A 57,671-nucleotide genomic window follows, 5' to 3' on the forward strand; every position below is an offset into this window, starting at 1 on the left:
AATCGATTATGGAAATGATGATTATAATTCACCTGGTTTTCCTTACACAGTGAAAAAGTCTGGAAATGGATTTTATATTGAAGTGTCTGATGATGAGCTAAAAAATATTTTTCCCGAATTAATAAAATTTAAGTATAAAAACAATATGACATTTTTCCTGAATGATGATGAAGAATCAATTGAGTACTTTGTAGCTATAGATGGTTTTTTGAATAATGTAAAACTACATAAAACATCCTTTGAAGATTCGTATAACAAAACCGAAGAGTCAACCTCATAAAGTCTAATAGCAAGTGAAACAGAAACTTCTTGCAGTTCTTTGCTTAATGAAACTCATTCATCAGAAACGACATCATCAATTGATTCTCCAAAAGTATCAGATCTAAGTGAAAAAATTGATTCATTTATTGCGAATTATACGTCAATTCCACCAGATTAGATTATGGAAAAGGAAATTGATGGAATTACAATAAGAGCAACAAACTTTACTGCAACAAATGAAGCCGAGGCATCATCTATTCAGTATCATTTGCTAATGGAGAGGCAACATCTTGCAACGATGTATACGCACAAGTCATTGGAGAATAATAGCTATTTTCAATAGAGGCTAATATGCAAAAAGATAAATCTGAGCAGGATGAAACTCATTCTAGCTCAGATTTTTTTGAATATTACTTTCCTTGTTTTGTATTCATATTTGATAGAATCATTCATACCACTTATCGTCCTCTTAGTTTGTTTATTTTGTCGTGATTTAATCATATTAGAGAACGATATGTTTTTTAATACCGAAAATGAAAATGAGGCTGAAGAATCAATTTTGACTCATCAGTCCCATAAATTATAGAGCCTTTCTTGCGGCTTTCTTTTATGGGCTTTTGTCACAGTCTCTTTTTTGCGTTATTTCAAAAATAACTTTACTTATTTTATCGAAATCAGTGATTTATAAAAAAAATAATATTTTTTATTTTGTTATTTTATGTGTGCTGAAATTTTTAAATAACGTTTTTTATTCATTTTTTGATTATAACATTATCATTAACTACGGAGAGAAGACGGGAAGCGTTCTTTTAACTTACTATTTTTGGCTTATATAAAAGCTGTCTCTTATACACATCTAGAACAATTTTGTAATACGTAGGAAAGGATGTAAAATTGAACAAAGTTGAATACGATAATATGCAAGTAAATCTTCGTTCTTTGCGGCACAAACTTGATTTTCAATGCATAATATTCGTTATACTGTATTATTAAAAAAGGAACATAATAGGGGATTTATGAAAAAAGTATAAAAATATTAGGGTTTATCTTGTTGGTTATAATTGGATTTGTAGGGGGCTATTTTCTATCTGTAGATCCAGCTAAAGACTTCTATGGTGATTGGTATGGTGTTGCTAACGAGGGGAAGGAGAGTTTTCTTTTAGAATAGTAAAGAAAAAAATAATCGATTATGGAAATGATGATTATAATTCACCTGGTTTTCCTTACACAGTGAAAAAGTCTGGAAATGGATTTTATATTGAAGTGTCTGATGATGAGCTAAAAAATATTTTTCCCGAATTAATAAAATTTAAGTATAAAAACAATATGACATTTTTCCTGAATGATGATGAAGAATCAATTGAGTACTTTGTAGCTATAGATGGTTTTTTGAATAATGTAAAACTACATAAAACATCCTTTGAAGATTCGTATAACAAAACCGAAGAGTCAACCTCATAAAGTCTAATAGCAAGTGAAACAGAAACTTCTTGCAGTTCTTTGCTTAATGAAACTCATTCATCAGAAACGACATCATCAATTGATTCTCCAAAAGTATCAGATCTAAGTGAAAAAATTGATTCATTTATTGCGAATTATACGTCAATTCCACCAGATTAGATTATGGAAAAGGAAATTGATGGAATTACAATAAGAGCAACAAACTTTACTGCAACAAATGAAGCCGAGGCATCATCTATTCAGTATCATTTGCTAATGGAGAGGCAACATCTTGCAACGATGTATACGCACAAGTCATTGGAGAATAATAGCTATTTTCAATAGAGGCTAATATGCAAAAAGATAAATCTGAGCAGGATGAAACTCATTCTAGCTCAGATTTTTTTGAATATTACTTTCCTTGTTTTGTATTCATATTTGATAGAATCATTCATACCACTTATCGTCCTCTTAGTTTGTTTATTTTGTCGTGATTTAATCATATTAGAGAACGATATGTTTTTTAATACCGAAAATGAAAATGAGGCTGAAGAATCAATTTTGACTCATCAGTCCCATAAATTATAGAGCCTTTCTTGCGGCTTTCTTTTATGGGCTTTTGTCACAGTCTCTTTTTTGCGTTATTTCAAAAATAACTTTACTTATTTTATCGAAATCAGTGATTTATAAAAAAAATAATATTTTTTATTTTGTTATTTTATGTGTGCTGAAATTTTTAAATAACGTTTTTTATTCATTTTTTGATTATAACATTATCATTAACTACGGAGAGAAGACGGGAAGCGTTCTTTTAACTTACTATTTTTGGCTTATATAAAAGCTGTCTCTTATACACATCTAGATGTGTATAAGAGACAGGATTTATCCCTCGTTTTTTGTATGATTTATGAAAGAGAAAAACATTTTTTTGAAAAGAGTCGATGATTCATCTTGATAATTTGAGCTTTTTTTAATTGATGAGTAGTTAATAGCTGTAAGATGTGGAAGTTACAAAAATTGGAATTATGAAAAAACAATTATAATCATAATTTTGAATGGAAGAAAAAAAGAATTATAATTCTCTTTCGTCAACTCGCTAAACTAAGAGTTGTAACACAGGGCGTGCACTGCGCGATACGTTTATTATTTTAAGATAGGAGGGATAAAGTGAAACGGTTTTTAACAACTTTACTTGTTTTTCTACTAACATCAGGTCCGTGTTTTTCATATGCAATGGTAGTGGCACAAGCCGAAAGTGTTACAAAAACAAGTGAAGAACAAATGATTTCTTCTGCTGAGCCGGTCGCTTCATCAACCGACAATCAGGAAGAAACCAATCAAACGGAAATAAAAGAATCTAGCGAAGCTGCTTCGGCAGATTCGACTGCAGCAACCACTGAGACATCTTCTTCTGAGACAGAAGAGTCATCCGAAGCTGTAGAAGAAGTCCAGGTGACCTTTCTAACAGATACTGAGCATGTATTTGCTACCGGAAAAACTCGCATCCAGTTCAGCAAAAATAAAGGGGAAGCATTAAAAGAAAGTGAGCTGCCGGCTTTTGAAGATGATAGGAATTTTGAAGGATGGGCGTTAGACGGTACGGTCTATACAAGCCAAGCGCTGACCGAATTGATTCTCACGGAGAATCAAACCGTGACTGCTGTGTTTAAAACTGCTGTCAAAGCAAGGGCGGCAGATGTCTCGTTAGCAGAACAATCGATCAAAGAGATCATTGCAGAAGCCGATAAAACGAAAGTGATCGCTGTACCAAGTCCAGCTGGAGATGGTTTAGCATATGCGGAATATACCAATAGTGCTGAAGGGATTCGTCAAGCGTTGTTTGATATGTATCAAAACGGCAATGGCCAAGAATTTGCTTTGTATGTCGGCTCTGGCTCAGCTTTAACGACTTTGCCAACAAATCTGACTTCAAAGACGATTCCAGACACAGTCGATAATACAAACATGACTTTTTATGCACTACAAGGAAAAATCAGTCGCTTGATCATCACAGGGCATAGTGATGATCCCATCACAGATGCAACAACGTTGACTTCGGGTAGTCGAACCGTTCCTTTTGGTACGGACATCTACTTTGGTTCTGATGTAGTGATTCGAAACCTCAACTATACGGGGACGAGAATGTACATGAATGGGCATAGTCTTTCCTTGAACGGTGGTTCCACCGGCAATGGCCTTTCTATTTATGGAGGAAGCAACAATGGCGACCTTACTGGAAATCCGACGATCACTGTAAATGCGACAGGCTCTGGAACTTGGAACATCTATGGTGGGAATCAAAGCGGTGGTACATTGACTGGGAATACAGCGATTGTCGTAAATAATACGGTTGGCGGCATCAGTACGATTGCAGGAGGTGCCAATATTGGTACGATTGATGGGAACACGAATGTTGCAATCAATCGCTTGAATGGGACATTAGGCAGTTATTATGGCGGTGGTCTTGGAACAAATGCTTCCAATACAGCCAATGTGACAGGAAATGTTGAAACGACGATCCAGACGACCAATACAAGCTTTCGCTTAAGTGCTTTTACTGGTGGCGTTCAATATGGAAATATCGGTGGCACCATCCGTAGTACGATCTCTGGTGCAGGCGGTTGGTCAGGCACAGCCAATCGTTTCATAGGCGGTTCATTTTATGGCAACATCGGCTCTGATCGTTCTAAGGATGCCATCGTGACTAACCTAGATGCTAGCAGTTATTCCACTGGACGTAGTGAATTTGAAGGTGGCAATCGGAATACTGGTACCATCACAGGGAACATCGTTAACACCGTGAAAGCAGGACCGAGTGCGAGCGTTGGTGGGATTGGTGATTTTAACGGCGGCGGGGGAAACAACGTTAGTACCTTGACTCAAAGTTCAATGGGGGCTTCGAATACGACGACGTATGACAATTATACCCCGGAACAACGAGCAGCACTGGCAGAAGCAGCGGCAAGTTTTAAAGTTTATGGCGATATCACTTCTCATCTAGTCAGTGGTTCCTTTTCAAATGGCGCGATTTATTCGACGGCAGCTGGTCGAGGCGGCTATGTTGAAGGAAATACGACGATTGAAGTTGGCACGATCACTTCGGATGGTAGTCCTGGTGGAGATGGGATTGCTTACACAGGAACCAGACCAACGAATCTAGATTACTCAACAACCAACAAAACAAGAGGAAACGCCTCTGGTTGGGACATCGTTGGTGGCGGTGGTTATCCTGGTACGGCTTGGGATATCTATATTAAAGGAAATACCAAAACGATCTTAAATAACACGGTTGCTCGCTGGACCTACGGTGGCTCCTTCTCAGGTGTCATTGAGGGGAATTCTTCCAATACTTTGAATTCGGGGATCGTCGATACGCTAGAAGGAACAGGGTATACTGGACGCCGCGTTTACGGAGATGGACGAACGACAGTAAATAATGGGCAAGTAGACTGGTTTTTATCTGGTGGCGGCTGGGATGACTTATTAGTGACCGGCAATGTCGCAGTAACGGTTTATGATGGGGTGATCAATGCTTCACTCGGTGCCTCTTATGGTGTCGCTTCTTCCCACACTATTAACGGAAACTCAGATAATCGAGTGTTTGGCGGGAACTTCTCAGGCACCCCGCGTACAGGGTCTAATGGTTTTTCAGGCGGTGTTACGAACAATGGACGGTTATTAGGAAATGCTAGTTTGACATTGGATTTGAGAGATTACGATGGTGAGTTTGCCCTTCCTTCAGGAACGAATATCTCAGGAGGTAATCCGTTTAACAGTACGAATATCGTTGGGACCGACAGCTCCAATACGATTACATTGAACATATACACAAAGCCGGGCTCAGATGCACTGAATGGTGCAACGATCTATGGCGATGGTGGACGGACTGCTAGCAATACAAGAAGCGGCAAAATTTATATGAATATCCAGGCAGAAGGATCAAGTATCGGGAATTTATACACCACGTACTATTCCAATATTTCTTCCAGCCAAATTTTAAGAGATGTCGAAATGCGGGTTCAAGGAGCCAAAAGTATCAATGGGATTTCAGGCGGAAATGCGTCAGACAACTTTACGAACACGATCGTAGCCAACAGCAGCAATCAAGTGAAGATGAGCTTTGGTGAAAATGTCGATGGGACAGCTTCTTATCAAACTGATCCAATCGCTGTGACGGGTCTGGGAATCGTCAACTTTACCGAATTGAATGTGACAAACGGCATCAAGCTAATGGCCAATGGGGGAGACATCAAAAATGGCCGTTCAGCCACTGCTGTCAATCACGCAACGACCTATCATCAGTTCGGTGACATCCATCTTTCCAAGGATGCCGGTATCGGTATTTCTTCTGCAACGAATTTGATTTCAGGCGCGAAGTTAACGGTGGAAGACAAAGGGACGATTGAGTCACCGCCGGGAACGGGGCGAATCAATCTTTCAGATTTCGCAACACCAGATACGGACAAAGATCATTTAACGTGGCTGAAAACGACGACCAATGATGCAGGTTCTCGAGTCAACAGTCAAGGGACGTGGTTTGGAGCGGTTAGTGCCTATCAAGTACTGACTATAAATCCAACTGCTGCTAATGCTGCAGCGATCATGCCAATCAACTTCAGCGGGATCGAAAAAGCGACTGGGAAAACCTTCATCGGGGACAACGATGTGACCAATGCAGCCAACGGGTACGGTATTGCGATACCAGGTTCGATCATTAACTACGAAGTCGAAACACCGGGAGTCGCTAACGGGATTGGCGCCATTAGTCACAATGTAACGGCAGTCAAAGAGAACAATACGCCGCTGACCTTGCAAGCATGGGGAACTGAGCAGGCGGGGACACAGGTGCAAAAAGGGCGTTTATTGATTCCCTACACGGTAACGGAATTGCCAACATTGACGTTTACACCAGAAACCCAAACGTCCGGTTCATGGGTCTATGCGGGGCAAATCAAATCCAGCAAGCTGGATAGCACGGATCAGCAGTTGACGGAACAACCAGATTCAGAGCCAGTTGACTGGACGAGTCCTGATGGGGAGTATAGTTACGATATTAGTGTCCGCTACTCAAATAAGGCGGAAGTCCAAGCCCGCGATGTGATCCTTACAGAGCAAGAGGCACAATCGCTGACCAAAGAACAAGCCGTGACTTATCTCGAAGCCAGCGGGCGTCCTTTCTTTAAGGATACGCTGACAGATGAGGTCTTAGCTGCGATTCAAGAACCGTTAGAAACAGCGGTCTACCGCAAACAAGCGATCACTTTTTCAGTAGGGGAAAACGATCAGAATCAGGAAGAAACTACCGTGAATCTGGTGGTGGTCAAAAATGAAAGTGTCATTTCTGCTGATCGGCAATTTGCCGTCTATGCAAAAGATGTCCGTTTGACCTTACCAGAAGCAACGGCGCTGACAGATGAAGCCGCTTTGGCAGACTATACCCAAGCAACCACGATTTTTGCAGATAATCGGGCAAATATACCACCGACTGTCGATCCGCAAGCTTTTGCCGCGATCCAGCAAGCAACGGAAGATGAGCTGTTGAAAAATGTATCAACGGCTTACCATTATGAAGCAGGCAGTCAACGGGCAGAAAAAGTCGTCAATGTCGCAGTTGCCGGCGAGCTTATTTTAAGCAGTGTGCCAACAGACTTTGATTTTGGGCAGCAGAAAGTTGCCACAGAAACACAAGATTATTGGCCAACGATCACAGGTGAGCTAGCGGTGAAAGATACGAGAGGGTCCGAACGGAGTCCATGGCGCTTGACGGTCAAAGAGCAACAGCCATTAACGGATGGGACAGATCAATTAACCGATGTCTTCCGCTTTGTGACAAACGGTAAAGAACAGATGATAACCAGTGGGGAAATGATCATCGAGGAAACGGAATTGACAGAAAATGGCACATACGTCGTGAATCAGCACTGGGGCGAAAGTCAGAATGAAGGAATCAAGCTTACCGTTCCAGTCGAACAGCAAAAAGTTGGGGACTATCAAGGAACCCTGAGCTGGCAGCTGGTTTCGGCACCTGGCAACCCATAAAGGCAGGAAAACAAATGAAAAAAATCATGATCGGTATTATTGCTGGCTGTCTATTAATATTTCCTCAGCTCGTTTCAGCAGCCGAAGCAGGTGCTTATGACAGCAATGGCATTACTTCCTTTTTCGGCGTCTATGAAGAACCAGTTGAGGAGCCAGAAGAGCCCGTAAAAGAACAGCCAGGGAATAAACAAGTTAATCAAAAAGGCAACAATATTCTGCCGGCAACAGGATCAGATCACTTCAATAGCTATCAAAGCAGTGGTCTTGTCGTTTTGTTGGCAGCAGGAATCATTTTAATCAAAAGGAGAACAAAAAATGAAAAAACTTTTCTTGACGGCAGGCATTCTATTGATGAGCACTGCTCTGTTACCAACAACCGTTAATGCCGCTGAATACACTTCAAATGGAGCAATCACTTTTGAAGCGGACCCGAATCCAACCAATCCAGTTGATCCGACCGATCCAGAAAAACCAGTGGATCCCGTCGATCCAACCGATCCAGATGGACCAAATCCTGGAACAGCTGGACCATTATCGATTGATTTTGCTTCAAGTTTTCAATTTGGCAACCAACTGATTACTTCTGAAACAAAAGATTATTACGCACAGCTGCAAGAGTTCACAGCTGGCGCTGCTGGACCAAACTATGTGCAAGTAACAGATAAACGAGGAACGCAAGAAGGTTGGTCATTGAGTGTTGTGCAAAACGGACAATTCAAAACGGCTGATGACGAAGAGCTAGTCGGCGCTTCATTATCGATCGCCTCAGGTGCAGCAACTTCAGTCACCGATATGCAGTATGCACCAACAGTTACTGCAAGTCATACCTTTGTACCCGATAGTGAAATCACCTTGGTCAATGCACCTGTCGGAAAAGGAATGGGAACTTGGATTTACAAGTTTGGGAACGATGCAACGGAAGGGTCAACGGCAGTAAAATTAAACGTACCAGGCAGTTCCGTAAAATTAGCCAAAGAGTATCGGACGACATTGACTTGGAATTTAAAGAATGTCCCTGAAAGCAATTAAAATCACTGATTTTCAGTAAAAAAGATAAAGGAGTGTCAAATAGAAATGAAAAAAACAGCATGGGTCTTTTTAAGTCTTGCCGTATTGGCAGCAGCGAGTGCAGCAACCGAGGTTTCAGCAGCCGAAGCGGCTTCTTACACCTCAAATGGGGCGGTTGATTTTATTCCAAATACCGATCCGACGAACCCAGTCAATCCAGAAAACCCAGATCCAGAAAACCCGGTCAATCCTGTTGATCCAACCGATCCCGATGGACCAAATCCTGGAACAAATGGCCCGTTATCGATCGATTATGCCTCTAGCTTAGATTTTGGTGTCAATAAAATCTCCAATAAAAACGAAGTTTATTATGCACGAGCACAAGGGTACTTGAATGACGATGGCACAGCTTCTACATTAAAAACTGCCAATTATGTCCAAGTAACTGATAATCGCGGTAGTAATGCCGGTTGGCGGTTGTCTGTGAAGCAAAATGGACAATTTAAAAATGAATCGACGTTGAATCAAGAATTGACTGGTTCTGTCATCACCCTAACAAGCCCTGCCGTTAAATCAAATGCGATTGGCGTCACTGCTCCAGTGGCAGAAGCAACGATCACGTTGGATGCAGCCGGTGCTGAATCAGTGGTGATGACCGCAGCAAATCAAACAGGTGCTGGGACATGGGTCAATGCTTGGGGAAGCGTTGAGTCGATCACTGAAATAGACAAAGATGATCAAGAAGTACAAGCCGATATTACCAAAGCAGTCGCACTTTCTGTACCAGGCAGCACCCCAAAAGATGCCGTTAGCTACACGACTACATTGACTTGGGTATTATCAGATACACCAGGAACGGAAGGATAAGGAGTATAGACATGAAAAAAACACTAGCATTTCTCTCAGTATTAGGCTTAAGCCTAGCAGCACCAGTGCTGGCACAAGCAGCGGACAGTGCAGAATACAACTCAAATGGACAAATCACCTTTGAACCAAATACGGATCCAACTAATCCAATCAGCCCAACGGATCCAGATCCAGAAAATCCAATCAAACCAGTGGATCCAACGGACCCAGATGGACCAAATCCGGGAACGAACGGACCGCTATCGATTGATTTTGCTTCAAGCCTTTACTTTGGCACACAAAAAATCACCTCAAAAACAGAGATCTACCATGCGGAAACTCAAAAATATGTGGATTCAGTTGGTGATAATCAAGAAGGACCGAATTTTGTCCAAGTGACAGACAATCGGGGAACAGAGAGCGGTTGGACATTGAATGTTCGCCAAAATGGTCAGTTCAAAACAGCGGAAGATCAAGAATTGACTGCTGCGCAAATTCGTTTGACGAAGGGAACTGTGGTAACTCCTTCATTGTCACCAAAACCATCAAATGTGAGCGCAACGATCACATTGAATCCAAATGGTGCCCAATCCTTAGTGATGAGTGCCCAAGATGGCGAAGGGGCAGGGACCTATTTAATGAGCTGGGGCGATAGTTTAGCTGCAGCCATGGATAGCATTGAGTTGGAAGTTCCAGGCTCAACGACGAAATATGCCAGCCAATACAACACCACATTTACTTGGTTACTAACAGACACACCAACCAACCCATAAGTACCAGCTTTCTCCTTGAACCTCGAAAGGGTTCAAGGAGAATACATAGAAAGAAGGGACATCCATCATGAAAAAAATCAAACAGCTTTTGGCGCTCCTATTCGCAAGTATTTTCTTTTTTGTACCAACCATAGGAACCGCTTCTGAATTTAACTTTGCCGTCAATCCAGTGATTCCAGAGAATCAAATCGATAAAGAAAAGACTTATTTTGACTTGAAAATGGAGCCAGGAGCGGTTCAAACTGTAGAAGTCCAATTGCGCAATGACACCGATCAAGAGGTCGTCATCGCGCCAGTGATCGCTTCTGCTACTACGAATCTAAACGGGGTCGTGGAATATGGCGAAAACGACATCGAAGCGGACGAAACCTTGCCTTATGATATGGCTGATTTGATTGAAGTGGAGGAAGAGATCACGATCCCGAAACAATCCCAAATCACCTTACCCTTAAAGATCAGTATGCCCTCAGAATCGTTTGAAGGGGTTATTGCCGGTGGTTTGACCTTGAAAGAAACGACAGCGGAAACCGATACTGCTGACAGTGAAGAAGACCAAGGGTTAGCCATCAAGAATGAGTATGCCTATGTCGTTGCGATTTTACTCCGTCAAAATACAACAGAAGTCACGCCGGATCTAAAACTGCTGGATGTTGGACCGGGACAAGTCAACGCTCGCAATACCATCAATGTTACGTTGCAAAATCCTGAATCAGCTTACTTAAATTCCTTACGGTTGATCAATGAAGTGAAGAAGAAAGGCGATAGTGACGTCTTGTATGCTTCAGATACCTCACGAATGCAAATGGCACCTAATTCAAACTTCTCGTACCCAATTTCCTTGGAAGGACAACGTTTAGAAGCAGGGACCTATGTGTTGACTTCCGTGGCCTATGGTGGGAAAAGCGATGAAGGACAATACAAAGTGGAGAATGAAGAAGGCGAGGAAGAAAGCTATCTCTATAAATGGAGCTTCGAAAAAGAATTCACAGTGACTGGCGATGTTGCTCGTGATCTTAATAAGAAAGATGTGACGATCGAAACAGATTACACGTGGCTTTACTTCTTGATCGGCGGTCTCTTGCTGCTGCTCGCCTTACTGCTGCTTTTATGGTACCGACGAAAGAAAAAAAATGAAACGGATGAAGCGTGAGCACCTTGAGAAATACTTGATCGATGGCTTGATCATCGCAGGTATCCTCTTGTTGGCACTTCCTTTTTTAAAAGAAAGCATCGTCAGTTGGCAATTACGCACAAGCGAATTGACGATAGCGACCCAGCTGCCGACAACGATTCCAGAAGAAGAAACGATTCAAATGCCGGCTCTAGGGGATGTATTGGCTCCGCAGTCGGCAACGATCACCGGGTACGGCTTTGTTGCAATTGAAGCGATCGAGTTCCAGCAGCCGCTATTGGTGGGGATAACCAATCAGCAGCTGCTGAAAGGCGGTGTCGTGATGTTTCCGGAACGTTTGTTAAAAAATAACAATTTTGTCGTTTTAGGGCATCATCTCGGTAGACAAAGTTTGTTATTTGGTCAATTGCTAGAAGCACAGGTGGGGATGGAAGTGTCCGTAACCTACCTCGAGGAACGCCAGCAGTATATTATTATCGATAAAAAAGTCGTAGATGAATCCGACTTGTCGGTTCTAACAGATGACCAGACACCAAAGTTGACATTGATTACTTGTCCCACACCTACTCGAACAGAAGAACGCTACGTGCTGACAGCGATTCCTGTTGAGCAAGCAACTGCCGGGCAGTCGCAAAACACAGCGACCATGGGCAGTACGTCACAAGGCGCAAGAGTGTTGGCTCAAAAACAAGAAATGTTATGGAAACAACAATCTGAAAAAAATTGGTTTCTTTTATTTGTTATTTTATTTATAATTAGTGGATGTCTGCTTGGCGTTCACAAACTGTTGAAACGTTCAGCGCCGTAGAAAGAGCATCAAAAAGAAGCTCTGTTGATAAGGAGGGTGAAGAAATGAAACGCAGATTTGGTTTTGTCATTGGTGCCTGCATGATTATTGGAATGATCGATCTTGTCACAGAACAAGTTGTTTTTGCGACTATCTATAATCCGCTAGACCCCTCAGAAGAAATCGTCCCAACGGATCCGCCAGAAGGAAGTACGGAAAAAGCAGATGAACCGCCTGCAGAAAAGGAAGAATCCAAAGAATCGCCGGCTCCTGAACCGGAACCTGTTCCGAAAAAAGAACAGGAACAATCCGCATTTCCAGAGAGCAGTTTTTTGGAAAAACAGAAGCACTTAGCACAACGAGTCATGTTAGAAGATGTTTTTGCGTCGGATCGTTTGGCTGTCGATTTAGCACTGCCGGGAAATAATACGGATGGTGACGGGGATGACAAACCTTCGTATCTTGCCAGCTTATGCTATCTATTTTCAGGAAACGTTCTTTATGGCCAAAAAAATAACGGAGGCTTGAAAACGCATGTTTGTGACATTTTTGAATAAGGCGGACAAACGAAAATTGATGATGCTGCAATATTTGGAAAACGCAGTCGCTCTTTCTGAAACGAAGGAAACATTGATGGACCAATTGACCATGTCGGAATTTCTGATCAATAAGACCGTTCAAGAATTGAATCTTGATTTTTATGAACTAGGATTGAATGAGGAATTTGAGATCGTGACCGATGGGACGGTCATTAAACTGAATGCCTCCGGGCTGGCAACTTCAGACACACTACTGACCTATTATCTAGATCAAGCGTTAAAATTTTCTATGTTGAAAGAATGCTTTTTTGAGCAATTGTCTTCTTTATACGAATTTGCTACCAATCACTATCTAAGTCATAATCCCGTCTATAAAGAATTTAAACAGTTTAAACTGATCTTGAAAGAATACGACATTGAAGTGACGAAAGAGTTTCAGCTGGTGGGTGAAGAAAGTGAGATTCGGGAGTTTATTTTTCTCTTTTTTATGAAGGAATATTATTTGAACCATTCCCCTTTCCCAAAAGGTATCTTGGACAAAGAAAAAACCTTTGATCGATTCAATGAAAGTACTTGGCTGAATCCAGAACAGTCTGCCCGCATGCGGATTCGCAAGAAACATTATCTAGGTATTGTTTTGGCGCGGATGTCTAAAGGACATTTCATGCAAAACAGTGTGGAAAACGATTTAGTCTTGCCAAAACATTTAGTGATCATTGAAGATTTGAAGCGTTGGTTGCAGGAGATCTTGACGATCAACGATCAAGAAGTCCTAGAACGTGAGGCACGAGATATTTTGCGCTTCTTGATCGTTGAAGGCTGGTTGATCGACAACAATAGCTACATCGACCAAGAACAAACCTATATCCAACAATTAAACGAGCAGTTTATTCAGGCAGTCCAACAGCAGTTTTCGCTAACCACGGACACGTTGGCGCTGCTTCATGTCGAAACGACTACGATTCATTACCAGCTCTTGTCGTTTTCTTTTAGTTCTCGTTATGAATACCAATACATGGATGTCACATATTTTCTTGAGACGTATCCTGAATATGCTGCGTTTTGCCGCAACTATCTGGAAGAAAGTCGTAATCGACCGATCTTATGGAACAATAAAGAGTTTTTGTTTTTTAGATACCTAATTTTATTAGTTTCTACGATTCCACTAAAAGAGATTTTGGTTCCTTTATATGTCTGTGTTGATTTTTCGTTTGGTGATTCCTACAACCAGATGATCAAAAAGAATATTGAAAAAATTCTCGATTTGAATGTGCAATTCCAGAGTTACCCAGATGATCATACGCACCTGATTCTTTCAAACCTGCCATTTTATGGTGCGTTGGGGATCGACCATATTTTATGGCTAGCACCACCTAGACCCATCGATTGGGCCAATTTTACTGAAAAAATCAGCGTGATTCGCAGAGAACAATTTCAAACCAAAACGGCACAGTGAGCATCTTGCCGTTTAACTATCGAAAGCAGCGTCTGCCTCAAATGAAGGCAGGCGTTTTTTGCAGAAATCTACCATATGCAAAAAGCACACAGGGATCTATTGCCCTGATGAAGTGTTCGGATAAGGTCTGTGAAAAAGGACCATTTGATAGGATTTTTTTTTAGTAGAAAATTTGGTATGATAGAAAGAGAAGAAAAAGAGGTGCCCTATGATGGATGGGAAACAAACGAAGGCTGTGATTGGCCAGACATTGATCACCCTTTGTGAGACCAAAGAAGTGAATAAAATCAGCGTACAGGAGATCGCCGAAAAGGCGCAAGTCAATCGGCAGACGTTTTACTACCATTTTCCTGATAAAAAAGCTTTGATCCAATGGATCTATCGGCAAGATGCCCTGATTTTTTTGACGACAGAAGATGTCTCCCTTGATAACTGGGAAGAAGCCGCCTTGCGCATGCTGAAAGCAATGAAACAAGCGCCGGCCTTTTACCGCAAATCACTGGCTTATGACCGCGAGATCTTAATGAACGGTTTTTTACAGATCACAGAACCGCTTTTTCAGCGCTTGTTCTTGGAGGTCGATCAAGAGCAGCAATTGACGAAACAAGACATTCTATTTTATAGCCGATTCTTTTCCTACGGCTGCGGAGGCATTTTGGAAAATTGGATTCACAACGACTTTCCAGAGACCCCATTAGAGATTGCGACGCAATTGTTTCGTTTGGCGAAGGATGTGGAATTTTTTGGCCACCAAATCTATGAAAAAGAGGAGCAGTAAGCGATGACGAAAGTTTTATTTGTTTGTTTAGGTAATATTTGCCGTTCCCCCATGGCAGAAGCTATTTATAAAGCAGAAATAGCAAAACACAAGTTGGATTGGCAGATCGATTCGGCAGCGACCAGCTCATGGGAAGTCGGACATTCTGCTCATCCCGGAACCAAAAAAAGACTGCGTCAAGCAGGGATCTCTAGTGACGGTCTTATTTCAAGGCAGATCACTGAAGCGGATTTTGCCACATTTGATTGGATCATCGGCATGGATGCGAACAATGTTGAAACACTTCAAGCGCTAGCACCTGCCGATACGACCGCAAAGATCCGTTCGTATTTGAGTGTTGTTCCTGGCAAAGAGGCTGAGGAAGTACCAGATCCTTATTATACAGGAGATTTCGAAGAGACCTATCAACTGCTGCAAGAGGGGATTCCTTATTGGCTAGAGGTTATTTCTTCTGAAAAATAAGGCGTGTTCGCTTGTATTTTATCAAAAATTTGCTAAAATAGAACCATGGAAATGCGAACGTATGTGTGGTTTTAGAAACTGCTGCAACGCGCAGAAAGGAATGTCCAATGGAAAAGAAACCATCGCCCATCAAACAATTGGGCAAACTCATTGTGATGACATCCACAACGTTGCTGGATACCTTTTTCAGTGATGATGCTGACAAGAAGAATCAGTCTGAGAAAGTCAAAGAAATCCGGCGAACGCTGCAAGAGGCAGCCGCTGCCAAGCATCTGGTCGTGCTGCAAGTAAAAACAGAGAAATTGGGTGGTTTTGAAACCGTTACCGGCTGGATCGTCGGCAAAACGGTAGCAAAAGAACAAGTTGTCTTGAAATTACAAAGCGACCGTCAGCAGCTGCGGATTATTCCCCTGCATCATGTGCTGAAAGTTAGCACCTTGAATACAAAACCCGGCTTGTAAACAAGCCTGTGCATAGCAAAAAAACCGCTGCGTCATTAGACATAGCGGTTTTTTAATTGCTAGTTACGCGTGCTTGTTTTTGACTTCTGCGAGTCGCCAAGCGGTCATCACAGCGATCAGTTCGTAAGGGATCGGCTGTGCAAAAGAAAACTGGACCGCCCCTTTACTGGTCTTGTATGGTTGTAAGTCCTCTTGGAAGGCCGTGATCGCAGAAGGCGTGGGATAAAAGCCTAGATGCTGTTTGGCGCAGGCAAAATGTACGATATTTTCTCCCTGATGATAGGTAGGCATTTGATAACTGATCTTTTCAACCGCTTCAGGTAAAACGGCTTTGATGGTTTGACGGACCTTTCTTAAAATCGCTTGTCGTTCTGCTGGAGCTGCTGCAATGTATTGGTCAACTGTCGTAATGGCTGTTGTCATAGGCCACCTCCTGCCTTTAGTATACGGCAAACCCCGTAAGAAAAAAAGGAGCCTGTCAGTGGGTAGCTGACAGGCAAGGAGTAAAAATGAAAAGTGTTAGTTAGGGTTGTTTGTTGGGTTATGTATACTATACTGTCCAAATATGAATTTTTTGTGGAGAAAAGATTGGAAAGTGTTTAAGTTTGCTGGCTGCGAAAATAAGTAAAAAAAGACCCGTCGGTGGGTGGCCGACGGGAAGGAGTTAAAAATGAAAAAGTGTTAGTTAGGGTTGTTTGTTGGTATACATAGAGTATACGAGATAAATATGAATATTCTGTGACAAATCTTTTCGGAAGTTCTTAAGAAACCGTAACGGTTTGGTTACAGAGAAAGGTTCTTTTCATCAAAACGGTTTTTCAACGTACGATACAAATCAATGTATTGCCGATCGTCTGCCGCATAATCCCAAATATAACTCATTTTTTCTGGTTTGAGTTTTTTCATCAACTGATTGGAACTAACGATGACATCATAATTTTCTTGCTGGTTTAGATCATAAGGTTCTGCTGCTACGAAGGTCAAGTCATGTAGGAATTGATTCAATCCTTGAACGACTAAGAAATTATCTTCTAACGCAACCCCTACCCGTAAACGATTCGAATAACGGATTTGATCATAAAACGGCAGCAGGGCGTGGGTATACATCGTTGCCATCTGCTCTTGGTTTTCATCATTGATATAGTCCACCGCTGATTCTTCGCGATAGTTCGTTAAGAATTCATCGATTTTTTGCTGCAGCTGCTCTTCAGCAGACCCGCGATTGATCGAGGGTGTCAGCAAGCGATAGATATTTGGAAACGGCTGACGGAAAACGTAGTTGCCGAAAGTCACATTGATTAAATTACCCACGACCAATGGCTCGTCTAACAGGCCAGGTTGTGAAGCAAAGAAGGTTGCTTTCATCTCTGCTAACAAGTCTGCGACTAACGGATAAACTGGGTTTTGTTTGCTTGAAAAGAATTGCAAGGTTTGTTGCAAAGCTTCTTCTTCAGGACTCAAGTAGAATGGGAAGATTTGCGCCATCAAATAAATAAACCCTGATTCGCCTTTTAATTGTTTGTCTGTCATTGAAACTTCAGGATCAACGACTTGTGTCAAACGCTCAAAATCGAAATATGGATTATTTTTCATCAGGAAATTGTACCGCTTGTCGTATTTGGCAAAATTCCCTTTTTTGATTCGTAAAAGAATCAAGGCGGCGAAATACTTCAACTCTAATCGGCCAAGATAAGAATGAGTCATTGGGAAATACTCCGTGAATCGATCCACCATTTTTTCTGTCTCACTCTCAGCGATCGCAAATGGCCATTCTATTCCACGAGTACCTAACCAAATGATATTGAATAGGGAGAGCCGCACAAGACGCTCATCGCCCACTAAGTTTGATTCAGTGTACGTAAAGCGAAGCTGAAATTGCTTCAAATGTTTTTTTAGATGTTCAAATTTGCGAGACACCGTTGAACGACTGACATCGTATTTTGCACAAAAATCCGTGATCGTAGGATTGTCTTCATTCAGCATGTAAAGAACATATAAGAACGGAACGCTTTTATTCAATAAATAGAAGCGGTATTCATCGATCGTTACCGCGATATTCTGAGGCTGTAATTTACCGCCACGACCGAGTATCGACATATGATCCGGAGTTAACTCAGTTAGATCTTGGTCGATCTCAGTCAACTCTATAAAAGCTTGTTGGTAGCTTAACTCCATTTCCTTTGCCAATTGTGCGATTGGGTGGCTAGGGTTTTGCAGAGTCAGCATACGCCGGAATATTTTAAATTTAATTAATGTTTGCGGGTCCATCATAAGTTCTTCATAAAACATAGGTATCCTCCTTTGTGGCTCTATTGTATCTTTTTTTTACGAAACTGTCAGTCTTTTTAATCAAAAAAATAGCCTACCCTTTAAAAAAAGGTAGGTTATTTTCATCTTTTTAACTAATTTAGGCTGAAACAGGGTCTTTTTTGAACCACGACCATAGCAAACCGATCAAAAATCCGATCGCAGCTGGTACGACCCACCCCATCCCGATTTGGAAAAAGGGCAGATAATCTGACGCAAAAGACAAGATTCCTTGCACGAAAGCGTTGTTGGTAATCACTGCAGGACTCGCATTTAAGCCGTCGATGATTGCAGCGATCAACGTGAAGTATGTCGTCATTCGATAGACACTGGCACGATGGTTAAATAATGGACTGATGATCGCCAACAAAATCAAAGTGATCGCCAGTGGATAGATAAACATCAAGACTGGAATAGAAAACTCGATGATATTGGTCAAGCCCACATTAGCGAAGATCGCTGGTAAGATACTTGTCAAAGCGATAAAGAATCCGTAGCTTTGCTTTGGAAACAATCCAGCAAAGGTTTCGGAAAAGGCCGTGATCAAACCAATGGCGGTTTTTAAACAGGCAGAGATGACGATCAATGCCAATAGCAGACTGCCGACAGTGCCAAGGTAATGGTTGGCGATTTGTGCCAAAGCGATCCCACCGTTTTCGCTGATGGGAAACTGGCCTAAACTTTTGGTTCCCATATAAGAAAGTAAGGTATAGATGATCCCCATCAACACGATGCTGACAGAGCCGGAAAGGATCGTGTCTTTTGCGACCGTCGCAGGTTTCTCAACCCCCATATTGCGAATCGTTGAGACGATGATGATCCCGAAGGCTAAAGATGCCAGCGCATCGAGAGTATTGTAGCCGTTGGTAAAACCAGTAAAGAAAGCATCGCTTTGATAGCTAGGATAGATCGGCGCATCGCTGATGGTTCCTAGTGGTTGCCAAAAGGCAAAAAAGAGCAAAACTCCTAGTAAGACCAGAAACAAGGGATTTAGAAACTTCCCTACATAATCTAAGATTTTGCTAGGTTTGCGTGAAAACCACCAGGCAGCTCCAAAAAATAGGGCAGAGAACAACGCCAATAACCAAGTTTGCATGTCTGATGAAACATGGGGAGCGATCCCGATCTCATAAGAAGTAGTAGCCAAACGAGGCAGAGCAAAGAATGGCCCAATCACTAAATAAAGCAAAATCGTAAATATCATTGCATAGCGGCGATTGATCCGAGAAGCTAATTCAAAAACACCGCTGCTTTGGGAAACGCCAATAGCAATGACCCCTAAAAATGGCAAGCCGATCCCTGTAACTAAAAAGCCAAGGTTGGCTAAGCCGACATTCGCGCCAGCTTCTTGTCCCATGTGAACGGGGAAAATCAGATTTCCGGCACCAAAGAAAAGACCGAAAAGCATTGATCCAACATACATATAATCCTTAAACTGTAACTTTTTTTCCATAAATGAAAGCTCCTATAATTCCTTAGTTTTAAAAAAAATAACAAAGTTTCTAACAAATAGCAATGGTTTTTTGTGATTTTTTGATAAATTCTGACAATTCCTCCTCCTGCAATAAAAAAACACTTAGCATTGAATTCTTCCAAGCTTACTGAAAAAGGACGAAAAAGCTCGGAAGAAGACCGCTAAGTGTTTCAAGACAGAAAATTAATTCAACACACGGGAAAGGAATTCTTTGGTGCGTTGCTCTTTTGGATGAATAAAGATATCTTCAGGCGTCCCTTGTTCGGCAATGACACCTTGATCCATAAAGATGACCCGATCAGACACTTCTTTGGCAAAGCCCATTTCGTGGGTAACGATCACCATCGTCAAGCCAGTATGAGCTAACGTATTCATGGTCTTCAACACTTCACCGACCATTTCTGGATCTAGCGCAGAAGTCGGCTCATCAAACAACATGACATCTGGATTCATCGATAAGGCACGGGCAATGGCTACCCGTTGTTTTTGTCCACCTGAAAGCTGGGAAGGCTTGGCATTGGCATATTGAGCCATACCGACTTGCTCCAGATTTTCTTTGGCAGTCGCTTCTGCTTCTTTGCGATCACGTTTCAAAACAGTGACTTGGCCCGTCACGCAGTTTTCTAATACATTCATATTGTTGAATAGGTTAAAGGATTGGAAAACCATTCCTAGATGCGTACGGTATTTCGGCAAGTCATAGCCTTTTTCCAGCACATTTTCACCTAAGTAGATGATTTGCCCACTGGTTGGTTTTTCTAATAAGTTGATGCAGCGAAGAAGTGTAGATTTTCCTGAACCAGAAGAACCGATGATCGTGACAACTTCTCCTTTATTAACAGACAAACTGATGTCTTTTAAGACTTCGTTGTCGCCAAAACTCTTTTTTAAATGGTCAATTTCAATGATTGCTGACATGTTCTTCCTCCTTATTCGTTCGGGTTGATGTCTTCTAATTTGACATACGCACTGGGACCATCCATTTTGCGTTCAACAAAGCGCAAGATCTGGGTGGCACTGATGGTCAAGACTAAGTAGATCACACCGATGATCGCAAATGTTTGGAAGTATTGGAAGTTCGTTCCAGCGGCTGATGTACCTTGGAAGAAGAGGTCTGCAACACTGATAACACTTAAGACGGCAGTATCTTTGATATTGATAATGATCTCATTCCCGGTAGCTGGTAAAATGTTGCGCATCACTTGCGGCAACACGACCTTGATCATGGTTTGCCAATGGGTCATTCCGATGGCTTGAGCTGCTTCAAATTGACCGTCATCTACAGCAAAAATCCCCCCACGAACGATTTCAGACATGTAGGCACCCGTATTGATAGAAACGATCAGCACGGCTGCCAGCGTGCGATTCATGGAGACACCAAAGGCTAGAGCAGTTCCGTAGAAAATAACCATTGCTTGAACCATCATTGGGGTGCCGCGGAAAACTTCGATATAAATGGTCAGTAAACCATTGACGATGCGTTGGAAGAAACGTCCTACTGGATTTTCTGAAAGCGGCAATGTCCGGAAGATACCGACTAAAAGACCGATAATCAATCCGATGATCGTTGAAAGGATCGCGATGAATAAGGTCAAGCCAGCGCCTCGTAAAAAGAGCATGCCGTAATCATCAATGATTTTTTTAAAATCAGCGATCAGACCTTGATCCGCTGTTTCTCCGCTGGCATCTGCAGGTTGATCTAAGACTGCTTGATCCATCAGGGAAACCCGTTCTTCTTCAGAAATTCCTGCAAGAATCTCATTGACTTTTTCAACATCGGGATCGCCTTTGCGCATTCCGACTGCTACTTGGACGTCTTCTGGATTGGTTTCAAAACCGGCGCCTTCATCGAACTCGACCATCTTCAAATCAGGATTTGCCCCGACGGCAGTGACGCCTTCTGGACGTTCGCTGACGTAGCCGTCAATGATACCCGAAGCTAAAGCAACGCGCATGGAGGAGAAGTCCCGCATGGCTTGTTCTTTTTGGACCTCAGGGATTTGATCTATGACCGTATAATGGAAAGTATTCAGCTGGGCAGTGATTTTTGCCCCCGAAAGATCAGCGAGGCTTTTGGCATCGGCGAACTCGCCATCTTTACGAACCACTACCACCAAATCTGATTCATAGTAAGGATCGGTAAAATCAATTTGCTCGCGACGTTCGGCAGTTGGTGACATACCAGCGATCACAGCATCGATAGTCCCCGCTTGTAAAGCTGGCGGCAAACCGTCCCATTGGGTTTTGACGATCACTAATTCTTTGCCTAAGCCTTCAGCGATTCGTTTGGCGATCTGGACATCGTAACCGCCGGCAAACGCCGAGCCTTCTTCCCCAGAAATCGGCACGGCACCATTGGCGTCCGTCGTTTGCGTCCAGTTAAATGGGGCATAGCCTGCCTCCATACCGACACGGAATTGTTCCGCAGGCGTTTGGTCATCCGCTTGCACGGTTAGGGGCAGCTGAATGAGGGTTAGACAGAGGGCGAAGACTGCCCAGATCCAATTATTTTTTTTCATTTTTTCTCTTTCCTTTCACGAGTTGGACAAGCAGGTAAGGATGAAAAAGCAAAAAAACAGCCGTACTCCATGATTGGAAAACGGCTGTTGACAGGTCATCGTCGACAAACCTTTCACAAAACATAGCGCAACTTAGACAAGCTAAGACAGTCCGCAAATTGTTCATTTGCGGCCCAACAAAATCGATGCAAGCAAAACCGACCTTGTTTCGGCGATGTTCCCTAGCTCTGCTGTAAACGTGTTGCTTCACTCAGCAGGATTAATGAACCTCGCGACCTCTACCTAAATGTTAAAGGGTACTCGTATTTAATTTGATTCTTCTCAGAGTTTAGAAGAAAAGCACCAAAATGTCAATTCTTTTTAACAAAAAAACGACCATTTCCCTATTTTTATCAAAGAGAAAGCGGATCGTTTTTACGAGTGTCTATTGGAACCCTTAAGCGACTTTCGCTTTTGGTTCACGGCCTAAAACAGCTTGGATGACTGTCAAAGCAAGCAATAAGCCAAGTGCTAGATAGATGAGGCTTGAGTATTGTGTAACGCCCCAATCTTGTCCGAAGGTACGGTAAACCACAAGGACGATGGCTTGAATGATTGCTGTGATGACATTTAAAAAGCCGAATGCCCATAAATTGCCATTTTCTTTACGTGCTAAATAGAAGATAGAGAAATATAAGCTGACTGCCAACCAACCGAAACTGATAATGATCATTGCCCAATAAATAATAGCTGCTACCAATGTATTTCACCTCACTTTGATTCGTGACTAGTTTACCACGTTTTTTGTTCCTTGTCATGAAGGAATCTCTTTCTTTGTGAGGCAAAAAACAAAGAGCAAAAGCAGTAATGAAAAGATCATCTGCTATTGGTTGGTTTGCTGAAAAGGGACGGTTTTTCTAGATCGGTTCATTTTCAGCTGTGTATAATAGAAATAAACTATTTTTTGCAGAAAACTACGAGTTAAGAATCAATTAATAATTAGTTAATAGCTGATTTAGATCTGCTTGCTAGAATGAGCACAGAAGCAAGCAAGGAGGAAGTAAAAATGGAAAATGTTCTTAAAATCAAAGGATTAAACAAACGTTACGGCAAACAGCAGGCGCTACATGATGTCGATCTAACGATCGCTAAGGGAGATATTTATGGATTGGTGGGGAGAAATGGTGCTGGGAAGACGACCCTATTAAAAGCGATCGTTCAGTTGATCCAACCAACTAGTGGCAGTCTGCAGTTGTTTGATGTTGAAGGCGGCAAAGCGTACACTCAGATGCTGAAACGGGTCGGTAATGTGATTGAGACCCCAGTCGCTTACGACCAATTGACCGCTGAACAAAATTTGAACTATTATTGCAAAATCAGCGGGGTGGTGGAACCTGAGGCGGTCAGTAAAGCATTGGCGTTTGTCGGATTGACCAATGTTGGCCACAAGAAATACCGTGATTTTTCTTTGGGTATGAAACAAAAGCTAGGCTTAGCCATCGCTTTATTGAACCAACCGGATTTTCTAATACTAGATGAGCCGATCAATGGCCTGGATCCTGTAGCGATCGTTGAGTTTCGGGAGCTGCTTTTACGATTGAATCAAGAACGCGGCATGACGATTTTGATTTCCAGTCATATTTTAGAAGAGTTGTACCTAGTGGCTACACGTTTTGGGGTCATTAGTGAGGGGCGTCTGATCAAAGAGATGACCAAACACGAATTCGATCTGATGGCGAAACGGTTTATTCAATTAGAAGTGGATGATGTAGCCACAGCTAGCCGCTTGCTAGAGAGTCAGCTGATTTCCGAATATAAAGTCGTCAGTGACCACAAAATTCATATTTATCAAGAGAATGTGTTGATTCGTGACCTGGTCCGTCAGCTGGTTTATGAAGGGATCGCTATCGACCGGATTTCTTTTGAAGGGGAAAATCTAGAGTCGTATTTCAAAGAGTTAGTAACAAGTGAAGGGGGAAATTAAGATGTTGAATTTTATTCGAGCCGATTTGTATCGTTTATCAAGAAGTAAAAGTTTTTGGATCACAGAAGGAATTATTTTATTGTTGGTGATTTTATCCGTTGTTTCCAATGGTAGTGTAGGGGTCACTCTTGGGGATAGTACGCAAACAGCAGGCAGACTTACGGAAATGACTGGCTTTCTGGCGATCCAGACCAGTTTGTCTTCCATGTTGCTGTATTACTCCTTGCCATTGGTGATGCAGGTCTTAGGCAGTGAGTACACGAAAGGGACGATGAAGAATATCATTACCGTTGGTGTCTCCAAACCCGCTTATCTTTTTGGGAAATTCTTGGTTTATACTTTGGTGCTGGTCTTACAGATCGTCGCGATTTGTTTGGTGAGCTTTGTAGCGGGAACGGTTATTGGGGGGATTGGTTATAATGACCTTTCACAGATAGAAAACTTGTTGTATTATTTCGTTAGTTTTGTACTGATTTTATTAGCGACTTCCTCTTTTGCAGTGCTAGTTTTGTATTTGACCAAAAATACAGCGGTCAGCGTGTTGGCGACGATTTTTATTCCGATGGCCTTTGCGATTGCCCGAATCTCTTTACCCAACTGGAAGTTTTTAGAATACTTGGACTTTCAAGGCGGGTTAGAGATGGTGACCATGACTACTTTCCAAACATGGGAAACAGTCCAACCCATTTTTCTTGGGAGCCTGATCAGTTTATTGCTTTGCCTCTTGGCTGCGCATCTGGTGTTTAAGAGACAAGAATTGTAAGAGCAGAAAAACGCCCAACCGTATCGACTAGTGAAGGTCGAGCGATTGGGTGTTTTTTGTGTATAGCCATGAGTTAGTGGGGTTCAACGGACTGCTGCCAAAAAAGGGTCAAACGAAACGTCTCTTCGGTTGTATCCAATTGGATCTTGCCGTCTAATGCATTAGTCAATGCCGCGATGATATACAGACCAAGTCCGGCTTGCTGTTTATGCCGTGAAAGGTCTTCGGTATAAAAGCGGTGGGTCAATTTTTCTGGGTGCTGGATCGGTGATCTCAGCTGATTTTCCTGTTGGAAAACGATGCGATTTCCTTGCTGATTCAAGCGGATCGTCCCCGTTTCACTGCCATGTTCCAGCAGGTTACCAAGGACATTTTGGAAAATTCGTTGCCAGCTTTTTTTATCTGAAATGATCATGATGTTGGGTTGGATCGCAACCGTCAGTGATAAATGGTTTTCCTCAAAAGAAGGATAAAGCTGGAGCAGTTCTTCTTCCAATAAACGAGAAAGATTGAATTCTTCCAAAGTCAAAGCGAGCTGATTGTCTTTGAGACGCTGATAGGTCAACAACTGTTCCAGATGATTTTCGACTTTTTCTAGGTTGCTGCTGACTTTATCCAGCAGCTGTAGTTGTTGCGGGGTGAGGGTCGCATCGGCTTGCAGCAGTTGTGTGTAGCCGCTGGCGACCGTCAAAGGTGTGCGTAAGTCGTGAGAGATATTTTGAATGGCTTGTTCCAACTGCTGGTTTTCTTGCAGCATTTGATAGTGTTGCTGCTTATTTTTTCTAAGTATCTGATTGTTTAACAAGGCGATCGCTTTTAAAGCGGGGACGCGGGTCTGTAAATGGATCTCTTGATTTGTTTCGATTTCGCTGATTCTTGTTAATTGCTGGTGGTACTTTTTTAGATCATATAGTAAGAAAAACCAATAGCCAAACAATAACACAACGATCAGAGCGGCGAAAAACTGAAGTATATGCATGAGGTTCCTCCTTTTTAAGCTAGCTTGACGCCGATGCCCCAGACAGTATCGATATACGCTTCATCTGGATCGAGTGTTTTGATTTTGCTGCGTAAATGGCTGATATGGACATTGATCGTGTTTTCTTCACCGTAGTAAGGTTCTTGCCAAACAGCTTCATAGAGCATTTCTTTGGTATAAACTTTTTTGGGGTTCGCTAAGAGCAGGGAAAAAATCTCAAACTCCTTTTTCTTTAACTGAACCGTTGCCTCTCCTCGTTGCAGCTGAAACGAGTCAGGCAACAGTTGAATGTTTTTATACGAGTGGCTGCTGGCAACTGGAGGGGGTTGTTTATTTGTTCGCAATTGAACAATGATACGTGCCTTTAATTCTTCGACATTGAAGGGTTTGGTCAAGTAATCATTGGCCCCCGCCAGCAAAAGGGTGGAAACATCGGCTGGTTCATCTAAGGCAGTCAAGATAATGACGGGGACCGTGGAGGTTTGGCGAATCTCTTGCAAGACTTGTGTCCCATCTTTACCGGGGAGCATTCGATCTAGCAAAATCAAGTCGAAAGCATCTTGCTGAAAAAGCAGCAGACCTTCCGTGCCTGAATAGGCTTGCTGGACGGTATAGTCAGCTGCTAAAATAGTAGCCAACATTTCGCTGATCTCATTGTTGTCTTCGATAATCAAAATTTTCATTTGGTTTTCCCATTCTTCTTGTATTTATTGCATTTATTATAAGCAATTCCGCAAGAAAAAGCATTAGTTGCTTTTAAAAAAGAAAATGGCTGATTTTTCGCAAAAACGGTTCTTTTTCGGTTAGAATAAGAGAAAAGCCATAAAGGAAGTTAGAACGATGAAGGTATCTATTGAGCAAGCAATCGCAACGGTCACCGCCGCATCATCCGTGACCTTTTTGACGGGTGCCGGTGTTTCGACCCCATCGGGCATTCCTGATTACCGTTCCTTAAAAGGGGTCTATCAAGGACTGGCCCAGCCAGAGTATTTGTTAAGCCATGACTGTTTAGAAAACGAACCGGAAACATTTTATCAGTTCGTCAAGCACCTTTACCATCCTCAGGCCCAGCCGAACATCATTCATCAAAAAATGGCTGCGCTACAAACGAAAAAAACAGTTTGGGTCGTTTCACAAAACATCGATGGACTGCATGAAAAAGCGGGGAGTCACCAAAGAATCGATTTTCACGGCTCCTTGTACAACTGTTATTGCCGAAAATGCGGTAATCCGGTACCTTGGCAAGCGTATTTGCAGGATTGGCACCATGCAGGATGTGACGGTCAGATTCGGCCGGCGATCGTGCTTTATGGGGAAGGATTTACGGATGAAACCATTGAGGGAGCCATTCAAGCCGTTGCTCAAGCCGACCTGACGGTGGTCGTGGGGACTTCGCTGCAAGTCTATCCTTTTGCAGGGCTAGTCGATTACAGCCAGCAGGTGTTGGTCATCAATAAGGAACCATTGGCGATCCCGAATGAATATGGCATGTTGACCGCAGCAGCCGAAACGTTTTTCCAGAAAATTGAATGAAGGAGTTTATGATATGACACAACGTACCGAAAAAGAGAAAATGATTGCTGGCGAATTGTACTTTTCCCCAGATCCAGAATTGGTGGCAGACCGGAAATATGCCCGTGAACAAATGAACCTGATCAACCAAGAAACTGATACAAAAATCAAAGAGCAGTTACTAAAAGAAACTTTCGGCTCTGTGACTGGTCGAATCTATATCGAACCGAATGTCCGCTTTGATTATGGTTACAATATTTCTGTCGGCAAAAACTTCTATGCTAACTACGACTGTGTGCTATTAGATGTTTGTCCAATTACCTTTGGTGACAACTGTATGCTGGCACCCAATGTTCGGTTGTTTACGGCTACTCATCCATTGCATCCGGTCAAACGAAATAGCGGCTTAGAATTAGGGGCACCGATCGTGATTGGCGATAACGCGTGGATCGGTGGCGCGGCCACGATTTTGCCAGGGGTCCGCTTAGGCAACAATGTCGTGGTGGGGGCTGGCAGTGTGGTCACAAAATCATTCCCAGACAATGTTGTGCTGGCGGGAAATCCGGCACGGGTCATCAAGACGATCGACTTGGAAGAAGAAAACAACCAGCAAGATCCTTTGGCTGTTCAGCGAGCGGCGATCGATGACATTGATTGGCAGCTCACGCATCTTTTAGAAAAACGCATGAGTACAGTCAATGAAATCGTGCAATTGAAGAAAAGTAGTCAGTTGCCGGTTTTAGATGAAAATCGTGAAGAGAAAGTGCTGGAAAATATTCGGCAGGCGATTTCAAATCAAGCCTATGAGGAAACGATTTTAGCCATGTTTCAATCAATTATGAAACACTCAAAAACCTATCAAGAGAATCAATTGGAGGAATGAGTATGGATGGAGCAACACGTCGAGAAACGATTTTAGCGGCATTGAAGCAAGCGGACAAAGCGATCAGTGCCAGCAAACTGGCAGAATCACTAGGAGTCAGTCGCCAAATCATCGTTGGGGACATTGCCTTGCTGCGAGCAGCCGGTGAAGCGATCGCGGCCACTGCTCGCGGCTATCGACTGCAAGCACTGTTGAATGAGGCGGGGCATGTCAGCAAGCTAGCGGTGCAGCATCGGCCTGAACAAACCGAAGAAGAATTGCGGATTTTTGTCGCTTGTGGCGTGGAAGTGGTCGATGTCATCGTTGAACATGAAATCTATGGAGAGATCACTGGCAATTTGCAGATTCAAACAGACCAAGACGTGACTGATTTCATCAACAAAACCCAACATGCAGAAGCCCGCTTGCTCTCTGATTTAACCAACGGGGTGCACTTGCATACGCTGCGTTATACCGATCCTGCGGCTCTGGAAAAAGCCAAACAACAGTTAGCAGAAAAAGGCATGCTCTATCAAAATTGAGGCGTAAACCATTCTGGCAAGGACGCTATCGGCAGTCTTGGGGAACACTTAGATGAAAAAATTGTGATTTTTTGTTGACAAGACGTTCATTTTCCAGTAAAGTACAACTCAACAAGAATAATGAATCTGTTGAGAAGGAAAGTAACCGCGGATACTTTAAAGAGAGACTCTGGTTGGTGGAAAGAGTCAAGTCAGAAGCGATGAAAAATGGCCTTGGAGGATTGATTGTCGATAAGTAGGCAATCACGGATGCGCACTACCGTTACAAAGTGCACCAATCTCTAGCACGGCTAGACGTTGGGTTGAGGGAAGGGAAACCTTCTAAACAAAAGGTGGTAACACGAGTATTCGTCCTTTTACTAGCAAACGCTGGTAAAAGGACTTTTTTTATACACAAAAATCAAATAGCACCACACACGAAGAATTGGTAAGTACAAAAGCACGTTTTTTCAACAGAGAGCTTCGGTAGCTGAAAAGAAGCATCAAACGACTTTTAGAAAATGGCCAAGGAGTGATTCGTTCCGAGCAGTAGTTTGCAAGGCGACGACGGTAGCGACCGTTATCTGGCTAGAGTATGATCGTACTCGAAAAGGAGCTGTATGCGAGTACAGCTTAAACTGAGGTGGTAACACGCAAAAAGGCGTCCTCAAACAAGTCACAGGTGACTTGTTTGAGGATGCCTTTTTTTTATTGAAAAAGACAAGAACTAGGGGGAAGACGATGATTTCATTAAAAGATATATCAGTAACATTCAATCAATCAAAGAAACCCGCGATCCAAGCGGTCAAAAACGTATCGATCGAGATCGACAAAGGGGACGTGTACGGCATCGTGGGTTACTCAGGCGCCGGGAAAAGTACACTCGTCCGTGTGATCAACTTATTGCAGCGCCCAAGCAGCGGCAGCGTCGTCGTCAACGGCACGGAGCTGACCACACTTTCTGCGAAAGACCTGCGAGAAAAACGGAAAACGATCGGAATGATCTTTCAGCACTTCAACTTGATGGACAGCCGCAATGTTTTTGATAACGTGGATTTTTCCTTGAAATATGGGGGACGGTCCAAACAGGAACGTCATCAAAAAGTAACCGAGCTGCTGGCGCTTGTTGGATTGGAAGAAAAAGCCCAAGCGTTTCCTAGCCAACTATCTGGAGGACAAAAACAGCGGGTCGCCATTGCCAGAGCTTTGGCAAATGATCCAGAGATCTTGCTGTGTGATGAGGCAACTAGCGCCCTTGATCCGAAAACGACCTTACAGATATTGGCTTTGTTGAAAAAATTAAATCGGACTCTCGGTTTGACCATCGTGATCATTACCCATGAAATGCAAGTTGTCAAAGAAATCTGCAACAAAGTGGCAGTGATGGAAGACGGTGAAGTTATTGAGCAAGGTTCGAGCGTTCAGATTTTTAGCCAACCAGAAAAACCATTGACCAAAGATTTCATCCGAACGGCGACGCACATCGACCAAGCCTTAGAAACGATCCTCGGCAGTTCGAAGTTTTCTTCCTTGGCACCGAATGAATGGCTGGTGGAGCTGTCCTACGTGGGGGATCAAACCAATGAACCACTGATCGCCCAATTGTACAGTCGCTACAAAGTGACCACCAATATTCTTTACGGTAACGTGGAGATCTTGCAAGAAGTGCCGATCGGCAGCTTGGTCGTTAGCTTATCCGGAGAGTACCAACAGCGCAAACATGCCTTAGAATATTTGAAGTCTCAAGGAGTGTACACCAATATTTTAAAAGAAAATCATGCAGAACCATTAAACAATGTGATTAAAGGAGGATTTTAGATGGCTGCCTTATTAGAAAGATATTTTCCCAATGTTGTTGCGATCCAAGATGAATTTGTCGCAGCAACGATCCAAACCTTATATATGGTTTTTTGGACCTCTTTGATTGCGGGCATCTTAGGTATCTTGTTAGGGATCGTCCTAGTAGTGACGCGACCGAACGGGATTTTAGAAAATCGACCGCTCTTTGAATTTCTCGATAAAGTCATCAATGTGGTCCGCTCGATCCCTTTCATTATCTTATTGACGTTACTAGGAACCTTTACCCGATTTCTTGTGGGAACGACGATCGGCGAAACAGCAGCATTGGTTCCTCTGATTGCTGGGATCATTCCTTTCTTTGCTCGGCAGATCGAGATTGCCTTGCTAGAAGTTGACCCCGGTGTCGTGGAAGCAGCCGAAGCGATGGGCACCAGTCCTTTCGGCATCATTTTTCGGGTCTATTTGCCAGAAGGCGTGGCGGGAATCATTCGGGTCTCTGCATTGACCGTGATCAATGTGATCGGATTGACCGCCATGGCAGGAGCAGTTGGCGCTGGCGGTTTAGGTAACTTAGCCATCACCCGCGGGTACAACCGATTCCAGACCGATGTCACGATCATGGCGACCTTGATCATCTTAGTATTCGTTTTTATCAGTCAATTTGTCAGCAACCTACTCATTAAACGAGTATCACACTGACCACCACTTACGTACAAATAAAAAAACAAGCAAGTCTATGGAGGAAGAAAAAATGAAAAAAATCGTACAATCAATCGTCTTAGGGGCAGCATTATTATTTATTACCGGATGCGGAAACAATGGCAGTGCCGCAGCCACTGATCAAGAAGAAGTCACTGTGAAATTAGGAGTGATTGGCGCGGACACCGATGTCTGGGATGATGTCAAAGATCGTTTAAAAGATGAAGGCATCAATTTAGAATATGTCCAATTCTCTGATTACAATCAACCCAACGCAGCATTAGCTGATGGTTCCATTGACCTCAATTCATTCCAACACCAATTTTTCTTGGACAATTATAATAAAGAATTTGGTACCGATCTCGTATCGATCGGCAATACAGTCAACGCGCCATTAGGCATTTATTCCGACAAAGTGACGGATGTCAACGACTTGGCTGAAGGAGCTAAAGTTGCGATCCCGAATGATGTGACCAATGGTGGTCGGGCATTGCTCTTGTTACAATCAGCTGGATTGATCAAAGTGGATGAAGCAGCCGGACAAACACCAACGGTCGCGGATATTACTGAAAACCGTTTGAATTTAGAAATTTCGGAACTTGATGCAGCGCAAACAGCCCGGGCACTTTCCGATGTCGATGTTTCTGTTATCAATAGCGGCATGGCGGTAGATGCAGGATTTGTGCCTACCGAAGATGCAATCTTTTTAGAGCCTGTTGATGAAACGGCCCGTCCTTACGTCAACATCATTGCCGCCCGTAAAGAAGATGAAGACAATGAAGTTTACCAAAAAGTGGTTGCTGCTTACCAAACAGAGGATACGAAAAAAGTCATCGAGGAAACGTCAAAAGGATCAAGTGTTCCTGCTTGGGAAACCTTTGGAGCAAAATAAGTGCTATGTAATTTGATAAAAACACTGAAAAAAACCATGTAAGAAAAAGGAGAGATTTGATTATGACAACAGCAACTATTACAAAAGCAACGATTAAACCATTTATCCAAGAGCGTTTAGCCGCTTATCAAGCCTTGGCATTAGATATCCATAATCACCCAGAAGTCAGCAACTATGAGTTTTACTCAGCCGATGCCCTGATCGCCCAATTAGAAAAAGAAGGCTTTGCTGTTAAAAAGGATGTCGCAGGACATCGTACCGGCTTTGATGCCCGCTATGTCAGTGGAAAACCGGGCCCAACGATTGCCTTTTTAGCTGAGTACGATGCGTTACCAGGGATCGGTCATGCTTGTGGGCACAATCTCTTCGGGACTTATTCCGTCTTAGCAGCCAGTGCCCTGCAACCTTTCATCGATGAGCTAGGCGGGGAGATTCGAGTCTATGGGACGCCAGGAGAAGAAGGTGGGGAAAATGGTTCCGCTAAAGGCAGTTTTGTCCGTGAAGGGTTCTTCAATGATGTCGATGCCGCTCTTTGTGTCCATCCAGCCCATCGCTATGGCAAAACGACAGCGTCATTAGCCAATGATCCAGTGGATATCAAGTTCTATGGTCGAGCTTCCCATGCGGCAGCTGCACCAGAAAAAGGCATCAACGCGTTAGAAGCATTGCTGCAAGTCTTTAACGGGATCAATGGATTGCGTCTTCACTTACCAAAAGACGTCAATATTCATGGTGTGATCACCGATGGTGGCGTGGCAGCCAATGTCGTGCCAGAATATGCAGCCGGTCGTTTTTATTTACGAGCAGCCAATCGAGCGACCTTGAACGATGTCTACGAGAAAGTCGAAAACATCGTCAAAGGAGCCGCTTTAGCCACGGGAGCGACCTATGAATTCGGCTTGTTCCAAAACTCCGTCGATGATGTGATCGTGACACCAAGTTTTGATGAGATTTTCTTTGCCCATGCCCAAGAAGCGGGCGTACCTGCCGATGAGATCGATACGGAAGCCAAAACAAGTCTTGGTTCTTCTGATGTCGGCAATGTCAGTCAAGTGATCCCGACGATCCAACCCACCGTTTCGATTTCAGATGACTACATTGCGGGTCATTCGGAAGAATTCAAAGCCGCTGCCAAGAGTGAAAAAGGCTTGCAGTCGATCGCTATCGCGGCTGAACTTTTAGCGCTGACCGCGTTAGATCTTTTTGAACAACCGGCGTTATTAGAAAAAATCAAAGCCGATCATCAAGAAAGCCTAGCAAAAGGCAATTAACGCCAAAACCTTGAAGGAAGATATCCAGAGGATACTCAATAATATAGAAGAAAAAAAAGTCTCTGCCGCAAAATGTCGGTAGAGACTTTTTAGTTAGTCGATGACTAAAATGCCTTCTTTCAATGAAAAAGGATTTTGTTGATTGATATGATCGTAGAACATGACCCCGTTCAAATGATCGATCTCATGCTGAACGACGATCGCAGGATAGTTCTTTAAACGAACTTTTTTCTTTTTGCCGTTGATGTCGTAATAGCTGATCGTGATCCGGGCATGGCGTACCACGTAGCCAGGGACTTCACGGTCCACGGACAGGCAGCCCTCGCCTTCACCCAAACAAGCTTCTTGCACGGAATGACTTAGAATTTTAGGATTGTAAAGAACATCTTTAAAATCAGGTTCTGCTTTTTCTGGATCGCTGCTAGGGACGAGGACCGCTGTGATTCGTTTTGAAATATCTAATTGAGGAGCTGCTAGACCAACACCACCTCTTAATTCGAGTTCTTCTGCCTTGACTGGGTCTTGGCTGTTTTCTAAAAAGGTCATCATTTCTTTTCCTAGTGCGATATCTTCTTCGCTCAAAGGAAATGGTACTTCTTTTGCTACTTCACGCAAGGTTGGATTGCCTTCGCGAATAATATCATCCATTGTAATCATTGATGATGTGATTCCTCCTACTATGTAAAAATGACGAAAGCAAGTTTCGTTCCTAATAAAGTGTACCACAAGTGCAGAAAGAAGGGCATAAGAAAGTTTAAACGGTAAAGCTTTCTTATTAAATGAAACGATATTTCTATATTGATGATTTAATTATGAAATATAGTTGCGAACAGGAAGAGAATCAGTTATAATGCTTTTATAGAAAACGGTATCACGATAGTGACTCACCAAGGAGGCAAAGAGATGTTCGGCTTTTCTGTATTTATGAACGAAGACTTGACGGCAGCAGAACTTGAGCAGATGACTGCGATGGCATCAGGCTTTAAAGGGATTTTCACCTCCATGCACATACCAGAAGACGATCGCAGTACCTATCGGCAGCGTCTGACGGACTTGGGAGGTTTCGCAAAAGACCATCAGCTGTCTTTAATGGTAGATATTTCTGGAAACGCCTTAGCAGAAGCGGGCTTTTCCATCGACAATCTGGCGGAACTAAGGGAGATCGGTGTCACTGGTTTACGAATGGACTATGCCATCGACAATCAACAAATCGCTGCTTTTTCAAAAGAAATGACCATTAGTTTGAATGCCAGTACATTAACGGAAAAAGACATTCGAGAGCTGCAGACGTATGGAGCTGATTTTACTCGTTTGGAAGCTTGGCACAATTATTACCCCCGACCAGAAACAGGACTGGATGCTGACTGGTTTCAGGAGAAGAACCGCTGGTTGAAAGCACAAGGCTTTTTCGTCCAAGCCTTTGTTCCAGGAGATGCCAAGAAACGCGGACCGTTATTTCAAGGATTACCCACACTGGAAAGACACCGCAACTGGTCGCCTTTTGCCGCAGCGATCGACTTGTTGGCTACTGGCTCAGTTGATGCTGTTTACATTGGTGATGGGATGGTTTCTGCAAAAAGTGCGCAGCAGTTTGCGACGTATCTGCAAGAAGCGCGGATCGTTTTGCGGGTCAAAGATCTTGGTTCTACTTACTTTGAACACGTACTAGGGGATCACCAGAATCGTTACGATGAAGCTCGGGATGTCTTGCGCAGTGCTGATGCCCGTTTCAATGCCATTCCAGAAGTCAAACCTGAACTTAGTCAAGAGCGGACAATTGGTGCTGTGACGATCGATAACCAAGAGTATTTGCGCTATATGGGAGAGATTCAAGTGTGCAAACGTCCTTTGCCAGCAGACCCAAAAGTCAACCTCGCCGCTCAGGTGATACCAGCTGATCTGCCTTTGATCCAACAAATCAAAGCAGGGATGCGATTTAAATTAGAAAGAGATGATTCCAATGAATAAAATCAATTTAGACAAATTAACGACTGAACGACGCAATAGCGAAACGAGTAATTTAGATGAAATGACAATTTTAGAAGCGTGTCAAAAAATGAACCAAGAAGATCAAAAAGTTGCCTATGCGGTGGAAAATGAAATTCCTAGTATTGAAAAAGTGATTGAACAAACTATCGCTGCTTTTAAAAAAGGCGGACGCTTGATTTATCTTGGCGCTGGGACAAGTGGTCGATTAGGCGTCTTGGATGCGGCCGAATGTGTCCCAACCTTTGGGGTATCACCTGAGATGGTGGTCGGTCTGATCGCCGGTGGCGAAGAAGCGATGACGGTTGCTGTAGAGGGAGCAGAAGACTCCTTAACGCTAGGGAAACAAGACCTTGTCGATCTGAAGTTGAACCCAAATGACATGGTGATCGGGATCGCTGCCAGTGGTAGAACGCCTTACGTGATTGGGGCTCTTGATTACGCCAATGAGCTTGGTGCCACAACGGCTACGATCGCTTGTAACAAAGATGCGGAGATCTCTCAACATGCCAGCTTTCCAATTGAAGTCGATTGTGGCCCAGAGTTTCTGACGGGTTCGACTCGTTTGAAATCAGGAACTGCCCAAAAATTGATTTTGAATATGATCTCGACGTTATCGATGGTAGGGATCGGTAAAGTCTACAATAATTTGATGGTCGACGTGAAAGCGACCAACGAAAAATTGGTGGAACGCTCAAAACGGATCATCATGCAGGCAACTGAAGCTGATTATGAAACAGCCGCTGCAGCATTTGAAGAAGCAGATCAGAATGTCAAATTGGCGATCGTGATGCTGTTGACGGATAGCACGAAAGACGAAGCACAAGCAAAACTTGCCACGGCACAAGGGTTTGTCAAAACGGCGTTAGGAGGAGAAAAGTAATGGCAAAAGAAACACTGACGGTAGAAGAGTTAGCGGAGAAGATTTTTCAAGAAGCCGGCGGAATGGACAACGTAGAAACAGTCAATCACTGTATGACTCGCGTACGAATGACCGTCCGCGACCACGACAAGGTCGATCAACAAGGGTTAAAAGAGATTCCCGGTGTGATGGGTGTCGTCAATGACGAGCAGCTGCAAGTCATTATCGGACCAGGGAAAGTCAACAAAGTAGCTAACGCAATGGTGGCAAAAGCCGGTGTTGATTTGGGGCAAGAGATCCCGCAGCAAAAATCAGGCAAAGAGGCGTTATCAGAAAAAACGGCAGAGATGAAAGCAGCCCAAAAAGCCAAACAAAAATCATCACCATTGAAGTCGCTGCTGAAAGACATTTCAAATATCTTTGTTCCAATGATTCCAGCCTTCGTTGGTGCAGGACTCGTTGCAGGGATCGCCTCCGTTCTGACCAACATGATCACTGCTGGAACTTTAGATGGAGACACTTGGAATTATTATGTCATGATTTTAAACGTCCTAAGAAATGGGATGTTCACCTATTTAGCGATCTTTACTGGGGTCAATGCTGCGCAGGTCTTTAAAGCCAATCCAACCCTTGGTGGAGTGATCGGTTCGATCATCTTGCTGACAGGTATGAACCCGGAAGCCCCGATCCAAAACTTGTTCACTGGCGAAGCTTTAGCTGCCAACCAAGGGGGGATCATCGGTGTGATCTTCGCTGTATGGCTTTTGGCGAAATTAGAGGCAGTGCTGCATCGAGTGATTCCTGAAGCGATCGATATTATCGTGACCCCGACGTTGTGTTTGTTGATCATCGGTTTGACGGAGATTTTCTTGATCATGCCATTGGCAGGTCTGATCTCTGACAGCTTAGTCGGTTCAATCACTTGGGTCTTGAATGTGGGCGGTGCGTTTTCTGGGTTTGTCTTAGGGGCGGCCTTCCTACCAATGGTCATGTTTGGTTTGCATCAAATTTTGACCCCGATCCACATCCAAATGATCGAGGCAACAGGCAGCACGCAATTATTACCGATTTTAGCCATGGCTGGGGCCGGTCAAGTCGGAGCAGCTTTCGCCTTATGGGTACGACTACGTAAAGACAAAGAGCTTTCTGAAATGATCAAAGGTGCATTGCCAGTTGGGATCTTAGGCATCGGCGAACCATTGATCTACGGAGTGACATTGCCATTAGGTCGACCATTTATCACTGCTTGTATTGGTGGTGGGATCGGTGGTGCGGTCATTGGCGCTTTGACAAATATCGGCGCAACGGCGATTGGACCATCAGGGCTAGCTTTGATTCCATTGATTGCCAACGGCCGTTGGATGGGTTATATTTTCGGCTTGTTAGCAGGCTATGCTGGCGGCTTCGTTGCCACCTACTTCTTTGGGATTCCTAAAGATCGCTTAGAAGCAGTCAAAGAAAGCGAGGCAGAGGAGGCAAAACCAGCTGCAACCGTCACTGTGCAACCGCAACCAAAAGAAACGAGTGAAACGGCTGCAAAGGAAACGGCAGCAAATTCATCAGCAACAACGATCGATACACCCTTATACGCAGTAGCAACAGGCACGACAAAATCAATCAGTGCATCAAGTGATCCGGTATTTTCGCAAAAAATGATGGGCGATGGGTATTTTGTCTTGCCAGACAATGGAGCGATCTTTGCACCAGTAGCAGGAACGATCACGACGATTTTCCCAACGAAACATGCATTGGGGATCAAGACTGCCAGCGGACTAGAGATTCTGCTACACATGGGTGTCGACACCGTGGAATTGCAAGGAGCACCTTTTGAAATCCTGGTGGAGGAAGGCCAAGCCGTGACACCAGCCACCCAAGTTGCCCAAGTCGATTTGGCGCAGTTGACGGCTAAAGGCAAAGCTTCTGAGATGCTTGTCATTATCACCAATATGGACCAAGCAGCCAACGTTGAACTGTTACCGATCGCGGAAACAAACGCAGGTCAAGCAGTGATGCACGTGGCAACGATAAAATAATGATAAAACCTCTATCTGATAAAGATGGAGGTTTTTTTTAAGAAGTTACTAAATTGATTGCGGAAACGAGGCCTTTATGTTACAGTTTCGTTACAAAGGGAGAAATCCCATACGAGGAGGCAATGACGATGAAAAAAATAATTTGGCTCGGACTAATGACGTTGGCATTTTCACCATTGATGGTTCATGCAGATGAAACGGCTACGAGTGGAAGTGACAATCCGGCTGCCGTTAGCGAGACACTTTCATCAGAAGGGCAAACAGACAGTGAGCAGATCCAAAATTCTGCCCAAGAAAGTACAGATGAAAACCAAGAAACGGATCAATCCGCTACTTCAGAAACTACAGCTGACGAGAATCAAGAGCCGGTCGATTCCGAAGCCGTTATTGCCTCGATCCAAGCAGAGACAGGAACGCAAAACGTCAATGAAATCAATACATTAGCCGATGAACCTAGTTCGTTGCGTAGTGCGTTAACCCAAGGGATTACTGAAGGCAGTGTGACCGCATTTACCCAAGAACAGTTGGACCAGTTGACAGATGAAGAATTGACCAATGGCAATCGCCTAGCGCTACGTTATTCTAGTGATGCGATGGGCTTTGATATTGCTTACTTGGCAAAAATCATCGGTGCCTTGTTTGTCGATCAGACGTTATCCTGGGAAGCCATTGAGCCGCAACTGGCTTTTGATGCGAATAGCTACGCCAGTTTTGCTGACTTGATTCCTGTCGTGGATCAGTTGCAGGAATATTTACAGGTCGTCTATCCAGCAGACGGAGTCTTTTTACATTTGAATCAAGCCGTTTCCAACGAATGGATGATCTCAATTTTGACCAATTTGAATCAGATGGAACAAGAGATGCAAGTTGATCCAGGTGCCTTTGTCCCCGGACGGATCTCTTATATCATTCAAGCGGCAAATGATTCCATGTATCTGCCTACAGGCACGCAAACGAGTACGACTGAAGAAGCGACGGCAACTTCGACGACAGCCCAAGAAACAGCGACAACGACTTCTTCGAAAGAGGCAGACGCAACTGCCGATGGCGAAAAAACATTACCTAAAACCAATGAAGCGCCAAGTTATACCTTATTGATCGCAGGTGTTATCCTGCTGCTGATCGTTTTCTTGATTTTATGGCGCCGAAAGAAAAAATGACCGTTATTTATAATCGGCGGAATGAAAAAATAGCAACCTTCGTTTTCCATCAGGGAAACGAAGGTTTTTTGTTTTCAGAAATTTCACTCGTGATTTCTTTTCAAATAACGCCTTTTATAAAAAGACCAGAATTGATTCCTTCATAAAAAAGTCAAATTTAAATTCTTGCATTCTCTGGTGAGGGGTGTATAATGACACAGTGTCATATGACATCGTGTCATATCGAGAGCTGTGATTTATTTTAAATTAGAAAGGAGTTGCTTGTGATGCCGACCGATACATTTTTTCACTTGCCGCCGGAAAAACAAAAGCGCATCTTAAATGCGGCGAAAAAAGAATTCTCAAGGCTGCCGTTGAAAGACGCCTCGATCGCCAATATCATCAAAGATGCCGAGATTCCTCGTGGGAGTTTTTATCAATACTTCGAAAACAAAGAAGATCTTTATTACTATTATTTCCATACGTTGAAAAAAAATAGTCAGCGAGATCTGCTGAAATCGATCCAACATGAAAACGGGGATCTGTTTGCGGGGTTCGAATGGTACTTTTCACGGATGATCGCCGAGGTTTTCAAAGGCAAAAACGCAAACTTTTACCGCAATTTATTTATGAGTATGGATTATCGTTCCTTCCATAAAGTCGTTCCAGAGATGCAGCACAAGATGCATCAAGAACACAAAGCCGATCGGCAGAAGCAACAAGCCATCTTTTTGTCAGAGGTCGACAAAGATTTATTGAAAGTCAAAGACGACCATGAGTTGAAAATGCTGATCCAGCTGCTGATGCATACCGTCTTTTCGACGATTGCCGAAGCCTATCGCCAATCAGCATTTGATCCAGACTATGATCCTGCCGAAGCGATCGCTGATTTCAACAGTAAAGTCCGCTGGTTAAGAGAGGGCGCAAAAAAAGAAAGAGGGGAAACCTATGATTAAGCTGATAAAACGCGTATCCGTCATTTCCATAATCATGGCAGTGGTGTTTATGGTGATCCAAGTCGTTTCTGATTTGTATCTACCGACATTGACTTCCAATATTATCAACAATGGGGTGGCGACAGGGGACATTGATTACATTTGGAAAACCGGCTTTTACATGATCGGCTTTTCATTGATCAGTATCATCGCCGCTTTAGGAAATACGTATTTTGCAACAAGAGAATCACAAAAATTAGGACAAAAACTACGTTCGGACATTTACCAAAAAGTTGAGAATTTTTCTTCTCGTTCTTTCGATAAATTTGGGACCGCATCATTGATCACACGAACCACTAACGACGTCAACCAAATTCAAATGGTGACGCAAATGTTTTTACGTATGATGATCAATGCACCGATCACACTGATTGGGGCGAGCTTCTTGGCCTATCAAAAAGATGCCCAATTAACACGAATCTTTTTAGTCGTTATTCCTATCATGCTAGTATTAGTTGGCGGTATTATGTATTTTGCCGTTCCGTTATTCAAAAGTATGCAAAAGAAAACTGACCGTTTGAACTTAGTCTTTCGTGAAGGCTTGACGGGGGTCCGCGTTATTCGGGCATTTGACAAGACGGATTATGAAGCGAATCGCTTTGATCAAGCCAACAAAGATTACACCCACACCGCGATCAAAGTAAATACCATCGTGGCCTTGATGATGCCTTTGATGACGTTGATCATGAGTGGAACGAACATTGCCATCACATGGTTTGGTGGTCATTATATTGCCGAAATGACCTTAGAAGTCGGGAACCTGATTGCGTTTATGACTTATGCGATGCAAATTTTGATCAGCTTTATGATGCTGTCCATGATCTTCGTGATGGTGCCAAGAGCCCAAGCATCAGCTGACCGGATCAACGAAGTCTTAAATGAAGAAGATGAAATTCTCGATCCAAAAACACCAGCGACATTGAGCTTACAAGGGGATCAAGCAACCTTGACTTTTGACCATGTGGCGTATCGCTACCAAGGCGCTGAGAAATTGGCGTTGGAAGATATCGACTTCCAAGCAAAATCTGGTGATTTTGTTGCCATCATCGGTGGGACGGGCTCAGGGAAAACGACACTAGTCAATCTCTTGCCTCGTTTGTACGATGTGGAGTCTGGTGCAATCAAAATCAATGGGGTCAATATTGCAGAAATCACCCAGCATAATCTACGAGAAGTCGTGGGCTTTGTTCCGCAAAAAGCGGTACTGTTTTCCGGTACCATTCGTGAAAATATGAAATATGGAAAACCTGATGCGACAGACGAAGAAATCTGGCAAGCATTAGAGATCGCCCAAGCCAAAGATTTTGTCTCCGAACTGGCAGATGGCTTAGATAGCCGTGTAGAACAAGGCGGCGGCAACTTCTCTGGTGGACAACGTCAACGTTTAGCGATTGCTCGTGCGTTAGTGAAACAAGCAGATGTCTATGTCTTTGATGATTCCTTCTCCGCATTGGACTTCAAAACCGATGCAAACTTACGAGCAGCGCTGAAACGCGACATGCAAGACAGCATCATGGTCGTGGTTGCCCAACGGGTCAGCACCGTCATGGATGCCGATACGATCTTAGTATTAGATGAAGGACAACTCGTAGGGAAAGGGACCCATGAATCATTAATGGCAGACAATGAAACCTATCAAGAAATCGTTTCTTCACAATTGAGAGAGGAGGATCTTGCATGAGTGAAAAGAAAACAACAACACAACACCGTGGCGGACCAATGGGTGGCGGCCCGGGCCGTAACATCGGTGCCAAAGGACCAAAACCAAAAAACTTTTTGGGGACGGTCAAACGGCTTTTCGGGTACATGTCGAAACGCTCCATCGCTATCATTGCCGTCTTCGTTTTAGCGATCGCAGCCGTGATCTTCCAAATCCAAACACCGAAAATTTTAGGGGAAGCGACCACTGAAATTTTTAAAGGGGTCATGATCGGTACACAGCAGATGCAAGCCGGCCAACAGGTGACAGAATTTCCTATCGATTTTGAGAAAGTTGGTCAAATCATTTTGATCGCGATCGGCATGTATGTGATTTCAGCCGTCTTCAACTTTCTACAACAGTTTATTATGACCCGTGTCTCTCAACGAACGGTTTATGAGCTGCGTCGAGACTTAGATGAAAAAATGAACCGCTTGCCGATCTCTTACTATGATACTCACTCAAATGGGGATATCATGTCACGGGCAATCAATGATATGGATAATATCGCAAGTACCCTGCAACAAAACTTGACCCAATTTATTACGAGTGTCGTGACCTTTATCGGGGTTTTGTGGATGATGCTGACGATCAGTTGGCAACTGACTTTGATTGCTTTAGCAACGGTTCCTTTAAGCTTGATCGTCGTGATGATCGTCGCACCAAAATCGCAAAAATTCTTTGCGGCCCAACAAAAAAGTTTAGGATTGCTCAATGACCAAGTCGAAGAAACTTACGGCGGTCATACAGTAGTCAAAACCTTCAACCATGAAGCTGCCGATCAAGTCGTTTTTGAAGAAGAAAATGACCGTCTGTATTCCGCTGGTTGGAAAGCCCAATTTATTTCAGCGATCATTATGCCCTTGATGAACTTCATTAAAAACTTAGGCTATGTCTTCGTGGCTGTCCTTGGTGGGATCAAAGTGGCGAATGGGAACATGACGTTAGGGGATGTGCAAGCATTCTTGCAATACACCAATCAATTCTCTCAACCAATCACTCAAATCGCTAGCTTACTAAACACCATCCAATCAACCGTTGCATCTGCCGAACGGGTCTTTGAAGTCTTGGATGAAGAAGAAATGAATGATGAGCCTTCTGGTTTACCAGTGGAAGACAGTGAATACAAAGTTCGTTTCGATCATGTTCAATTTGGTTATGCCCCAGACAAATTATTGATGACCGATTTTAATCTGGATGTCAAAGCTGGTGAGATGGTGGCTATCGTAGGACCAACCGGCGCTGGGAAAACCACGCTGATCAATCTCTTGGAACGTTTTTATGATGTTTCTGGCGGTAGCATTCGTTATGATGGCAGAGATACCCGAGACTTGACTCGTGATGAATTGCGTAGTAATATCTCGATGGTGCTGCAAGATACGTGGTTGTTTACCGGCTCCATCTATGACAACATTCATTATGGAAATGAAAAAGCGACCAAAGAACAAGTGATTGCTGCGGCGAAGGCTGCCCATGTGGATGATTTTGTTCGCAAATTGCCAGAAGGCTATGATACGGTCTTGAATGAAGAAGCCAGCAACATCTCCCAAGGTCAACGTCAGCTGATCACGATCGCCCGCGCCTTCTTAGCGGATCCAGACGTCTTGATTTTGGATGAAGCAACTTCTAGTGTCGATACGCGGACTGAGATCTTGATCCAGAAAGCAATGGGACGTTTGTTAGAAAATCGGACCAGCTTTGTGGTTGCTCACCGTCTCTCTACGATTCGTGATGCTGACAATATCATCGTGATGAATCACGGATCTATTGTTGAAACTGGAAACCATGAGGAATTGATGGCGCAAAACGGTTTCTATGCAGACCTTTATAACAGTCAATTTTCAGAAGAAGTGGCGTGATCCACTGTTTGTAATGAAAGAAATTCTTCCCCAAATGATGATAAACAGACCGCCAAAGGTTGACTGAAAGAAAGCAGTGATTGTCACTGCTTTCTTTTTTTATGAATTTTTATCGCTTTAATTTAAATATTTATTGCAATTATCTAGATAAAAATGTATATTAATACATAATTTCGAATGATCCAAGACAAGGAGTGAAACCAATGAGTCATCTTTTTCCTAATTACAGCCGTTTGCCCATCGATATCCAGCAAGGCAGCGGGAGCTATGTCGTAGATTCGCAAGGGAACCAATATTTAGATTTAACGAGCGGTATCGGGGTTGTCAATCTCGGTTATGGACATCCCAAAGTGCAAGCCGCTTTGATGACCCAAGCAGAGCAGATTTGGCATGTGCCGAATTTATATGACAGCCAACTACAAGAAGAAGTTGCCCAAAAGCTGACCCAAAACCAAAAGAACGTATCAGACGAGCCGTATCTGGCCTATTTTTGTAATAGCGGCGCTGAGGCGAACGAAGCAGCTTTAAAGCTGGCTCGCAAAGCGACTGGCCGTAGCAAAGTCATCAGTTTTGAACAATCTTTCCACGGTCGGACCTTTGGCGCGATGTCTTTGACTGGGCAAAGCAGTATTCACGATGGGTTTGGTCCGCTGGTACCAGAGATGGTGTATGTACCCTTTAATGACCTTGAGGCATTGCAAGCCGTTTTAGATGAGCATACGGCAGCCGTGTTTTTAGAATTGATCCAAGGCGAAGGCGGCGTGATCCCTGCTGAGGTGGCATGGGTCCAAGCCGTGGCAGCCCTTTGTCAGGAGCAGGGAGCACTGCTAGTGGTGGATGAGATCCAAACCGGGATGGGACGGACAGGAACGCTGTTTGCGTTTGAAGGATACGGCATTGAACCTGATCTTTTTACCGTAGCCAAAGGGCTTGGTAACGGGATCCCTGTCGGAGCGATGCTAGGCAAAAGTCATTTGCAAACGGCTTTTGGACCAGGTAGTCACGGTTCGACCTTTGGTGGCAATAAATTAGCGATGGCCGCTGCTAGTGCCGTCTGCAGTGTGTTGCAAGAAGAGGACATTCAAGTCAATGTTCAATTGCGTCAGCAGCAGTTTTTCGACGGATTGCAAGGACTATCTAAGGTGCAGGCGATTCGTGGGAAAGGATTGATGATTGGTATCGAATTAGCAGATTCGGAAAGCTTGCAATCCGTGTTGACTCAACTGCGGAACCAAGGCCTCCTCGCATTAAAGGCGGGTACCAAGGTTTTGCGCTTGCTGCCACCCTTAACGATCTCGCAAGAGGAAACGAAAGCAGCCTTGGCGATTTTACAAGCGATCTTAGCATAATTGTATAAAAATAGATTTTTTAGGCATTTTTTCTTATAAAAACCGAATAACAGCGAATTTATTTTGAATATTTTTATAAATAATCATTGACAGAGCAATGGGAGTTTCTTATAATCTTAAGTAAATTCTTTTGAGGAGTGACGTGTTTGAAGGCAGCAATCGTTGGTGTAACAGGGTATACCGGAATTGAATTGATTCGTTTGATCCAGCAACATCCCCAATTGGAGGTGGGCACCTTGCATAGTCATTCTATACATGAAAATTCATCAGTTTTGTATCCTCATCTAGTTGGGCTGACAGAGCAGCTGATCGAACCTTTTGATGCAGAAAAAATCCAAAAGGAAAATCAACTCGTGTTTTTTGCGACTCCTGCTGGAATCAGCAAAGAACTCGCAGCGACTTTTGTCGCAAATGACTTTCCAGTGATTGACCTTTCTGGTGATCTGCGATTGAAGGATCGGGATAGCTATCAAAAATGGTATCACCAAGAAGCTGCCCCTGCCGAGTTGTTGGCACACGCGACCTATTCGCTGCCTGAGTTTGCAACGACTCCTGGCAATTTGATCGCCAATCCAGGCTGTTATGCGACTGCTGCCATTTTAGCTGCTGCGCCGTTGGTTCAGCAAAAACTATTCAGCGGTACGTTGATTTTTGATGGCAAGTCGGGTTTGTCGGGTGCTGGTAAGAAATTGACGGACAGCAGTCACTTTGCAACCGCTGCGGATAACATGACGATGTATAAGCCAAATCAGCATCAGCATATTCCTGAGATCATGCAGCAGTTTCAGCAATGGGATCAGGCAATGCCGCCGATCCAATTTTCTACCAGCTTACTGCCTGTCAAAAGAGGGATCTTTATGACGCTTTATGCGCCTATCAAAGACGCGATTTCGCAAGAGGACATCTATGAGCTGTACGTAAAAACGTATCAAGACCATCCGTTTGTCCGAGTGCAACCGTTAGGAAAGCTGCCCGAGCTGCGGCAAGTGACGGGAACGAATTTTTGTGACATTGGCCTATGTTTCAATCCGCTGACCCAAGTGTTGACCGTTGTCGCAGTGATCGATAATTTAGGCAAAGGGGCTGCTGGCCAAGCGATCCAAAACTTCAATCGATGGGCAAAGATACCAGAAACGACTGGTCTTATGCAAGCACCGTTATATCCATAAAATAGCCAACAGACGCGTGAGGATACTCGTGTCAGCCAGTGGACAATCCGCAAAAAGGTGGCAGTAGGAGGAAAGAAAATGAAAGAAATCGAAGGAACGATCGCAACCCCAAAAGGTTTTTTTGCCGACGGTCTGCATTGCGGCCTGAAGAAAGAGAAAGTCGATCTTGGTTGGATCGTCTCTGAAGTGCCAGCCAGTGCTGCGGCAGTCTTTACCACCAATCAAGTACAAGCGGCGCCCATTCTCATTACAAAGGAAAAAATGCAAGCAGGCACCTTGCAAGGCGTAATCGTCAATGCGGGCAATGCCAATGCTTGTACCGGGGAGCAAGGTTTAAAAGATGCACAAGAGATGGCAAAATTGGCAGCAGACCAGCTGCATACGAGTCCAGAAGCCTTTGCGGTAGCCTCCACCGGAATCATTGGCAAGAGCTTACCGATGGAAAAAATCACTGCAGGGATTCAGCAACTAAACAGGCAAGGGGATGCCCACCAATTCCAAAGAGCGATTTTGACGACGGATCTGACTGAAAAAAGCAGTGTCATCCAATCAACGATCGCTGACAAAACGGTGACTGTTGCGGGCTGTGCCAAAGGGTCTGGTATGATCCATCCTAATATGGCCACGATGCTGGCATTTGTTACGACGGATGCAGCGATCTCGTCAGCACTCTTGCAAACACTGCTGAAAGAGTTGACCGATGTCACCTTTAATCAAATCACGGTCGATGGTGATACATCTACCAATGATATGGTGTTAGTTTTAGCCAACGGGTTAGCCAAAAATCCAACGATCGAAGCCGATACGCCAGCTTATCATGAGTTTAAAGGGATGCTTAAAGCAGTTCTGACCGCCTTAGCCAAAGCAATTGCGAAGGACGGAGAAGGCGCCAGCAAATTGATCGAAGCTCACACGAGTGGAGCTGTGACCGATGAAGCAGCCCGCATGATCAGCAAAACCATCGTCGGTTCGCCGCTGGTCAAAACAGCCCTCTTTGGCAAAGACCCAAACTGGGGGCGTATCTTATGTGCAGTGGGTTATAGTGGGCAACCCATCGATCCAGCAACGGTATCGATCGCATTAGCCGACATTCCCGTCTTTGTCCAAGGGATACCGGTAGCTTTTGACGAAACCATCATGCAAGAAGAGTTGGCGGAAAGTGAAGTCAAAGTCGCTGTTGAGCTGAAAGAAGGAGCAGGTGTTGGCACCGCTTGGGGCTGTGATCTGACGTATGACTATGTGAAAATCAACGCACTATATCATACCTGAAACAAATCAGGTACTAGACAAAAAGGAGCGAGTAGATGGAAACGATCGTAGTAAAAATCGGCGGTGTCGCCTCAGAAAATTTAACCCCGTCATTCTTTGAGACGATAGCAGATTGGCAAGCTGCGGGCAAAAAAGTGGTCATCGTCCATGGCGGTGGTCACTACATCTCAGAAATGATGGAGAAAATGGCGTTGACAGTCACGATCAAAGACGGCCTGCGGGTGACCGATCCCCAGACGCTTGAAGTAACTAGAATGGTCCTTTTGGGACAAGTTCAACCGCTGATTACGACTGCTTTCCAGCAAGCTGGCTTCCATGCCGTGGGACTGAATGCTGGCTGTGATCAGCTGATCCAAGGAGAAGTTATCGATGAGGAGAAATTAGGGCAAGTAGGGAAGGTTCAACAAATCAACGCTGCTTTCCTGCAGCTCTTGACAGAGAAAAAACATGTTCCGATTTTGGCCCCACTAGGAATTACGCCAGAGGGGCAATGGTTGAACATCAACGCGGATGAAGTGGCTTGTCAGGTCGCAGCCAGCTTACAAGCCGAAAAACTGTATTTGTTGACGGATGTTCCTGGCATCAAACAAGAAAGCAAGTGGTTGTCGGCTGTTTCTTTTGAGGAGATCCCCCAACTGATCGCCGAAGAAGTAGTTACAGGCGGCATGTTGCCAAAACTAAAAAGTGCTCAGAAAGCCTTAAAAGCAGGGGTAGCTGCCGTTTGTATCACCGATCGGATCGATCGTTTAGGAACCCAGATCCTCGCGGCAAGTCCAGCAGCAGCTGTCTATAGTTGAAGCCATTAGCAACACCTAAACGCCTCCTCTCTACTTATAAAAATGCAAAATTCTGACTTTTCTGTGCTTTTCTTCTTATTTTCTCTAAAAAAAGAATAAAATAGGTAGGGATTTCATTTGCTAGAATTTCGTTTTATCAGTACAATGAGTACATATGTAAGTAGGGGGAGAAACAATGACAGATTTCTTATTGGGGAGCAGTACGAAGTTGCTGACTGTTGCAATTCGGGTAAAAGACCGCGATCAAGCGATTGCCTTTTATCGCGATGTACTTGGCTTTGAGCTGAAAAGAGAAGAAAATGAGTTGGCCATCTTTGGTCTAAAAGGATTAGATAGAGAAGTTTTATGGTTGGAAGAAAGCCCGCGTGCCAACGACCATTTCGGTGAGATCAAAAAGATGCAGCGCATCGTTTTAGCCGTATCCTCGCTAGAAGAAGCGGCAACTATCGCGAGCAATGCCCAACAAAAAGCGATTGCTTTCGAAGAAGCTCGTTATGAAGCGAATCAATTAGGCTTTATTATAGCGGATCCAGAAGGAAACAAAATCGAAGTCTTATTTACAGCACCCGCAGGAACTGCGGTACCAAAAGACGAAGCAGAATTGATCAAAGCGGCACCTGCAAAAGCGGCTGGCTTATCAAAAGAAGCTCATTTTGGCAAGCTGTATTTAAACGTCAGTAATCTAGCCAAAGAGCAGCTTTTCTTAGAAGAAAGCTTAGGGTTGAAAACAAAAGAAGCCGAAACGAAGGAATTTATCCTCAATGATGGTGACTTCCAAGTTGGCTTGACGGAAGCACAAGGTGGTACGATCGATTTACCGACCCATGAGGTGCTTGGCTTAGACTTCTTGAAAATCTCCATCAGTCAAGAAGATATCGATACATTAGAAAAACACTTGTCTGAGAAGAAGCAAGAGTTTTTCATCGACAAAAAACGGCAATTGTTGACGACCTACGATGCTATCGGTATCGAATGGTGGTTTATCGTTAAAAAATAAAGTGTTTTGAAAGAAAAAGCAGAGAGGACTATTCTCTGCTTTTTCTTTTTTTTGTCAAAAAAAGAAACTTTTGTTTTTATTTCGCACGAAAGAGTGTAAAAAACTGTTACATCGATTCGAAGACCAATCATTGAAAAAACGGTAGTTTATCTGCATTAGTAGAACAGGTCCAATCTATTTTGAATTTCTTATTTAGTTATTTAATATTTGAAACGCCTGTCTTAAAACTTAATATAATAGCCATTATGATTCAAAAATCGCAAACATTATATTGAATTGTGGTTATTCTTAATTTATAATAAAAAAGAATCGAGATTCGATGGCTCTGGACGCAGAGGTTATTTGTTGTTATTAATGTATGCGGTTTCTTTTGGTGGTGAGCAGTAACGGGAAGACAAGGAGTAGATGTGATGGAAAAAAAGTGGATACACCGATATTTTGCTCAGTGGGATCTGCAGATGATGGTACTGCCGGCGATTTTACTGGTAGGCATTTTTAGCTATATCCCAATGTACGGGATTTTGATGGCGTTTCAACAGTACAATATTTTTGAAGGTATGACAGGCAGTCCATGGATCGGCTTTGATAATTTTCGGCGCTTTTTTAGTGAACCACGTTTTTGGGAAATTTTACGGAATACCATTATGATCAGTGTGCTAAAGATTGCTATTTGTTTTCCAGCACCGATTTTGCTGGCGTTGATGCTTAACGAGGTCAAGAACGTTGCATTCAAACGTGTGGTGCAGACGATTACTTATCTCCCACACTTTTTATCATGGGTGATCGTGGCGGGGGTTACGATGTCGATTTTATCGATGGATAACGGTAGCTTAAATATTGCTTTGGAGAGTTTAAACCTGATCGATGAACCAATCAACTTTTTATCGATCCCTCGCTATTTCTGGACGATCATCGTTACGACAAATCTTTGGAAATCGATTGGCTTTGGCTCGATCGTCTATATGGCAGCCATTGCTGGGATCGATCCGCAACTGTACGAAGCAGCATCACTAGATGGCGCAACGAAATTTCAGCAAGTCTTTTTGATCACTCTGCCTTCGATCGTTCCAATCATTACGATTTTTCTCATTTTGGAGATCGGCAACTTATTGAATGCGGGCTTTGAAGATTTGCTTTTACTTGGGAGCAATCCAGCTCTTAGAAATGTGGCGGATGTCATTGATACCTATGTGTATCGGGTAGGGATCAGCAACTCTCAATATTCCTACGCAACAGCTGTTGGTTTGTTCAAAGCAGTCATTAGTGTCACTCTTTTGAGCGGAGCAAACTTTTTCGCACGCAAAGTGGGTCACAGCTTATGGTGATCAGCAGAGGAGGAAATGAACAATGAAGAAAAATTGGGGCGACCAAGCGATGATGATTTTTATCTACCTTTTCTTGATAACGCTTGCATTCTTGACGTTTTATCCCTTCTGGAATTCGCTGGTGATTTCCTTTAATTCTGGACGTGACACGGTGACTGGTGGGATCACGTTTTGGCCAAGAGAATTCACGTTGGAAAACTATCAGATCGTCTTTCAAGATCAGCGCTTGATGAATGCCTTTTTCATCAGTGTCTTACGGACAGTGATCGGGACGTTTTCATCGATCATGCTGACAGCGATGGCAGCATATGGAATGTCAAAAAGAGAACTGATAGGGCGAAAATTTATTACGATTTTTTTCATCCTCACGATGTTCTTCAGCGGCGGCTTGATTCCAACTTTTTTAGTGGTACGTTCACTTGGACTGATGGATTCTTTTTGGGTAATGATCATTCCTGGTCTGATCAGTGTTTGGAATATGATCATCTTCCGTACGTTCTTTCAGCAACTGCCGAAAGGATTGGAAGATTCAGCGAAAATTGATGGTTGTGGTTATTGGGGCACGTTTTTCCGAATCATTTTGCCGTTATCAGGTCCAGTCATTGCCACTTTGTCGCTATTTACCGCCGTTGGGCATTGGAATGATTGGTTTATGCCAAGCATCTACATTACTTCAGATCATCTGATTCCCTTGCAGACCTTTTTGCAACGAGTCTTGAATTCGAACACGGTGAGTTCGCAAATGAGTCAAATCGATTCTGGCTCAGCAGCACGTTTGGCGGAAATGACTGGTGTCACAGGAAAATCCTTGTCGATGGCGATCATGATGGTGGCGACTTTGCCGATCGTAATGGTTTATCCGTTTGTCCAAAAGTATTTTGTAAAAGGTGTATTGATTGGTTCGTTGAAAGATTAGCAGAGCAGGAGGAACTCTCTTGATTAGAGGAGAGAAGGAACGAAACGTTGAAAGGGGATAAAAGAATGAAAGCAAAGGTATTAAAAGGCGTGCTGTCAGTGACTGCGATGAGTCTCTTACTGGCTGCTTGCGGCAGTGAGTCAGGGACAAAAGAAAGTGATGGGGCGGCAGCGAATGACCGTGACAGTTCGGAGGTCTTTGAATTAGGCAGTGAACCGTTGGAGATCACGATGTTTGGTAATTATGACTGGTACACGATGGATCGTTGGGGAGATGATCCAGCAACTGCTGCTATCAAAGAACTGACCAAGGTAGATATTCGTGCGATCGATGGTGGCGGGAATGCAGCACAGCGGCTAAGCACAATGATCGCTGGCGATGATCTACCTGATTTTATTTGGCTTGATCGAGGGTCGGATGTGGAACGGCTGCGAGAAGCGGGTGCCTTAGTGCCATTTGATGATTACTTGGATAAGTATCCGAACTTGAAAGAATGGGCGGGAGAAGACATCCTGAACATGCTTCGTTCAGAAGACGGCAAACTTTATCAGTTTCCCAACTGGTATAGCTCGGAGCCTTTCGGGAATGCGGGTTATGTCGTCAATAAAGAGATCCATGATGCTTTAGGTGCGCCAGAATTGAAAACAACCGATGATCTTTATGAGTATTTGAAAGAAGTTCAAACAGAGTTTCCTGATGTTATTCCATTTGAAACAGATGTCAGCGGACAAGGGATCAATGTCTTATACTCCGCCTTTGCAGAAGGGCGTTCACCAGCAGATATCCGCATTCGCGCTGTTCCTGAAGGCGACGTGTTGACCTCGATCTTTGCCAATGAAAACTACGTAGAATCGATTGAATATGCGTCAAGATTGTACCGTGAGCGCTTGATGACCCAAGATACCTTGACCCAAGATGCGGATATGGTTGCAGAAAAAGTAACCAGTGGTCGTGTAGCTGTCTATGCGGCTGCCAGTCCATCGAATCATGCTCGCGATGCCCACTATATCTTACAAGAGCAAAACCCAGATGCGGGGTATTTCTATATCGAACCAATTGCTAAACCAGGACTAGATCCTGACAATATTTTCCCAGGTTCCTATGAAATGCTAGGGTGGAATGTCAGTGTCATTACTAGAAATGCAGAAGACCCAGAAAAAGTCTTTGCCTTCTTAGACTGGTTGACAGGACCGTTGGGCCAATCGATCTTGATGTTTGGTCCAGAAGGCCAGTATTGGGATGGCTTTGACGAAGAAGGCTATACGCAATTTACGGATGCCTATGCAGAAGACAGTGCAGGCGTTTCGGAGATCGAGCAAGCAACTTCAAGTTTCCAATGGAACGGCAACTCCGCCTTTTTAGACAATACCAAAACAAAATTTGAACTGAATCTTCCAGAAGATCAAATGAACTGGGCAACGAAATGGCAGCATGCTATTACTTGGGACACGCAAAAAGACGACACGGAATTTGCGGCGATCAACCCGATGCCAGACTCACCAGAAGGAATCATTCAGCAACGGATCAACGATATTTTTGAAGAAGCCAATGCTTCAGCGATCTTTGCTGACAGCGATGAAGAAGTGCGTGCCATCTTTGCTGAGGCGGAAGCCCAAGCACAAGCAGCGGGCTATCAAGAGTTGCTGGGTTATCAAACAGAGAAATGGCAGCAAAATCTACAAAACTTAGCCCGCTAGAGGGTAAATCAGCTGATTAGAGAAAGGAGGCGGACTGATGGGAAATGAACGATGGTATCGTTGGTATGGTGCCAGTCAAGCGATAGCTAGTATGTTGCTTTTGAATGGCTACTGGTTACTGTTCAATCTGCCCGTTCTATTGCTAGCTTTGGGGCTGATTTTCCCCAGCTCTCCTCGTCAGTTTCTTTTCTCTTTGGTTGGTTTGATCATTAGTTTTCCTAGCATTCTTTTGCCAGCGACCTTTGCTTTATTTGGGGTCATGCGGCGCTGGTTGTACTATCAAGAACCACGACAGGCCATCGGAGGGACCTTTTGGCGGCTCTATCGGGAAAATTATCGGCGCAGTTTTGCCGCAGGCCTCTTTTTCGGTAGTCTCGCTTTGCTGCTGTTAGGCTCTTATCGCCAAATCGATTCCTTTCAGTTGCCCGTATTGGCTGTCGGCTATTTGTTTTTAAGTATCATTTTACTCGTGTGGTTGCTGTATTTTATCTGCGACAGTGTGCATTTGGCGGCACCCATGCGGCTCGCCTTGATCAAAAGCTTTTTCATCATCTTTTGGGCACCGTTGCAGACACTGATGTTGCTAGGGCTGTTGAGTGGCCTCGCTTTACTGCTCGTCTTGATCAATCCCTTACTCGCGGGATTGATCGTAGGGGGACTAGGTAGCCAATGTGCGTGTTACAGTTATTTGAGAATCATCCAAAAGGCGCAAGCAAAAGCTGCACCAGCCGATGAGTAATCTATGTAACACTGATTAGAAAAAAATCTGAAAACTATCCTTAATGGGTAGTTTTTTTCATTGGCAAAAAGTGCTAAAGTTAGAAGCAAGACAAGCCTGAAAGGAGCGAGTATGGAACGATGACAATGTACCCAAAAACAGTACAGCTCATTCAAGAAAAAATGCCGACCGTTTTCCCAGGAGCGGTGCTGCGTTTTATCGCTGGTGAAACCCAAGAGACCCAGGTATTCGGACAGGCAGCGCTTCTTCCGAAAACCGAACCTATGACGAAAGATCATTTGTTTGATTTAGCCTCATTGACGAAAGTCGTTTGTACAACGAGTGTTCTGTTAAAATTGTGGGATCAAGGAAAAATCGAGATGGAGGCGCCGCTTACTCGTTGGTTGCCAGCGTTTAAAGACGATCGGGTAACGATCAAGCACTTGCTGACGCATACGGCAGCCATCAACACGTGGATTCCTCATCGAGACCAGTTGGATGCTGCTGCCTTGCGCAAGGCGTATTTGCAGCTTGAAAGCAGTGATACGATCGGTCAAACGGTCAGCTATACGGATACTGGGACGATTTTGCTGGGCTTTTTATTGGAGGAGCTGTATCAAAAACCAGTGACCGAGATTTTTCAAGAAGAAGTCTTGACGCCTTTAGGCATGAAGAACAGCGGCTTTCCGCCTTTTCCTCCTTCACAGCTGCCATTGATCGTGCCTACCCAGCAGCAGCCAGACGGCAGTATCCTTAGAGGAATCACCCATGACCCAAAAGCACGAGTGCTGGGAAACCATGCCGGCAACGCCGGGTTGTTTTCTACCGTGGATGATTTGACGCTGTTCGTTCAACTGTTATTGGCAAATGGTCAGCAGCAAGGTGCGCCGTTTTTCTCAGAAAAAGTGATGCAGGCGCTGGCTCAGAGGCAGACGCCTGAAAGCACAAAGCCCCGCACCTATGGCTGGGACTTATTGGGTGCGCCGTACCAATTATTTCATACAGGCTATACAGGCACGTTTCTCGCAGTAGATATCCCTAACAAAAAAGCGTTTATTTTCTTATCGAATCGGGTCCATCCAGTGGATCATCGAGAAAGCTACTTGGGTCATCGTGACGAAATCCTGCAATGTTACTTAAAAGAATCTGCCGAATAAGCGGATTCATGCTATAATATGCACGAACAACTAGAGAGGGGAACAATTATGGAACCATTGTTTATGAAACCTGTTTTTCAAGAAAAAATCTGGGGCGGCAGTCGCCTGCATTCTGTTTTTGGTTTTGATTTACCGAGTGACAAGATCGGTGAAGATTGGGCGATCAGTGCGCATCCTCATGGGGTGAGCGTCATTGAAAATGGTCCGTTTAAAGGCAAAACATTGGCGGATCTTTGGCAAGACCATCAAGAACTGTTTGGACATTCAGACGAACCAGTCTTTCCATTATTAATTAAAATTCTAGACGCGGAAGATGATCTATCCGTTCAGGTCCATCCTGATGACACGTATGGGCTAGCCCATGAAGGGGAATTAGGGAAAACGGAATGCTGGTACATTATTGATGCCGAACCAGGTGCGGAAATCATTTATGGCCACCACGCACAAACCAAAGAAGAACTTGCGGAAATGATCGAAGCGGGTCGTTGGGATGATTTGTTAACAAAAGTCCCTGTGAAAAAAGGCGATTTCTTCTACGTGCCAAGTGGAACGATCCACGCCATTGGGAAAGGGATCATGATCTTAGAAACCCAACAAAGCTCGGATACGACTTATCGGGTGTACGACTATGATCGTACTGATGATCAAGGACAAACACGGGAGCTGCATATCCAACAATCAATCGATGTGACGACGATTCCTGCACGGACGCCAGAATTATCGATCCGTGAAGTCAAACAAGGACAATCAGCAGTCGTTACCTATCTTGAAACGCCATTTTTCAATGTGTATGAATGGGAAGTACGTGGGAAATTATCTTTGGCACAAAAGGCCGATTATACCTTGATGACCGTGATTGATGGGTATGGGCAGTTGATGATCGACGGTCATTCCTATGAACTAAAAATGGGCACGAGCTGCATTTTGCCAAACCCGATCAAGAAATGGGAATTGGTTGGTGAATTGACTGTCATTGCCTCTGAACCTGGAAAAAAATAAAACGATCAGTAAGTGACGTGATTCGCACAAGCAAAACAGCACACGTTCCTGATTTTTCGTAAGGCTGAACGCGTTCAGCTGCCTGTCATCATTGGCGATTTTTCCGCTTTTGACTGACAGGTTTTTTCGTATGGACACTCACGATAGACGTCTGAGCAAGATTTGTTATAATGGCAGTAATGAAGGATAGGTGAAAAGAATGGTTTACTTAGATCATGCAGCAACGACACCGCTGCACCCAGAAGTGATCAAAGTGATGAGTGAGACGATGCAGACATTTTTTGGCAATCCATCAAGCATTCATCATTATGGTCGAGATGCCCACACCCAATTAGAATTGGCTCGTCAAGCGATCGCTCAGCAGCTAGGGGTCAAGGAACATGAGATCATTTTTAACAGTGGAGGTACCGAAAGTGATAATACAGCGATCATCGGTACAGCCCTTAGCAAACAAGCACAAGGCAAACATATCATTACGACCCAGATCGAACATCCGGCGGTCATTGAGAGTATGCGCTATTTAGAAGGCTTAGGCTTTGAGGTGACCTATTTGCCCGTAGATCAAAAGGGGCAATTGGCCGTCAGTGAAGTTGAGGCTGCCTTACGTCCCGATACGATTTTAGTATCCATAATGACGGCAAACAATGAAACGGGCAATTTGTTGCCGATTGCAGAAATTGGCGCCCTTTTACGGGAGCATCCCGCCGTTTTTCATACCGATGCCGTGCAAGCTTATGGCAAAATCCCGCTTGAAATCAATGAAAATAGCATTGATCTCCTAAGCATTTCGGCTCACAAAATCAACGGACCAAAAGGGATCGGCTTTTTGTATAAACGAGATGGCTTGTCGCTACCTTCGCTACTCCACGGTGGCGAACAAGAAGAAAAACGGCGAGCAGGGACGGAAAACTTGGCAGCCATCATGGGAATGGCCAAAGCAGCTTCTTTGCATACCCCCGAAGCGCAGCAAGCAGCGGCAGAACAATATCAAACGTTTGCCGATGTGCTGATGGAGACCTTAGCAGCACAAGGCGTTGATGTTCAGTTGAATGGTGATCCAGCACACAAATTGCCCCATATTTTGAATCTGCGTTTCCCAGGGGTCAGCAGTGACTTGTTACTGATGAAATTGGACTTAAAAGGAGCCGCCATCTCGACAGG

General features: G+C 43.8%; 50 protein-coding genes, 1 riboswitch and 2 other annotated features (1 of these 53 running past the window's edge). Of the genes, 41 read left to right on the top strand and 9 right to left on the bottom strand.

Annotated elements, in window-relative coordinates:
- The 13 genes from A5882_RS19745 to A5882_RS06570 all read left to right on the top strand — a co-directional run.
- Positions 1-280 (top strand): hypothetical protein (locus A5882_RS19745; protein ID WP_176462004.1); only part of this gene is annotated, 280 nt, incomplete at its 5' end.
- 2,588 nt (positions 281-2,868) lie between these two features.
- On the top strand, positions 2,869-7,740 hold the full coding sequence (locus tag A5882_RS06515; protein WP_254908463.1) for a WxL domain-containing protein: 4,872 nt from the start codon (positions 2,869-2,871) through the stop codon (positions 7,738-7,740).
- A gap of 14 nt (positions 7,741-7,754) precedes the next feature.
- Positions 7,755-8,123 carry an LPXTG cell wall anchor domain-containing protein gene (locus A5882_RS06520; protein WP_008376260.1) on the top strand — a complete coding sequence of 123 codons (369 nt, stop codon included), beginning with the start codon at positions 7,755-7,757 and terminating at the stop codon, positions 8,121-8,123.
- Positions 8,092-8,769 carry a WxL domain-containing protein gene (locus A5882_RS06525; RefSeq protein ID WP_005227183.1) on the top strand — a complete coding sequence of 226 codons (678 nt, stop codon included), beginning with the start codon at positions 8,092-8,094 and terminating at the stop codon, positions 8,767-8,769. The genes A5882_RS06520 and A5882_RS06525 overlap by 32 nt, the downstream gene beginning before the upstream one ends.
- 45 nt (positions 8,770-8,814) lie before the next feature.
- Positions 8,815-9,615, top strand: a complete 801-nt coding sequence (locus A5882_RS06530) for a WxL domain-containing protein (protein WP_008376256.1) — start codon at positions 8,815-8,817, stop codon at positions 9,613-9,615.
- Positions 9,616-9,626: 11 nt separating this feature from the next.
- Positions 9,627-10,367 (top strand): WxL domain-containing protein, encoded by a 741-nt coding sequence (locus A5882_RS06535; RefSeq protein WP_005232357.1) that lies wholly within the window; start codon positions 9,627-9,629, stop codon positions 10,365-10,367.
- 67 nt (positions 10,368-10,434) lie between these two features.
- Positions 10,435-11,517, top strand: coding sequence for a DUF916 and DUF3324 domain-containing protein (locus tag A5882_RS06540; RefSeq protein ID WP_016611453.1), 1,083 nt, complete (start codon positions 10,435-10,437; stop codon positions 11,515-11,517).
- On the top strand, positions 11,507-12,307 hold the full coding sequence (locus tag A5882_RS06545; RefSeq protein WP_016611452.1) for a class A sortase: 801 nt from the start codon (positions 11,507-11,509) through the stop codon (positions 12,305-12,307). Before A5882_RS06540 ends, A5882_RS06545 begins: the two co-directional genes overlap by 11 nt.
- 44 nt (positions 12,308-12,351) lie before the next feature.
- Positions 12,352-12,843: a hypothetical protein gene (locus A5882_RS06550; protein ID WP_016611451.1), complete on the top strand. Its 492-nt coding sequence runs from the start codon at positions 12,352-12,354 to the stop codon at positions 12,841-12,843.
- Positions 12,821-14,281, top strand: coding sequence for a helix-turn-helix domain-containing protein (locus A5882_RS06555; RefSeq protein ID WP_016611450.1), 1,461 nt, complete (start codon positions 12,821-12,823; stop codon positions 14,279-14,281). The genes A5882_RS06550 and A5882_RS06555 overlap by 23 nt, the downstream gene beginning before the upstream one ends.
- 208 nt (positions 14,282-14,489) lie before the next feature.
- Positions 14,490-15,059: a TetR/AcrR family transcriptional regulator gene (locus A5882_RS06560; protein ID WP_005227190.1), complete on the top strand. Its 570-nt coding sequence runs from the start codon at positions 14,490-14,492 to the stop codon at positions 15,057-15,059.
- A 3-nt stretch (positions 15,060-15,062) separates the two neighbouring features.
- Positions 15,063-15,521 (top strand): low molecular weight protein-tyrosine-phosphatase, encoded by a 459-nt coding sequence (locus A5882_RS06565; RefSeq protein ID WP_005232347.1) that lies wholly within the window; start codon positions 15,063-15,065, stop codon positions 15,519-15,521.
- A gap of 107 nt (positions 15,522-15,628) precedes the next feature.
- Positions 15,629-15,982 carry a hypothetical protein gene (locus tag A5882_RS06570; protein ID WP_005232346.1) on the top strand — a complete coding sequence of 118 codons (354 nt, stop codon included), beginning with the start codon at positions 15,629-15,631 and terminating at the stop codon, positions 15,980-15,982.
- A 63-nt stretch (positions 15,983-16,045) separates the two neighbouring features.
- Here A5882_RS06570 and A5882_RS06575 read toward each other — a convergent pair whose 3' ends face one another.
- The 6 genes from A5882_RS06575 to A5882_RS06605 form a co-directional block, all read right to left on the bottom strand.
- Entirely contained in the window at positions 16,046-16,405 is a 360-nt protein-coding gene (locus A5882_RS06575) for an iron chaperone (protein WP_005232344.1), read from the bottom strand.
- Between the two features lie 360 nt (positions 16,406-16,765).
- Positions 16,766-18,271, bottom strand: coding sequence for a helix-turn-helix domain-containing protein (locus A5882_RS06580; protein WP_005232342.1), 1,506 nt, complete (start codon positions 18,269-18,271; stop codon positions 16,766-16,768).
- Positions 18,272-18,389: 118 nt separating this feature from the next.
- The gene (gene brnQ, locus A5882_RS06585; RefSeq protein WP_008376239.1) at positions 18,390-19,742 is read right to left on the bottom strand and encodes a branched-chain amino acid transport system II carrier protein; all 1,353 of its coding nucleotides are present in this window, start codon (positions 19,740-19,742) and stop codon (positions 18,390-18,392) included.
- 204 nt (positions 19,743-19,946) lie between these two features.
- Positions 19,947-20,681: an amino acid ABC transporter ATP-binding protein gene (locus tag A5882_RS06590; RefSeq protein WP_005227196.1), complete on the bottom strand. Its 735-nt coding sequence runs from the start codon at positions 20,679-20,681 to the stop codon at positions 19,947-19,949.
- A gap of 11 nt (positions 20,682-20,692) precedes the next feature.
- A complete protein-coding gene (locus tag A5882_RS06595; protein ID WP_005232337.1) occupies positions 20,693-22,282 on the bottom strand; it encodes an ABC transporter permease subunit in 1,590 nt (529 codons plus the stop codon).
- A 115-nt stretch (positions 22,283-22,397) separates the two neighbouring features.
- A riboswitch (Lysine riboswitch) is annotated at positions 22,398-22,571 on the bottom strand.
- Positions 22,572-22,718: 147 nt separating this feature from the next.
- Positions 22,719-23,021: a hypothetical protein gene (locus A5882_RS06605; RefSeq protein WP_005232333.1), complete on the bottom strand. Its 303-nt coding sequence runs from the start codon at positions 23,019-23,021 to the stop codon at positions 22,719-22,721.
- Positions 23,022-23,327: 306 nt separating this feature from the next.
- Here A5882_RS06605 and A5882_RS06610 point away from each other — a divergent pair, with 306 nt between their 5' ends.
- Positions 23,328-24,245, top strand: coding sequence for an ABC transporter ATP-binding protein (locus A5882_RS06610; protein ID WP_034878119.1), 918 nt, complete (start codon positions 23,328-23,330; stop codon positions 24,243-24,245).
- Position 24,246: 1 nt separating this feature from the next.
- Positions 24,247-25,008 (top strand): ABC transporter permease, encoded by a 762-nt coding sequence (locus A5882_RS06615; RefSeq protein ID WP_086372555.1) that lies wholly within the window; start codon positions 24,247-24,249, stop codon positions 25,006-25,008.
- 73 nt (positions 25,009-25,081) lie between these two features.
- On the opposite strand, the gene A5882_RS06620 is transcribed toward A5882_RS06615, so the two are convergent.
- Complete coding sequence (locus A5882_RS06620) at positions 25,082-25,987, bottom strand: sensor histidine kinase KdpD (RefSeq protein WP_086299019.1); 906 nt, start codon at positions 25,985-25,987, stop codon at positions 25,082-25,084.
- A gap of 14 nt (positions 25,988-26,001) precedes the next feature.
- Positions 26,002-26,670: a response regulator transcription factor gene (locus tag A5882_RS06625; protein WP_005232327.1), complete on the bottom strand. Its 669-nt coding sequence runs from the start codon at positions 26,668-26,670 to the stop codon at positions 26,002-26,004.
- Positions 26,671-26,827: 157 nt separating this feature from the next.
- Between A5882_RS06625 and A5882_RS06630 the strand changes: the two genes are divergently transcribed.
- The 7 genes from A5882_RS06630 (at position 26,828) to A5882_RS06660 (ending at position 33,544) form a co-directional block, all read left to right on the top strand.
- Positions 26,828-27,520, top strand: a complete 693-nt coding sequence (locus tag A5882_RS06630; protein ID WP_005232325.1) for an NAD-dependent protein deacylase — start codon at positions 26,828-26,830, stop codon at positions 27,518-27,520.
- Positions 27,521-27,533: 13 nt separating this feature from the next.
- Positions 27,534-28,382, top strand: a complete 849-nt coding sequence (locus tag A5882_RS06635; RefSeq protein WP_008376222.1) for a chorismate mutase — start codon at positions 27,534-27,536, stop codon at positions 28,380-28,382.
- On the top strand, positions 28,379-28,903 hold the full coding sequence (locus tag A5882_RS06640) for a transcription repressor NadR (RefSeq protein WP_016619644.1): 525 nt from the start codon (positions 28,379-28,381) through the stop codon (positions 28,901-28,903). The genes A5882_RS06635 and A5882_RS06640 overlap by 4 nt, the downstream gene beginning before the upstream one ends.
- A 120-nt stretch (positions 28,904-29,023) precedes the next feature.
- Positions 29,024-29,262 (top strand) — a binding site (T-box leader).
- 51 nt (positions 29,263-29,313) lie between these two features.
- Positions 29,314-29,554: a binding site (T-box leader), on the top strand.
- A gap of 69 nt (positions 29,555-29,623) precedes the next feature.
- Positions 29,624-30,700: a methionine ABC transporter ATP-binding protein gene (locus A5882_RS06645; RefSeq protein ID WP_008376218.1), complete on the top strand. Its 1,077-nt coding sequence runs from the start codon at positions 29,624-29,626 to the stop codon at positions 30,698-30,700.
- On the top strand, positions 30,701-31,381 hold the full coding sequence (locus A5882_RS06650; protein WP_008376215.1) for a methionine ABC transporter permease: 681 nt from the start codon (positions 30,701-30,703) through the stop codon (positions 31,379-31,381).
- Between the two features lie 52 nt (positions 31,382-31,433).
- Positions 31,434-32,273, top strand: coding sequence for a MetQ/NlpA family ABC transporter substrate-binding protein (locus A5882_RS06655; RefSeq protein ID WP_008376213.1), 840 nt, complete (start codon positions 31,434-31,436; stop codon positions 32,271-32,273).
- 62 nt (positions 32,274-32,335) lie between these two features.
- Positions 32,336-33,544 carry a M20 family metallopeptidase gene (locus A5882_RS06660; protein WP_005232314.1) on the top strand — a complete coding sequence of 403 codons (1,209 nt, stop codon included), beginning with the start codon at positions 32,336-32,338 and terminating at the stop codon, positions 33,542-33,544.
- 93 nt (positions 33,545-33,637) lie between these two features.
- Here the strand turns inward: A5882_RS06660 and def are convergent, their stop codons facing one another.
- Positions 33,638-34,201, bottom strand: coding sequence for a peptide deformylase (def, locus tag A5882_RS06665; RefSeq protein WP_008376209.1), 564 nt, complete (start codon positions 34,199-34,201; stop codon positions 33,638-33,640).
- Positions 34,202-34,447: 246 nt separating this feature from the next.
- On the opposite strand from def, the gene A5882_RS06670 reads away from it, so the two are divergent.
- The 19 genes from A5882_RS06670 to A5882_RS06760 all read left to right on the top strand — a co-directional run.
- On the top strand, positions 34,448-35,512 hold the full coding sequence (locus tag A5882_RS06670; protein WP_034878114.1) for a DUF871 domain-containing protein: 1,065 nt from the start codon (positions 34,448-34,450) through the stop codon (positions 35,510-35,512).
- The gene (gene murQ, locus A5882_RS06675) at positions 35,505-36,413 is read left to right on the top strand and encodes an N-acetylmuramic acid 6-phosphate etherase (RefSeq protein ID WP_042890168.1); all 909 of its coding nucleotides are present in this window, start codon (positions 35,505-35,507) and stop codon (positions 36,411-36,413) included. Before A5882_RS06670 ends, murQ begins: the two co-directional genes overlap by 8 nt.
- Positions 36,413-38,425, top strand: a complete 2,013-nt coding sequence (locus A5882_RS06680) for a glucose PTS transporter subunit IIA (RefSeq protein ID WP_086372556.1) — start codon at positions 36,413-36,415, stop codon at positions 38,423-38,425. The genes murQ and A5882_RS06680 overlap by 1 nt, the downstream gene beginning before the upstream one ends.
- A 128-nt stretch (positions 38,426-38,553) precedes the next feature.
- A complete protein-coding gene (locus A5882_RS06685) occupies positions 38,554-39,585 on the top strand; it encodes an LPXTG cell wall anchor domain-containing protein (protein ID WP_086372557.1) in 1,032 nt (343 codons plus the stop codon).
- A gap of 266 nt (positions 39,586-39,851) precedes the next feature.
- A complete protein-coding gene (locus A5882_RS06690) occupies positions 39,852-40,520 on the top strand; it encodes a TetR/AcrR family transcriptional regulator (protein WP_005232294.1) in 669 nt (222 codons plus the stop codon).
- Entirely contained in the window at positions 40,513-42,240 is a 1,728-nt protein-coding gene (locus tag A5882_RS06695) for an ABC transporter ATP-binding protein (protein WP_008376197.1), read from the top strand. Before A5882_RS06690 ends, A5882_RS06695 begins: the two co-directional genes overlap by 8 nt.
- Positions 42,237-44,117 carry an ABC transporter ATP-binding protein gene (locus A5882_RS06700; RefSeq protein WP_086372558.1) on the top strand — a complete coding sequence of 627 codons (1,881 nt, stop codon included), beginning with the start codon at positions 42,237-42,239 and terminating at the stop codon, positions 44,115-44,117. Before A5882_RS06695 ends, A5882_RS06700 begins: the two co-directional genes overlap by 4 nt.
- Positions 44,118-44,320: 203 nt before the next feature.
- Entirely contained in the window at positions 44,321-45,466 is a 1,146-nt protein-coding gene (locus A5882_RS06705; RefSeq protein ID WP_086372559.1) for an acetylornithine transaminase, read from the top strand.
- A 146-nt stretch (positions 45,467-45,612) separates the two neighbouring features.
- Positions 45,613-46,635, top strand: a complete 1,023-nt coding sequence (argC, locus tag A5882_RS06710; RefSeq protein ID WP_086372560.1) for an N-acetyl-gamma-glutamyl-phosphate reductase — start codon at positions 45,613-45,615, stop codon at positions 46,633-46,635.
- Between the two features lie 78 nt (positions 46,636-46,713).
- Positions 46,714-47,904 (top strand): bifunctional glutamate N-acetyltransferase/amino-acid acetyltransferase ArgJ, encoded by a 1,191-nt coding sequence (gene argJ / locus A5882_RS06715; RefSeq protein WP_086372561.1) that lies wholly within the window; start codon positions 46,714-46,716, stop codon positions 47,902-47,904.
- A 35-nt stretch (positions 47,905-47,939) separates the two neighbouring features.
- Positions 47,940-48,701, top strand: a complete 762-nt coding sequence (gene argB, locus A5882_RS06720; RefSeq protein WP_086372562.1) for an acetylglutamate kinase — start codon at positions 47,940-47,942, stop codon at positions 48,699-48,701.
- Between the two features lie 175 nt (positions 48,702-48,876).
- Positions 48,877-49,698: a VOC family protein gene (locus A5882_RS06725; RefSeq protein ID WP_086372563.1), complete on the top strand. Its 822-nt coding sequence runs from the start codon at positions 48,877-48,879 to the stop codon at positions 49,696-49,698.
- 410 nt (positions 49,699-50,108) lie between these two features.
- The gene (locus A5882_RS06730; protein ID WP_086372564.1) at positions 50,109-51,023 is read left to right on the top strand and encodes a sugar ABC transporter permease; all 915 of its coding nucleotides are present in this window, start codon (positions 50,109-50,111) and stop codon (positions 51,021-51,023) included.
- A 22-nt stretch (positions 51,024-51,045) separates the two neighbouring features.
- Positions 51,046-51,939 carry a carbohydrate ABC transporter permease gene (locus A5882_RS06735; protein ID WP_005232275.1) on the top strand — a complete coding sequence of 298 codons (894 nt, stop codon included), beginning with the start codon at positions 51,046-51,048 and terminating at the stop codon, positions 51,937-51,939.
- A gap of 65 nt (positions 51,940-52,004) precedes the next feature.
- Positions 52,005-53,636 carry an extracellular solute-binding protein gene (locus tag A5882_RS06740; RefSeq protein ID WP_086372565.1) on the top strand — a complete coding sequence of 544 codons (1,632 nt, stop codon included), beginning with the start codon at positions 52,005-52,007 and terminating at the stop codon, positions 53,634-53,636.
- Between the two features lie 37 nt (positions 53,637-53,673).
- A complete protein-coding gene (locus tag A5882_RS06745; RefSeq protein WP_086372566.1) occupies positions 53,674-54,375 on the top strand; it encodes a DUF624 domain-containing protein in 702 nt (233 codons plus the stop codon).
- Between the two features lie 119 nt (positions 54,376-54,494).
- Complete coding sequence (locus tag A5882_RS06750; protein ID WP_086299028.1) at positions 54,495-55,511, top strand: serine hydrolase; 1,017 nt, start codon at positions 54,495-54,497, stop codon at positions 55,509-55,511.
- Between the two features lie 45 nt (positions 55,512-55,556).
- On the top strand, positions 55,557-56,510 hold the full coding sequence (manA, locus tag A5882_RS06755) for a mannose-6-phosphate isomerase, class I (protein ID WP_176257035.1): 954 nt from the start codon (positions 55,557-55,559) through the stop codon (positions 56,508-56,510).
- A gap of 199 nt (positions 56,511-56,709) precedes the next feature.
- Positions 56,710-57,671, top strand: the 5' portion of a protein-coding gene (locus A5882_RS06760; RefSeq protein WP_016611430.1) for a cysteine desulfurase family protein. Its footprint extends 178 nt past the window's final position; only the first 962 of its 1,140 coding nucleotides appear in the window; its start codon is at positions 56,710-56,712; its stop codon lies off the right edge, out of view.

The sequence above is a fragment of the Enterococcus sp. 4E1_DIV0656 genome (assembly GCF_002140695.1).
Taxonomy (GTDB): domain Bacteria; phylum Bacillota; class Bacilli; order Lactobacillales; family Enterococcaceae; genus Enterococcus_D; species Enterococcus_D entomosocium.

Excerpts from the sequence above, each read along its gene's own strand:
- A5882_RS06520 (WP_008376260.1), top strand. The coding sequence starts at position 7,755 with ATGAAAAAAATCATGATCGGTATTATTGCTGGCTGTCTATTAATATTT.
- A5882_RS06525 (WP_005227183.1), top strand. The coding sequence starts at position 8,092 with ATGAGCACTGCTCTGTTACCAACAACCGTTAATGCCGCTGAATACACT.
- A5882_RS06530 (WP_008376256.1), top strand. The coding sequence starts at position 8,815 with ATGAAAAAAACAGCATGGGTCTTTTTAAGTCTTGCCGTATTGGCAGCA.
- A5882_RS06535 (WP_005232357.1), top strand. The coding sequence starts at position 9,627 with ATGAAAAAAACACTAGCATTTCTCTCAGTATTAGGCTTAAGCCTAGCA.
- A5882_RS06540 (WP_016611453.1), top strand. The coding sequence starts at position 10,435 with ATGAAAAAAATCAAACAGCTTTTGGCGCTCCTATTCGCAAGTATTTTC.
- A5882_RS06545 (WP_016611452.1), top strand. The coding sequence starts at position 11,507 with ATGAAGCGTGAGCACCTTGAGAAATACTTGATCGATGGCTTGATCATC.
- A5882_RS06550 (WP_016611451.1), top strand. The coding sequence starts at position 12,352 with ATGAAACGCAGATTTGGTTTTGTCATTGGTGCCTGCATGATTATTGGA.
- A5882_RS06555 (WP_016611450.1), top strand. The coding sequence starts at position 12,821 with ATGTTTGTGACATTTTTGAATAAGGCGGACAAACGAAAATTGATGATG.
- A5882_RS06560 (WP_005227190.1), top strand. The coding sequence starts at position 14,490 with ATGATGGATGGGAAACAAACGAAGGCTGTGATTGGCCAGACATTGATC.
- A5882_RS06565 (WP_005232347.1), top strand. The coding sequence starts at position 15,063 with ATGACGAAAGTTTTATTTGTTTGTTTAGGTAATATTTGCCGTTCCCCC.
- A5882_RS06570 (WP_005232346.1), top strand. The coding sequence starts at position 15,629 with ATGGAAAAGAAACCATCGCCCATCAAACAATTGGGCAAACTCATTGTG.
- A5882_RS06575 (WP_005232344.1), bottom strand. The coding sequence starts at position 16,405 with ATGACAACAGCCATTACGACAGTTGACCAATACATTGCAGCAGCTCCA.
- A5882_RS06580 (WP_005232342.1), bottom strand. The coding sequence starts at position 18,271 with ATGTTTTATGAAGAACTTATGATGGACCCGCAAACATTAATTAAATTT.
- brnQ (WP_008376239.1), bottom strand. The coding sequence starts at position 19,742 with ATGGAAAAAAAGTTACAGTTTAAGGATTATATGTATGTTGGATCAATG.
- A5882_RS06590 (WP_005227196.1), bottom strand. The coding sequence starts at position 20,681 with ATGTCAGCAATCATTGAAATTGACCATTTAAAAAAGAGTTTTGGCGAC.
- A5882_RS06595 (WP_005232337.1), bottom strand. The coding sequence starts at position 22,282 with ATGAAAAAAAATAATTGGATCTGGGCAGTCTTCGCCCTCTGTCTAACC.
- A5882_RS06610 (WP_034878119.1), top strand. The coding sequence starts at position 23,328 with ATGGAAAATGTTCTTAAAATCAAAGGATTAAACAAACGTTACGGCAAA.
- A5882_RS06615 (WP_086372555.1), top strand. The coding sequence starts at position 24,247 with ATGTTGAATTTTATTCGAGCCGATTTGTATCGTTTATCAAGAAGTAAA.
- A5882_RS06620 (WP_086299019.1), bottom strand. The coding sequence starts at position 25,987 with ATGCATATACTTCAGTTTTTCGCCGCTCTGATCGTTGTGTTATTGTTT.
- A5882_RS06625 (WP_005232327.1), bottom strand. The coding sequence starts at position 26,670 with ATGAAAATTTTGATTATCGAAGACAACAATGAGATCAGCGAAATGTTG.
- A5882_RS06630 (WP_005232325.1), top strand. The coding sequence starts at position 26,828 with ATGAAGGTATCTATTGAGCAAGCAATCGCAACGGTCACCGCCGCATCA.
- A5882_RS06635 (WP_008376222.1), top strand. The coding sequence starts at position 27,534 with ATGACACAACGTACCGAAAAAGAGAAAATGATTGCTGGCGAATTGTAC.
- A5882_RS06640 (WP_016619644.1), top strand. The coding sequence starts at position 28,379 with ATGAGTATGGATGGAGCAACACGTCGAGAAACGATTTTAGCGGCATTG.
- A5882_RS06645 (WP_008376218.1), top strand. The coding sequence starts at position 29,624 with ATGATTTCATTAAAAGATATATCAGTAACATTCAATCAATCAAAGAAA.
- A5882_RS06650 (WP_008376215.1), top strand. The coding sequence starts at position 30,701 with ATGGCTGCCTTATTAGAAAGATATTTTCCCAATGTTGTTGCGATCCAA.
- A5882_RS06655 (WP_008376213.1), top strand. The coding sequence starts at position 31,434 with ATGAAAAAAATCGTACAATCAATCGTCTTAGGGGCAGCATTATTATTT.
- A5882_RS06660 (WP_005232314.1), top strand. The coding sequence starts at position 32,336 with ATGACAACAGCAACTATTACAAAAGCAACGATTAAACCATTTATCCAA.
- def (WP_008376209.1), bottom strand. The coding sequence starts at position 34,201 with ATGATTACAATGGATGATATTATTCGCGAAGGCAATCCAACCTTGCGT.
- A5882_RS06670 (WP_034878114.1), top strand. The coding sequence starts at position 34,448 with ATGTTCGGCTTTTCTGTATTTATGAACGAAGACTTGACGGCAGCAGAA.
- murQ (WP_042890168.1), top strand. The coding sequence starts at position 35,505 with ATGAATAAAATCAATTTAGACAAATTAACGACTGAACGACGCAATAGC.
- A5882_RS06680 (WP_086372556.1), top strand. The coding sequence starts at position 36,413 with ATGGCAAAAGAAACACTGACGGTAGAAGAGTTAGCGGAGAAGATTTTT.
- A5882_RS06685 (WP_086372557.1), top strand. The coding sequence starts at position 38,554 with ATGAAAAAAATAATTTGGCTCGGACTAATGACGTTGGCATTTTCACCA.
- A5882_RS06690 (WP_005232294.1), top strand. The coding sequence starts at position 39,852 with ATGCCGACCGATACATTTTTTCACTTGCCGCCGGAAAAACAAAAGCGC.
- A5882_RS06695 (WP_008376197.1), top strand. The coding sequence starts at position 40,513 with ATGATTAAGCTGATAAAACGCGTATCCGTCATTTCCATAATCATGGCA.
- A5882_RS06700 (WP_086372558.1), top strand. The coding sequence starts at position 42,237 with ATGAGTGAAAAGAAAACAACAACACAACACCGTGGCGGACCAATGGGT.
- A5882_RS06705 (WP_086372559.1), top strand. The coding sequence starts at position 44,321 with ATGAGTCATCTTTTTCCTAATTACAGCCGTTTGCCCATCGATATCCAG.
- argJ (WP_086372561.1), top strand. The coding sequence starts at position 46,714 with ATGAAAGAAATCGAAGGAACGATCGCAACCCCAAAAGGTTTTTTTGCC.
- argB (WP_086372562.1), top strand. The coding sequence starts at position 47,940 with ATGGAAACGATCGTAGTAAAAATCGGCGGTGTCGCCTCAGAAAATTTA.
- A5882_RS06725 (WP_086372563.1), top strand. The coding sequence starts at position 48,877 with ATGACAGATTTCTTATTGGGGAGCAGTACGAAGTTGCTGACTGTTGCA.
- A5882_RS06730 (WP_086372564.1), top strand. The coding sequence starts at position 50,109 with ATGGAAAAAAAGTGGATACACCGATATTTTGCTCAGTGGGATCTGCAG.
- A5882_RS06735 (WP_005232275.1), top strand. The coding sequence starts at position 51,046 with ATGAAGAAAAATTGGGGCGACCAAGCGATGATGATTTTTATCTACCTT.
- A5882_RS06740 (WP_086372565.1), top strand. The coding sequence starts at position 52,005 with ATGAAAGCAAAGGTATTAAAAGGCGTGCTGTCAGTGACTGCGATGAGT.
- A5882_RS06745 (WP_086372566.1), top strand. The coding sequence starts at position 53,674 with ATGGGAAATGAACGATGGTATCGTTGGTATGGTGCCAGTCAAGCGATA.
- A5882_RS06750 (WP_086299028.1), top strand. The coding sequence starts at position 54,495 with ATGACAATGTACCCAAAAACAGTACAGCTCATTCAAGAAAAAATGCCG.